The 57,671-nt window shown below is 39.3% G+C and carries 58 protein-coding genes, 1 pseudogene and 1 riboswitch (2 of these 60 cut by a window edge); of the genes and pseudogenes, 50 read left to right on the top strand and 9 right to left on the bottom strand.

Annotation, left to right across the window (positions count from 1 at the left end; genetic code table 11):
• From HGJ98_RS13125 to HGJ98_RS13140, 4 genes and pseudogenes are all read left to right on the top strand, one after another.
• Positions 1 to 184, top strand: the final stretch of a protein-coding gene (locus HGJ98_RS13125) for a hypothetical protein (protein ID WP_291351861.1). It extends 221 nt beyond the left edge of the window; only the last 184 of its 405 coding nucleotides appear in the window; the start codon falls outside the window, past its left edge; the stop codon is at positions 182 to 184.
• A gap of 75 nt (positions 185 to 259) precedes the next feature.
• Positions 260 to 451, top strand: a pseudogene (locus tag HGJ98_RS13130) (hypothetical protein); the annotation flags it as partial.
• A gap of 784 nt (positions 452 to 1,235) precedes the next feature.
• On the top strand, positions 1,236 to 2,294 hold the full coding sequence (locus HGJ98_RS13135; protein ID WP_291351862.1) for a hypothetical protein: 1,059 nt from the start codon (positions 1,236 to 1,238) through the stop codon (positions 2,292 to 2,294).
• Positions 2,287 to 3,585, top strand: a complete 1,299-nt coding sequence (locus tag HGJ98_RS13140) for a hypothetical protein (RefSeq protein ID WP_291351863.1) — start codon at positions 2,287 to 2,289, stop codon at positions 3,583 to 3,585. The genes HGJ98_RS13135 and HGJ98_RS13140 overlap by 8 nt, the downstream gene beginning before the upstream one ends.
• A gap of 425 nt (positions 3,586 to 4,010) precedes the next feature.
• On the opposite strand, the gene HGJ98_RS13145 is transcribed toward HGJ98_RS13140, so the two are convergent.
• On the bottom strand, positions 4,011 to 5,102 hold the full coding sequence (locus HGJ98_RS13145; protein ID WP_291351864.1) for an XRE family transcriptional regulator: 1,092 nt from the start codon (positions 5,100 to 5,102) through the stop codon (positions 4,011 to 4,013).
• A gap of 419 nt (positions 5,103 to 5,521) precedes the next feature.
• Here HGJ98_RS13145 and HGJ98_RS13150 point away from each other — a divergent pair, with 419 nt between their 5' ends.
• Genes HGJ98_RS13150 through HGJ98_RS13165 form a run of 4 tightly spaced genes read left to right on the top strand, consistent with a single transcriptional unit; the run spans position 5,522 to position 8,061 of the window.
• Entirely contained in the window at positions 5,522 to 5,860 is a 339-nt protein-coding gene (locus HGJ98_RS13150) for a multiubiquitin domain-containing protein (RefSeq protein WP_052090607.1), read from the top strand.
• A 2-nt stretch (positions 5,861 to 5,862) separates the two neighbouring features.
• The gene (locus HGJ98_RS13155; protein ID WP_291351865.1) at positions 5,863 to 6,279 is read left to right on the top strand and encodes an E2/UBC family protein; all 417 of its coding nucleotides are present in this window, start codon (positions 5,863 to 5,865) and stop codon (positions 6,277 to 6,279) included.
• 10 nt (positions 6,280 to 6,289) lie between these two features.
• Positions 6,290 to 7,693, top strand: a complete 1,404-nt coding sequence (locus HGJ98_RS13160) for a ThiF family adenylyltransferase (RefSeq protein WP_291351866.1) — start codon at positions 6,290 to 6,292, stop codon at positions 7,691 to 7,693.
• Positions 7,693 to 8,061 carry a DUF6527 family protein gene (locus HGJ98_RS13165; protein ID WP_291351867.1) on the top strand — a complete coding sequence of 123 codons (369 nt, stop codon included), beginning with the start codon at positions 7,693 to 7,695 and terminating at the stop codon, positions 8,059 to 8,061. The genes HGJ98_RS13160 and HGJ98_RS13165 overlap by 1 nt, the downstream gene beginning before the upstream one ends.
• Before the next feature lie 7 nt (positions 8,062 to 8,068).
• Here the strand turns inward: HGJ98_RS13165 and HGJ98_RS13170 are convergent, their stop codons facing one another.
• Positions 8,069 to 8,350 (bottom strand): hypothetical protein, encoded by a 282-nt coding sequence (locus tag HGJ98_RS13170; RefSeq protein WP_291351868.1) that lies wholly within the window; start codon positions 8,348 to 8,350, stop codon positions 8,069 to 8,071.
• Between the two features lie 424 nt (positions 8,351 to 8,774).
• Here HGJ98_RS13170 and HGJ98_RS13175 point away from each other — a divergent pair, with 424 nt between their 5' ends.
• The 3 genes from HGJ98_RS13175 to HGJ98_RS13185 all read left to right on the top strand — a co-directional run bounded on the left by HGJ98_RS13175 (position 8,775) and on the right by HGJ98_RS13185 (position 11,894).
• On the top strand, positions 8,775 to 9,020 hold the full coding sequence (locus tag HGJ98_RS13175; protein WP_291351869.1) for a hypothetical protein: 246 nt from the start codon (positions 8,775 to 8,777) through the stop codon (positions 9,018 to 9,020).
• A gap of 1,448 nt (positions 9,021 to 10,468) precedes the next feature.
• Positions 10,469 to 11,149 (top strand): GGDEF domain-containing protein, encoded by a 681-nt coding sequence (locus HGJ98_RS13180; RefSeq protein WP_291351870.1) that lies wholly within the window; start codon positions 10,469 to 10,471, stop codon positions 11,147 to 11,149.
• 151 nt (positions 11,150 to 11,300) lie between these two features.
• On the top strand, positions 11,301 to 11,894 hold the full coding sequence (locus HGJ98_RS13185; protein ID WP_291351871.1) for an isoprenylcysteine carboxylmethyltransferase family protein: 594 nt from the start codon (positions 11,301 to 11,303) through the stop codon (positions 11,892 to 11,894).
• 389 nt (positions 11,895 to 12,283) lie between these two features.
• On the opposite strand, the gene HGJ98_RS13190 is transcribed toward HGJ98_RS13185, so the two are convergent.
• Positions 12,284 to 13,396 (bottom strand): IS91 family transposase, encoded by a 1,113-nt coding sequence (locus tag HGJ98_RS13190; protein ID WP_291351872.1) that lies wholly within the window; start codon positions 13,394 to 13,396, stop codon positions 12,284 to 12,286.
• Complete coding sequence (locus HGJ98_RS13195; protein WP_291351873.1) at positions 13,389 to 14,249, bottom strand: tyrosine-type recombinase/integrase; 861 nt, start codon at positions 14,247 to 14,249, stop codon at positions 13,389 to 13,391. The genes HGJ98_RS13190 and HGJ98_RS13195 overlap by 8 nt, the downstream gene beginning before the upstream one ends.
• 651 nt (positions 14,250 to 14,900) lie before the next feature.
• Here HGJ98_RS13195 and dsrJ point away from each other — a divergent pair.
• Positions 14,901 to 15,311, top strand: coding sequence for a sulfate reduction electron transfer complex DsrMKJOP subunit DsrJ (dsrJ, locus tag HGJ98_RS13200; protein WP_291351874.1), 411 nt, complete (start codon positions 14,901 to 14,903; stop codon positions 15,309 to 15,311).
• 98 nt (positions 15,312 to 15,409) lie between these two features.
• Positions 15,410 to 15,583, top strand: coding sequence for a DUF1540 domain-containing protein (locus tag HGJ98_RS13205; RefSeq protein ID WP_291351875.1), 174 nt, complete (start codon positions 15,410 to 15,412; stop codon positions 15,581 to 15,583).
• A 318-nt stretch (positions 15,584 to 15,901) separates the two neighbouring features.
• Here the strand turns inward: HGJ98_RS13205 and HGJ98_RS13210 are convergent, their stop codons facing one another.
• Positions 15,902 to 16,135, bottom strand: a complete 234-nt coding sequence (locus HGJ98_RS13210; protein ID WP_291351876.1) for a hypothetical protein — start codon at positions 16,133 to 16,135, stop codon at positions 15,902 to 15,904.
• Between the two features lie 255 nt (positions 16,136 to 16,390).
• On the opposite strand from HGJ98_RS13210, the gene HGJ98_RS13215 reads away from it, so the two are divergent.
• The 8 genes from HGJ98_RS13215 (at position 16,391) to HGJ98_RS13250 (ending at position 22,861) form a co-directional block, all read left to right on the top strand.
• On the top strand, positions 16,391 to 16,702 hold the full coding sequence (locus HGJ98_RS13215) for a hypothetical protein (protein ID WP_291351877.1): 312 nt from the start codon (positions 16,391 to 16,393) through the stop codon (positions 16,700 to 16,702).
• 17 nt (positions 16,703 to 16,719) lie between these two features.
• A complete protein-coding gene (locus tag HGJ98_RS13220; protein WP_291351878.1) occupies positions 16,720 to 17,409 on the top strand; it encodes a response regulator transcription factor in 690 nt (229 codons plus the stop codon).
• A 98-nt stretch (positions 17,410 to 17,507) separates the two neighbouring features.
• Positions 17,508 to 18,839: an ATP-binding protein gene (locus tag HGJ98_RS13225; RefSeq protein ID WP_291351879.1), complete on the top strand. Its 1,332-nt coding sequence runs from the start codon at positions 17,508 to 17,510 to the stop codon at positions 18,837 to 18,839.
• A gap of 136 nt (positions 18,840 to 18,975) precedes the next feature.
• Positions 18,976 to 19,215, top strand: a complete 240-nt coding sequence (locus tag HGJ98_RS13230; protein WP_291351880.1) for a FeoA family protein — start codon at positions 18,976 to 18,978, stop codon at positions 19,213 to 19,215.
• A 458-nt stretch (positions 19,216 to 19,673) separates the two neighbouring features.
• A complete protein-coding gene (locus HGJ98_RS13235; protein WP_291351881.1) occupies positions 19,674 to 20,093 on the top strand; it encodes a hypothetical protein in 420 nt (139 codons plus the stop codon).
• A 450-nt stretch (positions 20,094 to 20,543) separates the two neighbouring features.
• Positions 20,544 to 21,740 (top strand): Ig-like domain-containing protein, encoded by a 1,197-nt coding sequence (locus HGJ98_RS13240; RefSeq protein ID WP_291351882.1) that lies wholly within the window; start codon positions 20,544 to 20,546, stop codon positions 21,738 to 21,740.
• Positions 21,741 to 22,174: 434 nt separating this feature from the next.
• Positions 22,175 to 22,456 (top strand): hypothetical protein, encoded by a 282-nt coding sequence (locus tag HGJ98_RS13245; protein ID WP_291351883.1) that lies wholly within the window; start codon positions 22,175 to 22,177, stop codon positions 22,454 to 22,456.
• A gap of 183 nt (positions 22,457 to 22,639) precedes the next feature.
• Positions 22,640 to 22,861: a hypothetical protein gene (locus HGJ98_RS13250; protein WP_291351884.1), complete on the top strand. Its 222-nt coding sequence runs from the start codon at positions 22,640 to 22,642 to the stop codon at positions 22,859 to 22,861.
• 121 nt (positions 22,862 to 22,982) lie between these two features.
• On the opposite strand, the gene HGJ98_RS13255 is transcribed toward HGJ98_RS13250, so the two are convergent.
• Together HGJ98_RS13255 and sigI are read right to left on the bottom strand one after the other, a co-directional pair.
• On the bottom strand, positions 22,983 to 24,206 hold the full coding sequence (locus HGJ98_RS13255) for an anti-sigma factor domain-containing protein (protein ID WP_291351885.1): 1,224 nt from the start codon (positions 24,204 to 24,206) through the stop codon (positions 22,983 to 22,985).
• Between the two features lie 6 nt (positions 24,207 to 24,212).
• Positions 24,213 to 24,941 (bottom strand): RNA polymerase sigma-I factor, encoded by a 729-nt coding sequence (gene sigI, locus HGJ98_RS13260; RefSeq protein WP_291351886.1) that lies wholly within the window; start codon positions 24,939 to 24,941, stop codon positions 24,213 to 24,215.
• Between the two features lie 365 nt (positions 24,942 to 25,306).
• Between sigI and HGJ98_RS13265 the strand changes: the two genes are divergently transcribed.
• The 4 genes from HGJ98_RS13265 to HGJ98_RS13280 all read left to right on the top strand — a co-directional run bounded on the left by HGJ98_RS13265 (position 25,307) and on the right by HGJ98_RS13280 (position 29,919).
• A complete protein-coding gene (locus tag HGJ98_RS13265) occupies positions 25,307 to 26,053 on the top strand; it encodes a ZIP family metal transporter (RefSeq protein WP_291351887.1) in 747 nt (248 codons plus the stop codon).
• Between the two features lie 268 nt (positions 26,054 to 26,321).
• Positions 26,322 to 26,687 (top strand): metalloregulator ArsR/SmtB family transcription factor, encoded by a 366-nt coding sequence (locus tag HGJ98_RS13270; RefSeq protein ID WP_034599479.1) that lies wholly within the window; start codon positions 26,322 to 26,324, stop codon positions 26,685 to 26,687.
• 62 nt (positions 26,688 to 26,749) lie between these two features.
• A complete protein-coding gene (locus HGJ98_RS13275; protein ID WP_291351937.1) occupies positions 26,750 to 29,089 on the top strand; it encodes a heavy metal translocating P-type ATPase in 2,340 nt (779 codons plus the stop codon).
• A 404-nt stretch (positions 29,090 to 29,493) separates the two neighbouring features.
• Positions 29,494 to 29,919: a hypothetical protein gene (locus tag HGJ98_RS13280; RefSeq protein WP_291351888.1), complete on the top strand. Its 426-nt coding sequence runs from the start codon at positions 29,494 to 29,496 to the stop codon at positions 29,917 to 29,919.
• 356 nt (positions 29,920 to 30,275) lie between these two features.
• Here HGJ98_RS13280 and HGJ98_RS13285 read toward each other — a convergent pair whose 3' ends face one another.
• Positions 30,276 to 31,409 carry a peptidoglycan DD-metalloendopeptidase family protein gene (locus HGJ98_RS13285; protein ID WP_291351889.1) on the bottom strand — a complete coding sequence of 378 codons (1,134 nt, stop codon included), beginning with the start codon at positions 31,407 to 31,409 and terminating at the stop codon, positions 30,276 to 30,278.
• Between the two features lie 100 nt (positions 31,410 to 31,509).
• On the opposite strand from HGJ98_RS13285, the gene HGJ98_RS13290 reads away from it, so the two are divergent.
• The 19 genes from HGJ98_RS13290 to HGJ98_RS13380 all read left to right on the top strand — a co-directional run bounded on the left by HGJ98_RS13290 (position 31,510) and on the right by HGJ98_RS13380 (position 47,350).
• Positions 31,510 to 31,797, top strand: a complete 288-nt coding sequence (locus tag HGJ98_RS13290) for a hypothetical protein (RefSeq protein ID WP_291351890.1) — start codon at positions 31,510 to 31,512, stop codon at positions 31,795 to 31,797.
• Positions 31,798 to 32,075: 278 nt separating this feature from the next.
• Positions 32,076 to 32,167, top strand: a riboswitch (NiCo riboswitch).
• Positions 32,168 to 32,264: 97 nt separating this feature from the next.
• Positions 32,265 to 33,173: a cation diffusion facilitator family transporter gene (locus tag HGJ98_RS13295; RefSeq protein WP_291351891.1), complete on the top strand. Its 909-nt coding sequence runs from the start codon at positions 32,265 to 32,267 to the stop codon at positions 33,171 to 33,173.
• A gap of 60 nt (positions 33,174 to 33,233) precedes the next feature.
• Positions 33,234 to 33,566, top strand: coding sequence for a YckD family protein (locus HGJ98_RS13300; protein ID WP_291351892.1), 333 nt, complete (start codon positions 33,234 to 33,236; stop codon positions 33,564 to 33,566).
• 217 nt (positions 33,567 to 33,783) lie between these two features.
• Entirely contained in the window at positions 33,784 to 34,110 is a 327-nt protein-coding gene (locus HGJ98_RS13305; RefSeq protein ID WP_291351893.1) for a YnfA family protein, read from the top strand.
• Between the two features lie 50 nt (positions 34,111 to 34,160).
• Positions 34,161 to 34,904 (top strand): response regulator transcription factor, encoded by a 744-nt coding sequence (locus tag HGJ98_RS13310; protein WP_291351894.1) that lies wholly within the window; start codon positions 34,161 to 34,163, stop codon positions 34,902 to 34,904.
• Positions 34,901 to 36,313: a HAMP domain-containing sensor histidine kinase gene (locus HGJ98_RS13315; protein ID WP_291351895.1), complete on the top strand. Its 1,413-nt coding sequence runs from the start codon at positions 34,901 to 34,903 to the stop codon at positions 36,311 to 36,313. The genes HGJ98_RS13310 and HGJ98_RS13315 overlap by 4 nt, the downstream gene beginning before the upstream one ends.
• 148 nt (positions 36,314 to 36,461) lie before the next feature.
• Positions 36,462 to 37,469, top strand: a complete 1,008-nt coding sequence (locus tag HGJ98_RS13320) for a hypothetical protein (protein WP_291351896.1) — start codon at positions 36,462 to 36,464, stop codon at positions 37,467 to 37,469.
• Positions 37,470 to 37,483: 14 nt separating this feature from the next.
• Positions 37,484 to 37,885, top strand: coding sequence for a cytochrome c maturation protein CcmE (locus HGJ98_RS13325; protein ID WP_291351897.1), 402 nt, complete (start codon positions 37,484 to 37,486; stop codon positions 37,883 to 37,885).
• 23 nt (positions 37,886 to 37,908) lie between these two features.
• Positions 37,909 to 39,900, top strand: coding sequence for a heme lyase CcmF/NrfE family subunit (locus HGJ98_RS13330; protein ID WP_291351898.1), 1,992 nt, complete (start codon positions 37,909 to 37,911; stop codon positions 39,898 to 39,900).
• Entirely contained in the window at positions 39,881 to 40,363 is a 483-nt protein-coding gene (locus tag HGJ98_RS13335) for a cytochrome c-type biogenesis protein CcmH (protein ID WP_291351899.1), read from the top strand. The genes HGJ98_RS13330 and HGJ98_RS13335 overlap by 20 nt, the downstream gene beginning before the upstream one ends.
• Positions 40,364 to 40,374: 11 nt before the next feature.
• The gene (locus HGJ98_RS13340; protein WP_291351900.1) at positions 40,375 to 40,743 is read left to right on the top strand and encodes a hypothetical protein; all 369 of its coding nucleotides are present in this window, start codon (positions 40,375 to 40,377) and stop codon (positions 40,741 to 40,743) included.
• Positions 40,730 to 41,194 carry a hypothetical protein gene (locus tag HGJ98_RS13345; RefSeq protein WP_291351901.1) on the top strand — a complete coding sequence of 155 codons (465 nt, stop codon included), beginning with the start codon at positions 40,730 to 40,732 and terminating at the stop codon, positions 41,192 to 41,194. Before HGJ98_RS13340 ends, HGJ98_RS13345 begins: the two co-directional genes overlap by 14 nt.
• Positions 41,178 to 41,876, top strand: a complete 699-nt coding sequence (locus tag HGJ98_RS13350; RefSeq protein ID WP_291351902.1) for an ABC transporter ATP-binding protein — start codon at positions 41,178 to 41,180, stop codon at positions 41,874 to 41,876. Before HGJ98_RS13345 ends, HGJ98_RS13350 begins: the two co-directional genes overlap by 17 nt.
• Complete coding sequence (locus tag HGJ98_RS13355) at positions 41,877 to 42,560, top strand: heme exporter protein CcmB (protein WP_291351903.1); 684 nt, start codon at positions 41,877 to 41,879, stop codon at positions 42,558 to 42,560. It abuts the gene before it with no gap.
• Positions 42,560 to 43,246, top strand: coding sequence for a cytochrome c biogenesis protein (locus tag HGJ98_RS13360; protein ID WP_291351904.1), 687 nt, complete (start codon positions 42,560 to 42,562; stop codon positions 43,244 to 43,246). The genes HGJ98_RS13355 and HGJ98_RS13360 overlap by 1 nt, the downstream gene beginning before the upstream one ends.
• A gap of 10 nt (positions 43,247 to 43,256) precedes the next feature.
• Entirely contained in the window at positions 43,257 to 43,388 is a 132-nt protein-coding gene (locus HGJ98_RS13365) for a CcmD family protein (protein ID WP_291351905.1), read from the top strand.
• Positions 43,389 to 43,867: 479 nt separating this feature from the next.
• Complete coding sequence (locus HGJ98_RS13370) at positions 43,868 to 44,950, top strand: Fe(3+) ABC transporter substrate-binding protein (protein ID WP_291351906.1); 1,083 nt, start codon at positions 43,868 to 43,870, stop codon at positions 44,948 to 44,950.
• Positions 44,951 to 45,076: 126 nt separating this feature from the next.
• Positions 45,077 to 46,675 carry an iron ABC transporter permease gene (locus tag HGJ98_RS13375; RefSeq protein ID WP_291351938.1) on the top strand — a complete coding sequence of 533 codons (1,599 nt, stop codon included), beginning with the start codon at positions 45,077 to 45,079 and terminating at the stop codon, positions 46,673 to 46,675.
• A complete protein-coding gene (locus HGJ98_RS13380; protein WP_291351907.1) occupies positions 46,676 to 47,350 on the top strand; it encodes an ABC transporter ATP-binding protein in 675 nt (224 codons plus the stop codon). It abuts the gene before it with no gap.
• Between the two features lie 112 nt (positions 47,351 to 47,462).
• Here HGJ98_RS13380 and HGJ98_RS13385 read toward each other — a convergent pair whose 3' ends face one another.
• Complete coding sequence (locus HGJ98_RS13385) at positions 47,463 to 49,127, bottom strand: ATP-binding protein (protein WP_291351908.1); 1,665 nt, start codon at positions 49,125 to 49,127, stop codon at positions 47,463 to 47,465.
• A gap of 532 nt (positions 49,128 to 49,659) precedes the next feature.
• Here HGJ98_RS13385 and phnD point away from each other — a divergent pair.
• The 6 genes from phnD to HGJ98_RS13415 all read left to right on the top strand — a co-directional run.
• On the top strand, positions 49,660 to 50,643 hold the full coding sequence (gene phnD / locus HGJ98_RS13390) for a phosphate/phosphite/phosphonate ABC transporter substrate-binding protein (protein ID WP_291351909.1): 984 nt from the start codon (positions 49,660 to 49,662) through the stop codon (positions 50,641 to 50,643).
• The gene (locus HGJ98_RS13395; RefSeq protein WP_291351910.1) at positions 50,640 to 52,961 is read left to right on the top strand and encodes a PAS domain S-box protein; all 2,322 of its coding nucleotides are present in this window, start codon (positions 50,640 to 50,642) and stop codon (positions 52,959 to 52,961) included. Before phnD ends, HGJ98_RS13395 begins: the two co-directional genes overlap by 4 nt.
• Entirely contained in the window at positions 52,948 to 53,586 is a 639-nt protein-coding gene (locus HGJ98_RS13400; RefSeq protein ID WP_291351911.1) for a response regulator transcription factor, read from the top strand. The genes HGJ98_RS13395 and HGJ98_RS13400 overlap by 14 nt, the downstream gene beginning before the upstream one ends.
• Positions 53,587 to 53,784: 198 nt before the next feature.
• Positions 53,785 to 54,366 carry a 4Fe-4S dicluster domain-containing protein gene (locus tag HGJ98_RS13405; protein ID WP_291351912.1) on the top strand — a complete coding sequence of 194 codons (582 nt, stop codon included), beginning with the start codon at positions 53,785 to 53,787 and terminating at the stop codon, positions 54,364 to 54,366.
• Between the two features lie 14 nt (positions 54,367 to 54,380).
• Positions 54,381 to 55,301, top strand: coding sequence for an NrfD/PsrC family molybdoenzyme membrane anchor subunit (nrfD, locus tag HGJ98_RS13410; RefSeq protein ID WP_291351913.1), 921 nt, complete (start codon positions 54,381 to 54,383; stop codon positions 55,299 to 55,301).
• Positions 55,302 to 55,347: 46 nt separating this feature from the next.
• Positions 55,348 to 57,671 carry the 5' portion of a molybdopterin-dependent oxidoreductase gene (locus HGJ98_RS13415; RefSeq protein ID WP_291351914.1) on the top strand. The gene runs 520 nt beyond the window's last position, so only the first 2,324 of its 2,844 coding nucleotides appear in the window; its start codon is at positions 55,348 to 55,350; its stop codon lies off the right edge, out of view.

Raw genomic sequence — 57,671 nt, forward strand, 5'->3', positions numbered from 1 at the left:
TCATTATCTAGCTGGTAGCAGGATTTATTATTCGTATCAGGATAAAAAGTATTTTGACGAGTACCTTAATCTACTATCTAGATTTAAGGACATGTCTCCAGAAGAGGAAAGCCAACTCCGTGAATGTATCGAGCATATTTGGCTGATTGCAATTACGAAGAAACGCAAAATCATTTTAATCTGACAAACTAGGTTTTAAGGGTAGTTAATTGAGTCGATTTCATAATGTTTAGTTACTAAAGGTCAGACTTGTGCCGCCGCTATTCAGAACTTACTGCTCGCTGCAGAGTCAATCGGACTGGAATCGTGCTGGATTTTCTTTGTCCTTTTAGCGTTGAGTTCGCCTCGCCTCCACCAAATAAGTACTCAATCATTGATAAAATTAATGAACATGCGAAGCCCAGCATTGCTGGGCTTTTCGGCTTTCTTGGGTAAATCAAGCATCGTATAAGGCGGTGCTTTTTTGTTTCTTGCACATGATCGTTAAAAGATGCACCCCTCTTAGGAACGATTGCTCCTTTCGTTAAAAAGTATAGGAATCGTTAAAGGTTCGAGGAAAGTTTGATGCAGAATAGGAATACATGGCTTTTGGAGGGGCGATAGGGGTTAATATTGTCACTCTTGAAATTCAAATGTAAACGTTGCTAGACAAACATACATCCTCTCAGCTGGTTGAGAATAGCAAAATCCAAGCCTCGCAAAAATTAACTTAAAGTTGCCGACGGTTGCTGTTGTTGCCGAAAAATTAGTAGAAGTATTTAATAATAGATATACGTGTATGTGGATGTGGTATGGAGAAAAAACATACATTTTTGAAGTTTAAAAACTATCGGCAACCGGCAAGCACGGCAACCGTTAAAAGCCTTGGTACGAGGCGGGTTGTTGAGTGGGATGTTACTTCTATCGTGACAGAGTGTTTGTGGAATATATTACATTTGAGTAATGCCAGTTTATAATGAACTAGCATTTTTGTGTTTATTGGATTATTTTCGCGATCTTAGGAGGTATTCAAGGAAAGATGTGGAAAGATTACAGTTGAATTATCTGCTAAGCTTCAAACTTGGCTCCTAGCAGAACGTGGACTTTAATATTGGAACTCATTAACAACCTAATAGAAAGTGTTAATCTTATTTAAAGTTAAACACTCAAACGAGAAAAATGCCTACAGTGGAGCTTATATGTCGGAACGTGTAAAATAAATGTCGCAATTTGATTGGGAGGTAGTTTGAGATATAATGATTAAGATACATTATTCAGCTGTTAAACGTCGGCTGAAAGAGTTATTAAAAAAGGAAAGAATTTCAGTGCCTAACAAATTTTATGAAAACTTCCTTAAGTTTGTTTCGAAAATATGCACGTATGAGGAAGAGTCTAAGAAAATTAGGCCAACGTTAGTTCTTGGATTTAACATTAGAACTGCGCTTGAGCAGGTACCAAACCACTATATTCTGATGACAAAAGAGGGAAAAAGAGACGGTTCGGATTTAGAAAAATCAATGAAGGCTTTAGTTCCTTTTTGCAATAATGGCTGGTTCGTCTACATGGATATTAAATCTAATTGCATTGAGTATGGTTTGATTAGAGCTTTTAGCGGTCCCAAAGGGTTAGCGGTAACTGAAATCTTATTTGATACTGATGGAATTCCGGAAGAACTAATTGATTACGGACTAATAGAAATAAAGGTTTTGAGTAACTTTGAAATGAATATTTCCGGGATGCGAAAGAACAAATTGATTATCGACTTTAGATTTGCGAACCACGACGATAGTAACCATTCAAATAACTATAACTCTGTGGTTAAAGACATAACCTCTGGTATTTCAGAAACAGATAGGGAAACAGTCGATTCAATATTCACCAACTTGTTTCAGATAACAGCTCAGAGAGTGCACGGTACTATATGTCTTATTGTAGCGTCTGATTATATATTTCCTAATACGTTTTTATCAGATGGAATTTGGCTTAAGGAACCTATAAACCTCACACAAAAGGCACTTTATGCAGTTAGGGATAAAATGGATAGTATCTCTAGTGAAATGTTTTATGGATTAACAGGATTATTGATTGAAATGATGAATGTTGATGGAATTACTATTATTGACAATGAAGGTAGAGTTAGAGGTTATAATGTCTTCATAAACCAATCCAATCTAAGTGAAATAAAGGTAAGTGGTGGTGCTAGGAAAAGGGCTGCTTATGCATTATTGGCTTCGGGAGACCCTAAAATTATTGGGGTATACTTTCAGTCACAAGACGGAAATGCTTTTTATGAAAGGATGCGGGTGAATGAATAACGATGTTGTGGTATGGAGTTCTCTAAACGGAGCGAACCTGCCCGCAAGCATTAATGATGTACAAGGTCTAGCCAACTATGCGAATCTCCTTTCGATTAAAGAAGTTAATAAAATTGTAGGTGCTTTTTCATCTGGACTTTACGATATGGCTGCTGAATACACTTGGATTCGGACAATTAACATACTAAGAGAGAAGGTTTTATTGTTCGGCAAAGACTTCGTACTTGAAATGCTTGGAAGAACTGAAACATCGACTTCTGATTCTTCGGATTTTTTGTCCGAGGTAGAAATAATAAATCTTGCTGCAGATTTGGGGTTATTAAATAAAACTGCAAAGATGTTTTTTCTTCATACTAGTGAGATTATTAAACACTTCACCTCACGTCAAGTTGAAGAGGAAATGGACGCTTTTGATGCACAGAGTTGTATAAAGAATTGTGTAAAGTATGTCCTCACTATGGACGAGGAGGATTATGAATTTTCGTTTACAAATTTCAGAGACTCTCTAAATTCTAGGGTTTTGAAGGATGAGGATGAAATAATTCGATCCTTGCTTATTAGTCCATACTTTTTTAAAAGGACCACAGTTAGAACTTTATTGAATTTGTCAAAAACGTCTCAAGGTGCCGAACAAGAAAATGTATTTGCGAATATGGTGTCAATCTTTCCCAAAATATGGAGTGAGTTATTAGCAGATGACAGAAGGCCTGTAGGATTTGCATATGCAGAAGCGGTTAGCGACGGAAACAAACCACTAGTAGGTGCACTCAAGTCAGTTTTACTTAAGGTCAAGGGCTTTGATTATGTTCCTGAGAACCTGAGATCAAATTCATTTATTGACGTTGCTTATAATCTGATAAATGTTCACTATGAAATGAATAATTTTTATAATGAGCCCAATGCAGCCAAATTACTACTGTCTCTTGGAACATCTATCCCGACTCCTGCACTTGGAGTGTGCATTACAGCCTGTCTAGTGTGTAAATTAGGAAACGCATGGGGTGTCTCTCATGCAGCACAAAGTTATATAGATGAAATACTAGATAATATAACCTTGGAAAGATGGCAATATTACATTAATGAAGTCCTTCCTGGAGATGAGCATATTTTATATAAATTATCCTATTCTGATAGTCCCGTTGAAAATTGGCTATCTTTAATACAAGCAAATAATTTTGATAAACTCAATATAAAAAACCTTGTAATTGAAAGATTGATTAGGGCTAGCTTGAAAGGAAATAAAAATAGAGTTAAAGAAATTGCAACAGAACTATATAATAAAGTACGTTGAACAACTAGCGCTTTAGCCTTTGCCATAGTTATATTACATTAAAGTAATTACTAATATTAACTTATAGAATAAGTTAATATTAGGATGAAACTCTACATCCCTTGGTATTCAAGGGGTGTAGAGTTTTCTGAGTAGATTATAGTAATCTTAAGTTATTTTGAATGCTAACTTTGATGTAAAAATATAGAAAAGTTAACATTGGGAATGCTTAAAATCTACGGAATTTCAGTGAATAAGCTGCATATAACTTTCAAAAGTCATTCTATATAATAAACAGATTTGAGCCTAGTTCCAGTTTGTCTATAACTGAAAGTACGGCACAGAACGAGATAAGAGTTTGGATAATGTTTAATTACGTCAGGGGAAATCTTAAAGTGAAATAGCCGTCCTGCACCATTAGATGTAGAACGGCTATATTTTTGGTTTCACTCATCTTTTGTTTTTACTGTTAACAAAGTCAAGACCTTACCTATTTTCGGATTAAAAATCGATTCTTCTATCACATATTCTTGGAGTTTCCCATCTTCAAACCAGTCGGTTGCAGGCAATTTACTGTATCGGGTTTCCTCTTGCTTAGGGAGATCGTAGTAAAAGGATACTGCTTTCGATTGTAAGGGGATAGTGCCTTTTAATAATCTCTTACCTGGGAATGTTTCAATAATTTGCCCATCTTCAGACTGTATGACGGCATGTTTGTCTTTAGCGTGTTCAACTAACCGATTGCACATAGAGAACAGAGAAACGTCGTATTTTTCATAGGCCAAGTTCTTTAAGATATCAAGGGTCGGTTTCTTAGCCAAATCCTTTTCGAAATGTACGCTTGGAATGGTTAGTTTTGCTGCAAAATGGGTGGCTTCAATTTCTTCAATATCATTCGTTCGTAGTGTGGATGAATTGGATTTTCTGACGCCGTATTGAGTTTTAACATGCCAGGGAAGCACTATATGGCCAAGAAGCATAGCGATAGTGAATTTTTTCCTCTGGTGACTACTCTTAAATAAACGATTAAGCAGAATAAGATTCCGTTCCCCTTTAATCAATAGACCTTCATAATCCATCTGAAGATCCTCTTCAATTATTTTTACCCCAAGTTGATCTGCAATTAGATGAACATCAATTGGGAGACTCGCATTCACTTTTTTTAACCATAGATTTGCATAGTCGGATGCATCACTAAATACAGGACCTTCTACGATCTCGGTCCCGCGAGAAAGGAAAATCGCATAGTCAAGTAATGTATCTTTTTTCCCTTTAGGCAGTCGCTGTAATAGATGCAACAAGATTTTTGTTTGAGGATCGGTAATTGCGGAAGCTTGAATTTCTTTTCCGGTTATTAAGTAATCGGTCGTTACATTTAAGGCATTGGACAACTTTATTAATGCTTCATAAGACGGGTTTCTAAGGCCTGATTCATACTGACTAATTGTTGGTGGTTTAAGGCCAGCCTTATTAGCTAATTCGGTTTGAGAAAGGCCTAAATCCTCCCTCATTTGCGCGATTCTGCCCCCTACGGACACAAGTATCCCTCCTGTAATTGCTTTCTTGATAATAAAATTATAACATACGTGAAACATATTTGACAATAATTATAACAATCGTTATAATTATTGTCGTAAGGGTGCAATAGGTCATTATTTTAAGAGCATCCAGTGGTAGGGGCAAATAATGTGAAAGGAGGACAAGTAATAAAAAAACAGGTAAAAAAACCTGTTCCCAGAGTGAATCTTCGAATCCCGTTTATACGTGTGCAAGACGTCTAAACGAAACATTCCCTAAGTGGTAGTTACCCAGGACTTGGACACTCTACCGCCCGAGAATCTTAGCAATACTTTAATTTTAACCTTATTATTAGAGTATTATTCGCTATAGAGATGGATATTCCTCCTGGGACCTTAATTTTCGGTAAAAAAATCTTAATTAATGGAGGAATTTTCTTATGAATGATGCACTTAATAATGGTAACCATGGAAATGGCAATGACGGATTGCCAGGAGTCATTGAGATTGAAGCCTATGCTAAGGAAGGCAAGAATCCCCCGAAAGGTGTTCGTTACAAGATTCGAATCGACAAAGAAACTTATACTGTCGATGTAGGAGAAATGACAGGACAGCAGATCTTAGAGTTAGCAGGGAAAACTCCTGTTACACAGTATCGTTTAGATATAAAGCTCCACGGCGGAGCAACCGAAAAAATTGAGTTAGCTACAATTGTTGATTTTACCAGACTCGGTGTAGAGCGGTTCATGACGCTACCCTTAGATCAAACGGAGGGTTAAGTATGAGTGATCTTCAGCGAGACTTCGAGATTATCCAGGAAGATAAGGATTATCTAAATGCACGCGGTTTTCAATGGGAAACAGTCATGGTTAATAACCAGATGTGGCTAATCGTCCATGGGTTTCCTGTTCCAGAAGGGTACAACACAAGGGTTGTCGATGCAGCGGTCATGATTCCAAGCGATTATGAAATATGCGGGCTTGATATGGTTTATATCAAGCCGGCTCTCCATCGGACTAACGGTGTTCGTATCGGGGCAACGGATTACAATGAGACTATTCGTGGCGAATTGTATCAACGTTGGTCGAGGCATCGAACATCTCAGAATCCTTGGCGAGCTGGATTAGACAATATTGGTACACACCTGGATTTGGTCGAAGAGTGGCTACTGCGTGAACTTCATAAAGAAATAGCGTAGGAGAAAAGATATGTATAAAAAATTTAAGCTTCGACTCTCGGGCCGTCAACATGCGGCCCTTTCTAATCATTTGTTTCCCGGCGATAATAAGGAAGCGGTTGCTCTCGCTCTTTGCGGGGTTGGTAAATATCAGGACATGTTAGTGGCTTGTGTACACAAAATCATAGAGATTCCTTATGATCAATGTTCCGTACGAACGGAGGATCAACTCACATGGTCGACAGAGTTATTACCTGGGTTGTTGAAGGACTCAGGACAAGGGCGAATGATTTTGAAGATACACAGTCATCCAACAGGGTATCCTGATTTTTCGGAGTATGACAATCACTCAGACAAAGACCTTTTTAAAGGGATCGCAGGGTGGTTAGATACCGATTATCCTGGTATGAGTGCAATCATGCTTCCAGATGGCAAGATGATTGCACGAATCGTAAAATCTGACAGTACTTTTTCAGAGGTCAGGTCGATCATCGTGGCTGGACCGGATATATTGTATTGGAACAATGAACAAGACCGAGAACTAGACGAATCTCTCTATTCTAAAAGAACCATGCAAACCTTTGGCAGCGGAACAACTCGGACATTATCTAGCCTGTCGATTGGCGTTGTGGGTGTCTCAGGCACAGGGAGTCCCGTAACAGATATGTTGGCACGGTTGGGCGTTGGTGAATTAGTTCTTGTTGATGGTGATGTCGTAGAAGAGGTAAACGTAGGTCGCATATACAACTCGGGAATGAGCGATGTTCGGGAGCAAAAGAAAAAGGTTCAAGTTATTGGCGATGCGATTAGTCGATACGAGTTGCCTGTAAACGTCGTAGAAATGCCCATGGATCTTTTTAATCCTGAAGTCATTCAACGACTTGCTCAATGTGATGTTATTTTTGGGTGTATGGACTCGTATGACGGGCGAAATGCTCTTAACAAATTATGCGTTTACTATTCAATTCCTTATTTTGATCTGGGCGTTTTCTTGGATGCCGATGGGAAGGGTAGCGTTTCCCAAGTTTGCGGAACAGTTCATTACATGCAACCGGATGGTTCTAGCCTTTTTAGCAGAAAGGTTTATACGGGAGAACAGTTACGAGCTGCCGATATGCGCCGCAGTAATCCCAAGGAATATGAGAATCAAATTCGAGAGAAATACATCAGAGGGATTCAGGAAGAAAGGCCAGCAGTTATAAGCGTTAATACGTTAATAGCATCACTAGCTGTGAATGAATTTTTAGCCCGTATTCATCAATTCAGAGACGATCCCAATGATGAAATTTCGACTATTAGACTTAGTTTAACCCAGAACCGTTTCATCACTGAACCGGAAGGAGATCCTTGCGGAGTTCTTGCAAAGAAGGTTGGTCTTGGGGATGTTCGGCCATTACTAGATATGCCAATTCTCAGTATCGGGGGATCGGACTGATGTTTGAATTTCTATTTCGGCTATGGCAGCGATTAAAGAACCTATTTGGAGCGAACCTTGCCTTTGCCCCTCTTTCTGAGTCGCTCCATTATAAGACTCTTCGGATTGAGGAACTTCCAGATAAAATGGAAGCTAACACGATCTACGTTCTAGGAGAGGGTAACTACAACTGGTCTGTAGGCATGATATGTCCCTGCGGCTGTGGCAATATCCTACACATGAGCCTTCATAAAGAAGGAAGGCCGCATTGGAAAATAATGTGGCATAATGATGGAACGGTGTCCCTTTCGCCTTCGGTCAACAGACTCGTTGGATGCAAGAGCCACTTCTTCTTTGAACGTGGCAGAGTTCGATGGTGTAAACAGTAATGACGTTTTAATACATTAAATTAAGGTACTTGTCAAAATATTTTTTATCATGATACGAATAATAAAGCCTGCAACCAGCTAGATAATCAAAAGGATCTTCACCATAAACTGTATAGAATTGTGGATCATAGCCTTTTTCTACCAGCCACTGCTCAGCGTCATTTATTGATCGAAATCGTGGTGTGACAAAGGGTGGTCTGGGCTTATGTGAAAAAGCTCTATATAAAATCAGTCTTATTTCAACTTCGGAATGCATATCGAGCATGATGCGCAGTTTACTAACTTGCATATTATTAATCCCCCAAAATCTATTTTCTGATAATTTAATTTCTAGAAAAATAAAAGCCAGTAACCCCCTTAAACTAAAAAATTTAAGGAGTGTTACTGGCTGGTTTATTCCCTCACCAGATATTTTCTTGTTAATTTACTAATTATAATATTTTCTTTATCCTCAAGCAAATACTTTATTTGAGTGTGATATTCCCAAATCCTAAACTGAACTCCACTGTATTCAAAGGTAACTGTTGTAATATAAAGAGACTTAGGCTTTCATGTACGGTATGAAGGCCTTACATACCGGTTCTCGCCTCTTGATATACCAAGTCTTTAAATTTTGTTTCAACGATGGATCAAGACACATTGATTCCGTTCTTATGTATAAATATTTAACTTGTGGTGAAAACAAATAAGTAAAACTTACGGGAGGTATATGAATGAACAAATTTCTCTTAGTTCATTGTTTTGATGGTTTAATGGAGGAAGTGAAAACCTTTAATTGGCGTGGACAAGCAGAGGCAGCTTTTAAGGAGGCAACCAGAGTCGATTATATGGAGTATATCAATAGCAAAGATCCGGTTTCAGAATTAGATTGGGATAAACAATTTGACGGAACATCGATATATCAGATCGAATTGGATCGAATTGATAGGATCGTAAAAGGACTTTCTGAAGCTGTGTAAACGGAGATTAGTAATATAAAATGTCGAGCAGCGAATTACAATACAAATATGAGTCCTCATAGTAAAACTATTTACTAGCAAATAGCCTTTACTTTCGAAAGCACTATTGTTGACTGTTTATTCCAATGCTATTTTTGAACTGGCCCCTTCGCTCATATGTACTTTCATTTCAACCACACTTGACCCAATCTCCCGAGATGCACTCGGTACATCCGCTAATATGTATGAGCTTGTTCCGACATACGGGTCATTGGACATGGGCAATTACCCACTCTTCACAAGGCTTCATACAATACGCTTTCCGGTCACATTCAATGCAAACACTTTCATTAATAACTCCCCACTCAGTACATAAATTTGTTTAAATGAAACATATGTGATAATTACATTCCACTCAAATATCAATGGAAAATTCCTTTATATAAGTATATCAGCCCTCAGCGACAAATTGCTGAGGGCTGATCATGCTATGATTTTGATCGTTGAGGTTAACTCCCTACGATTTATTTCTTATTGGACGACTCGTTCGAAAGAGGGAATTTTCATTGTAGCGGCCTGAGGCGATATTTATTGAATCTTGCTCCGGAAGTACGCTCATACTTATTTGTGCATCATGATAATCCTCCTAGGTTTTTATAAGATGACCTGGCGATTCCTGTTAATCATTTAACTTGTTTATTTACCCAGTAACTATCTGACCCAGGTTATTCTTTACCCCCAACTAGTGTTGGACGGCATTCGTAGGTTAAATTACCGTATTTTAGAAACCCATTTATACTTCTAATTTCCAAGTTATTATATTTTCTTTGTGGAGAAAAAACTCTATCAAAATTAAAGTTTTTTCTCCACAGAGAAAAAACTCTATCAAAATTAAAGTTTTTTCTCCACAGAGAAAAAACTTTAAGGCTGGCTTCAGTGCTCGGCCAGACACTAAAATAGCTTACATGAAAATAGTTTATGATTAATCAAATATCATAGGATATTGCGAAGTAAAGGTTATTACTATTCGTTAAAATTAACTTGGTCATGAATAAAAAAGAGTAACATTAATCATTGTTGGGGAGGTTGTGTAACTGTTTACGAGGAAGGCGTTGGGCTATATCCGTAGTAGTTATAATGTTCCTATTAGCTGGATTGATTTATTTAACAATAAAACCTGGAATACAGAAAGTTTTTCGAAAACCACCATAAGAAATAGGAAACCGAATTTTAGTTTCGTCACCCCCTCTAGAAAAAGTTCTTTATCGTGATGCCCAATAATTGGGGTGCGCTTTAATGTGTGGCTCATTTTTGTCTGGATTATTCAATAAGTGATGTTCCGTAACAAAGTTTGATAAATAAACCTCGCAATGAAATTATTCAAAGGAGTTCAAAAGGTTAAATGAAATAACTATATACTAATTATTGGGTCAATGATAACATTGATAGTTGGAGAGGGGTTGTAGGTTATGATCAGAGTTTGGTTGATTTTCTTCATGGTATTTATTGGAATTATTCATTCAGCACTTACGCACTTCATGGTTGTACCTTTCTTTAACAGTATTATAGTTAAATGCTTGATACTGGGTATTGTTTTCGGATTTATAAATTACATCGCAGCGGAACTATTTGTCCGGAGACTCGATAAGCTTAAGAAGGTAAACATGCAACTAAGGGTAAAACTTAATACTGATAAGTTAACAGGCATACTTAATCGTAGAGCTTTTGATGAAGATATTATAAATTTAGAAGAACATAACGGGTCATACGCATTAATTTTTATTGACATAGACAATTTTCGAGACTTCAACAATCGTTTTGGTCACGACGTTGGGGATGGCGTACTGGTTAAAGTAGGACAAACAATTCAGGCTTGTGTACGAGCGGGTGGTCGAGTATATAGGTACGGTGGAGAAGAGATAGTTTTGCTTTTAAGGGACTGTGATAAAACGAACGCTTGGAAGATGGCCGAAACGATCCGTTCCGAAATAAGTGGGCTCGATAATGGATCATACCCTCAAATCACGATTTCATTAGGCGTTTCAAGTTATCCAGATGATGGAGAGAGTATTCACGATCTTATTGTGGCTTCTGATCATGCACTCTTAAGGGCGAAACAAAGTGGAAAAAATTGTACTGTTTTATGTTAGCCGATCAATAGAAGAAATACCAATTCTTTGAGAAGGGGCTCTGACATTTCTAAGGGGTTCCATTTTGGAGTTGAAAACCGCAAATGGCTAAATCCGAAGCTAAACAACAAGGCGATTTTTTATTGCTTAATTTGAATTTGGGGGAATCGAATTGATATTAATTCAACTATTTGGTTTATTAGTTGTAGTATTATTTTATGGCTGTTATTTTGGAAAAATGTTGTTACTGCGACGCCACGGCATCAAGACAGACAGGATGGGACGAGGGACCAAACCCAAACGCACTTATGTAATAGAAATTATTTTAAAAGCTGTCACTTATGCTATGGCATCGGTTCAGGTTGCAAGTATAATTATAAACGACAAATGGCTTTTATTGATTCCCAATGATTCTGCTCGCTATATAGGAATTGGAGTATCGATTTTAGGTTTGATTGTCTTTGTTATCGCCATGACAACAATGCGCGAAAGTTGGCGTGCAGGAATTGATGTTTCCCAAAAAACAACGATAGTAAAGAGTGGCATTTATAAGTTAAGTCGTAATCCTGCTTTTTTAGGCTTCGATTTGTTTTACATTGGGTTGACTTTATCATTTTGTAATCTACTGCAATTGATATTTCTTTGTTTTTCGGTTTATATGCTTCATCTGCAAATCTTGGAGGAGGAAAAATATCTGCCAACAATTTTTGGTAAGGAATATTTGAATTACAAAAAAACTACCGGCAGATATTTTTTGTCTTTTTAGGAATGGCTTTGTACGCGATTTGAGGAGTCGCAGTCCATGGCGACTTCTGAATATTGGGGCGACCAACTTCACTTAACTTCTAGAGATTTATGAGGGTCCTAGATAGAGAAAAAGCCATTGATTAAAATCAATAGCTAGAAGGAAAGTAATAATTCGATGCAGAAAACTGACCCTTATGAATCTCCTGTTGTACTGAACCGTCTGCAGATCGCACTCAATCTATATGGGAATTCAATCTTTTCCAACTGGGTATAAATTCTCTTGTAAGGATATCAGGACGAGTTTGTTATCGTTAAATTTAGAAACACGCATAGCAAAAGCCTAATAATGGGTAGACTTTCCCCCTCCCCAAGAAGGTAGTCTTCCGTAGCTCTTCAGTTATACAGCTATTATGGACTTGAGGACGTAGCCGAAGAGTAAGGAATAAGCGTAATAATATGTGAACTTCCACAGGAACGGCAGGTTTTATTGTTTTTCTTTGACTTAATAATTGGATGCAAGGGCTTCCTCCCGGTAAGCCTCATACATTTATAAAGCATTGACTTAATATTACGGCTGCTAAGGAGACCATAATGTCTGATCTTAACAAAGCGATTTGGTAGAACATGAAGAAGAAACCGTCTTGAAAACTCAGTAACATCTAGAGTCATGTCTTTGGATTTGTTGCCATCCTTATAATCCCTCCAGGCAAAGCTAACCGATTGACCGTCAAACCCCTTAATTCTAGAGTTACTAATCGCAACTCTGTGGGTATAACGGCCAAGATAACGAACAACATGACCCGGAGATTTAAAAGGTTTCTTACAAAAGACAACCCAATTCTTATCATATAAAGTGTCGACAAGAGAAAGGAAATTGCTTCTTAACACAAGTTTGGTGGCCTCGTTAAAGAAAGCAAGTTCCCCATTGTCATAGGCCTGTTTAAGAAGGGCGAGGAACTTACCTCTGAACTTCTTTGAAATAACCTTAACAGGAATAAAGAACTTCTTACGAGAACGAACGAAGCGAAGCCCATCATTGGAAAGTCCCCCGCCAGGGACGATACAATGGACGTGGGGATGGAAGCAAAGATTCTGTCCCCACGTATGAAGAACTGAAGTAACGCCAATTGTAGCCCCGAGATATTTAGGGTCTCTTGCAAGTTCCATCAACGTATGGCCTGGGGATTTAATTAGGATGGAATAAAGTAGCTTCTGATTTTGCAAAACGAGGGTATTAAGTTCCTGAGGTATTGTAAAAACAACGTGAAAGTAACCGACGGGTAAAAGCTTAGACATCTGAGCCTCAACCCACTCCTGCTGAACAGAATGCTGGCATTTGGGGCAATTTCTGTTACGACAGGAATTAAAGGAAACCTCCTTAACACCACATTCCGTGCAAACTTGGGCATGAGAACCAAGAGTAGAGGTTCTGCAATGCCTAATCATATGAAAGGCTTTGGCTTGAGCTGGAGAGAGGCGCTTAAGGTGAACATGATTAAAAATATCTTGAAGTTCAGGCAATCGGATCGCCCCAATCAAGAGGACTTTTCACTGAGGAAATATGTTTAGTTGATAGGTGAATATAGTTTGAGGTCGTTGAAATATCACTGTGTCCCATAAGAACTTGAATCGTGCGAATGTCAGTATTATCTTCAAGGAGATGAGTTGCAAAGCTATGGCGAAGCGTATGGACAGTGGCAGGTTTACTAATTCCGACTTTTTCTTTAGCCACTTGAAAGACGTGTTGAACATTTCTGGCAACGATAGGCTTACCTTCAACAAGGCCAGGAAAAAGAAGATCAGTGGGTCTGTAGAGTTTCCAGTAGAGCCTGAGAATTTTAAGGTTTTCATGAGATAGAACCGTCCAGCGATCCTTATTGCCTTTACCGTGATTAACTCGAAGCAACATGTTCTTTGAATCAATGTCTGAAATGCGAAGATTAAGCGTTTCGCTAATCCTTAGGCCTGACGAATACGTCGTCATAAGAATGGTTTTGTGTTTAAGATTAAGCACCTGATCCATAATGGAGAGAATCTCGTCTTTGGAAAGAACATGGGGTAGCTTTTTAGGTCGTTTGGGGCGGACAATAACATCGTCAGACCAGTTGTAGCTAAGAACTTTGTTAAAGAAGAGCTTAAATGCATTGCAGGAAATATTGATATTACTGTAGCTAATACCGGATTTAATTCGATGATAAAGAAACTGTTTGAGTTCATCGGTGGAGACTTGAACGGCAGGCTTATTAGAGAACTTTTCAAGTTGCCTTAGATGACAGAGATAATGGTTCTGAGTTTGTGGAGAATAGCCTCGAAGTTCCATCTCGTATTTCATAGTTTGCAAGTGTGAGGAAAGCGGTTGAGCAATTTTTGACATAAAAAATCATCCTTTCAAATTTAATAGAATTAAACAGAAAGGATGATATCATGAAATCAATGAAATTAGGGATTCAAAAAGCCACCGCGCAGCGGTTTAGTACAACACGGGATTCCCGACACTAGAAAAGATGAATGTGGGTTAGGACGCGTCGGGAATCCCTGGTCGTTATGTAAATGGACTATAGTCAGTTCGCATTATTCATAGCCAATTATCCGAAGTTAGGTACAAAAAAATCAAGCTTGAAGTAGAGCTTGAGTAACTTAAAACCTGTCATTTTGAGGATCAAAAACCCCTAACTTTAAATAATTAAAATAGCATGAAACGACTGTCGTGTAGATTTTTACAGTTTCGGCAAAATTACTTTTTTGTTCTTCCTCTTTATAATCGGACTATCCCTTTTGTCTATACATAAGGTTTAAGTAAGCACCGTAAACATATAAAAAGCGGCTGAGGAGTAGAATCCTTAGTCGCTTTTATGTTAACTCTTAAAGCTATGCCGATCCTTGGATCAAATCATTTTACATAATAAATCACACATTTAGAGATAATATGTGGAAAGTGAATGGCTAAAACAGACGTGGTACTAGTTTCTGTGTGAAATTTGAGTTATGGTCAAGGCATCTCACCGGAAAGAAGGGTAATTAGATAATGTTCAAAGGAAAAAGAATAATTGCGGTGCTTATATTCGGTGTTGCTTTACTGAGTATACCCTTCTTCTATAACTTAGGGAAATCTAACAAGGGGCCAATAATAAATTTGGATACTCCAGCTATCCGGCAACTTGAGGTTAAGGAGTGTATCGAGTCGACAGAATTTATGAAGGCTAATCATATGAAACTTCTATACCAATGGAGAGAAGAAGGCGTGCGTGAGGGCAAAACGGAGTATATTAATAGTAAAGGGAAAGAATACAGACTTAGCTTTCAAACATGCTTGAACTGTCATTATAATCCAGGAGTAAAAACGTCGGAGCAATTTTGTGTTTCATGTCATAATTACGCTGCTGTAAAACCGAATTGCTGGGAGTGTCATTTGCTTCCGGACCCTCATATTGAATAACGTAGTTTTTTAGTGGTAAGAGGATACATAATGGAATTCATAAAATCGTTTTCGTTAGACCATAATATTATAGAACTAAACAAAGGAGGAATGTTTACATGACTGGACGCGCTCAAAAAATGCCTCAACCTAACAATGGGATCAAATGTGTCGTAAACACATGCCATTATTATGGTTCAGGGGATCATTGCTATGCGGATAAAATTGAAGTTCAATCCCCAAATGCAAAGAACACTGAAATGACTGACTGCGCAACGTTTCTCCCCGAGTAATTAATGGAGTAGACAGCACTATCATCGCTGCATAAGTTCAAAGATATCTTATAACAGGAGAAGAATGACTTTCTTTTATTGTATAAGAGTAAGTCATTCTTCTCTTTGCTGTTCTTTGTTGGAATTCATGACCAATTCATGTTTTAAGCGCTCATATAAAGATGGGATGTAATGAAACTTTAAGTTTTGTTACATCCCATCTTTATGAGAAATTCAGACTTTTTTTCGGTGAAATCGTATCCCAAAGTTACACTTAGAACATGGAAGATCAGCAAAGCCCTAAACAGTGAGGATTCAGGCTTTTTGGTTGACTCATTATTAAACCTCCTGTGAAGCAATTTGCTTACGTTTTAGAATTTGGGCAAATATGCCGGCCAATACGACGACTCCGCCAACACTCCCAATGAGAATCCAGTTCGGGCCAGTCTTGGTTACGGTAAGTGGTAAAGAGAGGGTGGTTTCTCCGAGAGTTGGAGAACTGATAAAAATGTCCTGGGTCCAATCCCCCTGCTTGGTCGGGGTGAGGGTGACTGAGTACATTCCCAGTTCCATGTTGTCGAGTTTAACTTGTCCTTGAAGGGTTGTTGCGGAGGAACTGTTCCATAACGAGGGGCTTGTAAACTCCCTCTGATGAAGTGGAATTAATAGAAAGACAAATTGTAATCTCCAGCACCAATTTAGGATGTTATCAATTAGTTTTGATTCTATTAGAATAGTGAAGTTTAACAAAAATGTTAAAAATCCGTTAACTTTATGTAATCCTCTTAAGATATAATATAGTTATTGAAAGATAATGGGGGGACTACAATGAGGAAGAAGGCATTAAGGATATTTATGATTATCACATTATTTGTTGCAGGTCTTTTTCTAACAAAAGCATTTGCAGAGCCCCGTCCTTGGCAACAAAATCTAAATGCTAGCCCAATACAAGCCCAACCTATTCCATCTTCTACAGCTATTCCAAATAAAGGTATACCTGATGCTACATCAGCTAACCCTAATATCAGCGGATCATTGTACAGTCCAAGAAATCCAAACTATCAGCCGGACTACTATTGGTATAGTAGTCCTCAAGATAATAGCTTGAGTAATGTAATTAGGAATTGGTGTTGTCAATAAATTTAGGAGGAGCAACATTGAACAATAAGGTTTTAATAGCTGACGATGACGATCGAATTAGGGAAATTGTGTGCCTCTACCTTGAAGCGGAAGGTTTTGATGTCTGCCAGGCAGAGGATGGAAACAAAGCGTTGGAGATGGTTCGGAACGATAATCCGGATATCGTCATCCTTGATCTGATGATGCCTGGATTAGATGGCTGGACGGTCTGCAAGATATTAAGAAAGGAAACCAAGATTCCTATTATCATGCTAACAGCCAAGGGAGAAGAGAATGATCGAGTATTAGGGTTTGATTTAGGGGCTGATGATTACGTCGTAAAACCGTTCAGCCCACGTGAACTCAGTGCCCGAGTCAAGGCAGTTTTAAGAAGGCTGGAAGGGGAAGAAAGTAAGGAACATATCCTTGTTTACCCTGGTCTTAAGGTCAATCAGATTACTCGTGAAGTCGAAGTAGATGGAATAAACATAAGCTTAACGTCTAAAGAATTTGAGCTGTTGCATTGCTTAGCAAAACGGCCGGGGCAAATCTATAGTCGAGATCAGTTACTCAACATGGTCTGGGGATACGATTACTGCGGGGATTCCCGTACTGTTGATACCCACATCAATCGTTTAAGGTCTAAGCTCGAAAGCCAGGTGGGACACAGTGACTTTATTCAGACCGTTAGAGGGGTGGGTTACAAATTCGAATTAAGTGGTCATTAAGAAATAGCTTAGTAAGTAAGCTTTGGTTAGCAATTGTACTAATCGTCCTTGCTGTTTATCTGTTTTCCGTTGGAATACAGGCCAAGCAGATTACTTCCATGGTTTATAATCAACAAGCACGTTTTTTTATTAATGAGGCAGAAGAAATCGTAATAATGTTTAACAAATATGAAATCACTCAGAAATCCGTAATTAACGATAGATTAGATATTTTGACTAAAGTTTTAAGTGCTAAAACTGCCATTATGGATATCGATGGAAACACTTTATACGGTCAAACATCTCAAGATCAATCACCTAGAAAATTGCTTTTAGAGCCAGGATTTAAAGAGCAAATTCTCGCTGGTAAAAATGTTGTGTTTGCGGGAAAGATTGATGGGGTCCATGAAGAGCAGTTTCTTGTAGCAGTTCCTTTAAAAAAAGATACCAGGGTTATTGGTTTGGTAGTAATCTTTAGTCCAATTGATGCCATGAAGCAACATGTTAATAGTATTTTGGGAATTACACTAATAGGAGCTTTGATAGGGATTGTTTTAGCTACTATATTAAGTATATTTGTATCTCGAAAGATGATTCGTCCTCTTGCTAGAATGGAAGAAACAGCGCGCCAAATTACCGAAGGCGAATTTGGTAGGCAAATTCCGGTTACTTCTGAAGATGAAGTTGGGCGGCTCTCCAGGTCATTCAATCGTATGTCTACAGAGCTTGAAGAGAAAATTGAGGCTATCGAAAGACTTGATCACCTAAGGCAGGAATTACTTTCCGATGTCTCACATGAATTACGCACTCCCTTAACGGTGATCCAAGGCTTTTCCGAGGCAGTGTTAGACGGGCTAGTCAAGTCGAAGGAACAGGAGAAACTCTATCTAAGCAACATTATTGACGAATCCGAGCGTCTCAGGCGCCTGGTGGATGATTTACTCGACTTAAAGGGAATGGAAGCTGCCAAAACCTTTGATGAAATGGAATATGTGGTTATGAATAAACTCGCTCAAATCACCGTTGAGCGTTTAAGAAATATGGCAAATTCTAAAGAAATTAATCTTACGCTCTCTGTGCCAGAACAAACGATTACCATATGGGGAAACATAGATCGCCTCAAACAGGTTCTTACCAATTTATTGGATAATGCCATTAAACATTCGGAAGTAGGTGGTGCAGTTCGTGTAGAGTTGGGTATGGAGTACAATTGTACGTTTATATCCGTGGAAAATTCTGGCCACGGCATTCCTCGGGAAGAGCTTGAAAATATTTGGGAAAGATTTTATAAGGTCGATAAATCCAGATCGAGGCGTGGAACCGGAACGGGCTTAGGACTTTCTATTGTTAAAAAAATTATTGAAATGCACGGCGGAAAAGTATCAGCGGAAAGTGAACCCGGCCATGGAGCCGTTTTCACCGTGTACTTGCCGTTAACTGAAGAAGCTTAGTAATCAACAAAGACTATTTAACAAAATGTAAGATCTATTACATGGGCAAAAATAACAACTCTATTATCAGAGTATCCGTAAAAGGATGCTCTTTTTTTGTTAATTTCCTGGCTTAAAAAGAAACGGAGGGAGAAACGTGAATAAATCTACTCATCTTATAAAATTAAGCGATATGAACAACCAGCAAGAGGGAATTGTCTCTGAACTTGTAACGAATAATGGGAGTATTTTGAGGAAGCTCATGTCTATGGGAATTCTACCTGGAACACGGATTAAGCTTATTCAAAAATCTCCATCTTACGTTTTTCAAGTTGGCTATACACAAGTTGCAGTTGATCGAGAGATCGCCTCGGTTATTTTTGTTAACGTCTTGTAATGACCTGAACTACATTTACATTAATATATAAAAAGGTAAACAAGAAAAAACCATAAACAGAATGGGCTGTCCCAAGCAGATTGCTTAGGGACAGCCCATTAAAATGCAACAACGCACCCGATACGTTTAAAACTATTTAGAAGAAATCTAACAAATAATTTAATAACCTGTGACCTTGTTGTGAAACTCTTCTTATAAACTAGTAAATAGTTAAAGTTGAACCGTCGATCGGGACTTATAGCTAGTCAATATCAGTTTGCAGGTAAAACAAGGAATGTAAAAAAGTTTTTTTGACCTACCCTTTAAAAAATTGTTTCCTTTAACGAATAACTGGATGAAAAGCGGAGGGGGTTCAAAGGAAAGAAGAGCGTTGGTTAACACAAGTTTGTAAGTTAAGGAATGATACTGGATTAAAACATCGTGTAAACAAAGGTTTGAAATGGAAGGATGATTATTTCATGAAAGACATAAAAAAAACATTTTTAGTAAGTGCCTTATCACTTGGTTTAATAGTAGGTGCAGTCGGGATAGCCGGTGCTGCTACTTCCACAAACTATCAGCAACAAATAGCCGACTGGATTGCAAACGATCCTAATCCGATGGTCATGAATATGAATACCACTGCTACCCCAACTGCTGCTCCGGCTGCTACTCCGGTAACAACTCCAGTTGCTACACCGGTTGCGACACCTGTCGCTCCTCCTAGTACTAACCAAGCGACTCAACAAAGTGGTAATCAAAACAACCAAACACGGCAGAGCAGTATACAACAAACTGCTCCAAAGCAACCGACGCAAAATTATAACAATGGATACAACGGAAATTGTTGGGGTAATGACCGAATGTACGGTAACTGGTCTGGTAACATGGGTTGGTAAGGGAAATGAGGTTAGACCAGGGCAGGCGGTTTGCAATAGGCGCCTGCCCTGGTCCTTTAGGGGTTTAACTGGTCAGCTAATTAATATAACCCGAGCTACACTCACCTTAAACAAACCCTTTAAAGAGAATCTAATGCAACTGACGGCTGTATTCAGTTAATCTATCAAGTTGCAGTTTTGACAGTCTAGCAGGCTACGTTAACAAAAGAGTTAAGAAAATGTGACGTGGGAGTAAAATGAAACCTCTATTTTAGCTTAACAACGTTGAAAGTCTCCCGCTTTAATATTTTTTGAAAGCTACCCTTAAAATAGAATAAATTGTTGCGAATAACTTACTGAAGGCAGGGGGTGGTCATTGAAAAAGAATCGAACAATCAAGGTCAAAATAGCAAGCGCCATTATATTTGATTTATTGATTTTAGTGATTAGTTTGATGAAGGGATGATATTGATGAAAAATTTAAAAAATACGCTAATAGTAAGTACATTGTCATTTGGGCTAATAATGGGAGTGGTAGGAGCAGTTAATGCTGCTACATCAACAACGGTAGATACAACGATAGCCCAAACCCAAACAGCACAACTCGCCGTCACAGGAACGGTAAGAGCTGGAGACATCGTGATTTCAGGAACTACTGAAGCTGGGGCAACTGTAAGCGTCAAGAGAAGTGGAACCGAAATTGGCGCAGCGACAGCTGACGGAATCACAGGGGCCTACACGGTGACCTTGAACAGTGGAGTAACTCTAGTCGAAGCTGAAGCGCTTTCGATAACTGCCACAGTACCTGGCAAGACCGAGAGTAGCGCCGTGAGTGTCACGGTAGCCGCAGCAGTAGTCCAAGCCCAAACAGCGCAACCCGCCGTCACAGGAACGGTCAGAGCTGGGGAGACCGCGATTTCAGGAACTGCTGAAGTGGGCGCAACAGTGAGCGTCAAGAGAAGCGGAACCGAAATTGGCGTAGCGACAGCTGATGAAATCACAGGCGCCTACACAGTGACTTGGAATAGTGGAGTAACCCTAGTCGAAGCTGAAGCGCTTTCGATAACAGCTACAACACTCGGCAAGACTGAGAGTAACGCCCTGAGTGTCACGGTATCTGCAGCACTAGTTCAAGAACAAACAACACAACCGACAGTAAGGGGAACGGTAAGAGCTGGGTACACCATGATTATGGGAACTGCTGAAGCGGGTGCAACAGTAAGCGTTATGAGAAATGGAACCGAAATTGGTACAGCAATATCTAAAACCACAGGTATTTACAGGGTGACTTTGAACCGTGGAGTAACCCTAGTCGAAGCGGATGTACTTTCGATAACAGCCACAGCACCAGACAAGACTGTGAGTAACGCCGTGAGTGCCACAGTAGACGCACCATCTGCTCCAGCTGTACCACCTGCAACTGTTAAACCAGGACAAAACAGTCAATATTTCTGCAATGATGACTTACAATGGCATTCTAATAAAAATTTCCATCAGGATCAGCAATGGCATAACACTCAACCGCGCCAAAGTGCTCAACCTTCCAGTATGAATAAAAGAACAAATACAATGAACGGAAATGGTTATAACAATAATCATAACGAAAATCGAAATACCAATATGGGTGAGAATCATATGTCTGGCAGCCGATCTGGGCATGGATGGTAAAATATACTAAAATTAGTTTGACTGAACTGAAACGATTTGAGGCTTTCCAGTAAATTATCAGCAATATATTTTAGTAATAACGCAATGGCGTATTTAAAAATTATTATTAAAGGCATGTAACCATTAATGATGTCCAGTAACATGGACTGGGTAAAGAGATGAGGTTAGAGTAGGACAAACGCTTACAATGAGCGCCTGTCCTACTTTTTCACTTAAGGCGATAAAGAAAGAGAACATAAACAAGAATTGAGTAAAAATTGTTGATCATGCTTATGTATATAGATAATGAAATCATGAAGATTCTAGCTTTGTGGACTTAAAATCTGCTGGGATAGCTTATAAAGGTATTTTAACAAAAATGTTAATAATCCGTTAACTTTATGTAATCCTCATAAGGTAGAATCTATTTATGGATCAAAAATGGAGGGACTACAATGAAGAAGAAGGTATTATTGATATTTATTGTTATTGCTCTATTTGTTACAGTTCTTTTTCTATCAAGAGCATTTGCAGCACCTAGTCTTTGGCAGCAAGTCCCTACTGCTAGCTCGTACCAAGCTCAACTTAATCCAGATGTAAGGCAACCAGCTAACCCTGATGTGAGTGGATCGTGGTACAGTCCGATGAATCCCAAGAAACAGCCTAAATATTATTGGTATAATAGTCCTCGTAATAATGGCTGGAATAATGCCTCTAAGAATTGGTGGTGCTGGTAAATCGTCATAATAAAATGGAGTAATAAAATATATATTTTCTAATCAATCAAAGAATGATGCATCAACTTAAGAAGCTTAGTGATCAGATACCATGCTATTTAACAAAAATGTTAAGTATCTGTGACGTGGGCGTAAAATAATAACTTTATACTTTGCTTAGCAACGTAGAAAGGAGGGAACAGAATGAAATTATCAAAAATAGCCCGAGTTCTTTTAGTAAGTGTTGCTTTACTTACGGTAGGGGCACCTATTGCCTCTGCAGCACCAGGCTATCCGCAAGCATACTGGACGGCACAACCGACAAACCCAAGTCAACCTGGGCAGCAGGCTCCAGGTTATGGTTACGGTTACGGTTGTTGTGGCGGTTATTACGGTAACGGTTACAATGGAAACTGGGGTTGGTAAAGGATTACATTAGAGCAGGGCAGGCGGTTTGCAATAGGCGCCTGCCCTGCTCATTTATGGGTTTAACTGGTCTGCTAATAATATAAACCGAACAACACTACATAAGAACAAATCCTTTAATTTACCATGAATCATTTCTATCCCACGTTGAGTGCTCACCCGAATTCTGGGGCCAATTGGACTGGTTTTGATTATTATAATAGTCGTGCTCTTCGTCATCTGGATTTTCATAATCCCGATCTTCATTATAGGAAGGATTCATCGGTTGTTGCGGTGTGGAACTTTCCGGAATCTTATTGTCAGGGGAGACTTGGCCGGAACTCGGTTTGCTCCAGTTAGGGGATGTTCCTAGCGAAGGTTGATTTACGGGAGGACTGCTGGAAGATTTAGGTGCGCTCCAATTACTAGGGTTGCTGCCGGATGACCAATTTTGTTTATCGGAACGGTCCATATAATCATGGTTCTCTGTAGTCTTTGATTCCATATTCGAAGGGTGTTCGTTTTCTGGACCATTCTGAACAGTTGGCTTTTCCTTGCTATCAATGGAGTTATCTTTCCAGTTTTGTGCTCTTATCTCGAAACTTTCTTCAGGGAAAAGGGTGGCTACACTGACGTTCGCATCCACCAAAGCTTTTTGGGCATCCTTACGAAGGGTATCAGGTTGAACAGCTATACCTTTTTCTTCACATCGATCATATATTAAATAACTGTTAACTGTCATACCCTGTTGCTTGGCTTCTTGTTGGATTTTCCGGTTCGTTTGACCGACAACCACACTTCCGGACAGGTTCCTGCGAGTCATTTCAGCATGGATGGAGTTTCGAAGTCTTTCTGTATTAATAATTTGGGTTCCCCACTTATTTATCGGTACCACGCTGGCTAAGACCAGGTTCTGAGTTTCATTTAGCGTTCCCTTTTGATTGGCGTTTTCAACGATTAAGTCAACAGCTTGATACACGTCCAGCCCTTTAATTGATATTCCATCCACTATACTTGACCCATCATTGACATCTCGCACTTTAATAACTTTGCCCTCTTTATTGATCAATAGCTCAATGCCTTTATTGATATCCAGAGCGACCGAGGCTACTGCCATATTTGGAATAAATAAGAGGGAAAAAACGCTAATGCTCAGAACAAGCAATAATACTGCTGCTGTAGCTGCATACTTCAAGGCGGAGTTGTGCAGCACAGATAATCGTTTCGGGTTTAAATCAACTTCAATAGTCTGACCTACAACAGGTGGCTCTTGAGGAGTAGGGATTTCTAAAAAGTCACCTTTTTTCGTGAAGATGACAGTAACCGTTGGCGAGGTCCGCATCACGATACCTTTGGTTCTCTCCATTTTTGCTTACACCTTCTTTCCCGGTTCTTCTGGAAGCTGCATAAATATTTTTAGCGGATAAAAATCTGGTTCGGATAAGATGAGTGCCAGGGCGATAAGATATTTTCGACCCTTTTCTAGGACTTTGCGTTTTATGCCGGTCAGTAACTCTAGTTCTTTGATGGGTAATAGTCTATGTTTTTGAAGATGCGCCATAAGTCTAGGGTTATGGCTTAAAACTAAGGCCGCCCTTATGAGAGTTTGCTTACTGTCACTATGTTTCGGGGAGACTTTTATTAAATCATCTAACGTTACGTTATAGTCACAGAGCACACGAACGTAGTTTTCAACGACTTGCGCAAAGACCTCTTGGTTCTCGTTTTCTTGATAATGTTCTAGAGAAGTATCAAGATCGTAGCGGCTCAGCTCTTCATCCTCTAAGTTCATGGGCGAGAGGGAAAGATGTTGATGTTTGCCTTCTTTGCGAAAATAGTCCACTAATCTTCGGCGGATCACCATTTGAACAAAACTATGAAAAGAAGCTCCTCCATGAGGGTCGAAGCTGTCAATCGCTTCATTAAAAGCCAAAAGAGCAATGCTGAGCTCATCGTCATTATCCCAGGTTAAATACCTACTGCAGATTTTGGAACTTACCCTAGCTATAAATGCTTTATGAGATCTTATAAGTTCCTCTCGGACGAGAGGATCACCGCTCTTGGCTGATATTAAGGTTTCTTTCAAAACTTGCTCTTGCACCTTAATCACTCCACTTACTAGTAGTTCGTAAAACTAAAACAGTTTCGAGGGGTAGAAAAAAACATTCTGTTTCCCATTATGGGTGTAGAATGTTACAGGATTGTCACATTTTTGTTATTTTTGCGTTACATAAAATTAGAAGAAGAAAGAACACGGGGAACCCGCTTTAAGGTTCCCCGTGTTTTATGTTATGTGATTAAGTATCTAGCAAGGGTGTATTAAATTAGGTTAGAAATAGGTACAAGCAAGACTTGTTACTTAAATCAGCAACTGTTATTATAACATATGATCAAATATTCATTTGTTCTACCCCACGAATCTATAGGCGTAAAACAATATTCTAAAACACCAGAGGAGGAGATGCTTTGATAAGTAGTCAATTATTTTCAACCTTGATGGGATTGGGAGTTGGTGGTTCGGGTATTGCCCTAGGTGGTATAGTTGCTTACGGGTTGGGAAAATACTTCGAGAGAATCTCAGGACTAATTCTAGCCTGTTCAGCTGGTGTTATATTTTCTCTTCTGACATTTGAACTTTTGCCTGAAAGCGTCAGTACAGGTGGTTTATTAGCTACTGGAATCGGAATCATTATAGGTATCCTCATGATTATTCGTTTGGAGATTTTTTTCCATAAAGTTGTGATTATAACTGACAATCCAAGTAAATCCATGTTTATTCGGTCCGGAATACTTCTCGCGATAGGGGTAGCCATTCACAATTTACCTGTCGGGTTTGCCATGGGAATCGGTTTGGTGAACTATGATAAGATTGGTTTAGATTTAGCTGCTACTATGTTATTGCATAACTTTCCAGAGGGCTTTGCGATCTTACTCCCCTTGGCACTCAGTGGGCTTAGTAGTACTTCCATTCCAATTATCGCCTGCATTGTAGCTCTTCCTGCCGGACTAGGGTCCTTCCTTGGTTCAAGCTTAGGAATAATTAACCCGAAATTATTAGCTATCTTCTTTGGGATTGCAATCGGTACAATTTTCATGGTGACTTGGCAAGAGATCTTGGGCCATGCAATAAAACATACCCGAAGAATTCACCTTTTTCCTAGCATTATAACAGGTCTTATCCTGGGAATCTTATTTACATCTCTCATTTTGTAGTCAGTACTACAGATAATAAGTTATTCAATTTCTCGATTTGACATCTGCAGGACGAAATTACTATCTTTCGTTCCTGAATCCGATTATGTAGAATAATATTAAGTTTCATGGACTTCCCGGAGGATCGAGCCTCAGTAATGGTTTTGACTATTTAGGTGCGTCTACTGGATTTAGTATTGACTTTTACAGAACAGATAAATATAATCAAGATAATATATGAATAGTTACTCATACGTTCAAGTGAAAGGATATGAAAAGAGGAATTAAAATGGTTGATAAAAGAAATGATGTGGATAGGTGTAACTGCAATGTTATACACGAGGAGATCGTAAATATGGTCAGGGCAAAAATGCCTATGGAAGAAAACTTGTACGACCTTGCAGAATTATTTAAGGTCTTCGGTGACTCGACTAGAATTAAAATACTTTGGGCTTTGGATGAAGCTGAAATGTGTGTCTGTGACATCGCTGTCTTGTTAAATATGACCCAATCGGCAATATCCCATCAGCTAAGAGTTTTAAAGCAGGCACGGCTGGTGAAATATCGAAAAGACGGAAAAATTGTATTTTATTCCTTGGAAGATGAACATATTAAGCAAATATTTAATCAAGGTCTAACCCATATTAATGAATAGATTGTCACGCTTTTGAAGCGTTGTAAAGTGAATACAGAAAGAAGGGAATTAGAGTGAGTTCATTGGCTAGAAAAGAGCTTATATTAGAGGGCCTGGATTGTGCAAACTGTGCTACTAAAATTGAGGAGCAAGTCAAAAAGGTTGAAGGTGTTTCAAGTGCTTCCTTGAATTTTGTAACCAAGATTCTTACGATAAACATGGACAGTAATGGAAATCAGGAGGATGTGCTAAGTCAAGCAAACCAAATAATTAACAAACTTGAACCCGATGTTATCATTAAAGATAAAGCTTTGTCACGAAAGGAAAAAAAGGTATTACTTTTAATTGGATTAGACTGCGCTAATTGTGCAACAAAGATTGAAAAAGAGGTTAATAGTCTTGATGGTGTGAGTTCCGCCACTGTGGACTTTGTTTCGAGAAAACTAACCATTGAAGTGGACCAGAAGCGCGATTTGCCTAGGGTCGTTGAGCAAGCATCTAAAATCGCTATACAAATAGAATCCGGAATCAAAGTAGTTGAAAACGAGGACAAGAAAGAGGAAGGTAAGGAAGACGGAGGGATTAAGAAGTCAAAAGCTATTCAATTAGGTATAGGAGCAGCTCTTTTTTTCGCTGCAATATTAGTTGAGCTTCCTTTCTGGGCTGAATTTAGTATATTCTTAGTGAGCTATGTTTTAGTCGGTGGGGAAGTTGTTTTAAAAGCTGTTCGAAATATTTCAAGGGGTCAGGTGTTTGATGAAAACTTTTTAATGACGGTTGCTACCATAGGTGCTTTTGCGATCAAGGAATTTCCTGAAGGTGTGGCAGTCATGCTTTTCTATCAGGTTGGCGAGTTCTTCCAAAATATGGCCGTTAACCGTTCGAGAAAGTCAATCAGTGCCTTGATGGACATTCGACCCGACTATGCAAATCTTAAGGTTGGAGAGGATATTAAGAAGGTATCGCCTGAAGAAATTAGTGTTGGAGATATCATAGTTATAAAACCGGGAGAGAAGGTCCCCCTCGATGGCAAGGTTATTGAGGGTATGTCAATGCTCGATACTTCGGCCATAACCGGGGAGTCAGTGCCCAGAGAAGTTGAGCCGGGAAACGAAATTCTTTCGGGAACCATTAATAAGAATGGTCTGTTAACCGTTGAGGTAACGAAAGAGTTTGGAGATTCAACTGTATCAAAGATCCTTGATTTAGTACAAAATGCGAATAGCAGGAAAGCTCCGACTGAACAGTTTATCACGAAGTTTTCCAGGTATTATACTCCAGTCGTCGTATTTGTTGCCTTAGCAATGGCTGTTGTTCCACCTTTGGTTGTTTCAGGGGCCACTTTCTCAGATTGGATCTATAGAGCTTTGGTTTTCCTCGTTGTATCTTGTCCTTGTGCTTTAGTAATTTCGATACCATTGGGTTTCTTCGGGGGAATTGGCGGAGCTGCTAAAAATGGTATTTTAATTAAGGGCAGTAACTACCTTGAAGCTTTAAACAATGTGGATACGATAGTTTTTGACAAGACAGGCACCCTTACAAAAGGAGTGTTTAAGGTTACTAAAATTTCTACACAAGGTCATGAATCTGAAGAGAATCTTTTGGAGTATGCTGCTTTTGCTGAAAGCTATTCAAACCATCCTATTGCAATCTCAATCCTGAAAGCTTACGGGAGAGAAATTAATAAAAGCGAAATTCAAGATTATGATGAAATCTCAGGGCATGGAATCAAAGTAAGTATCAGGGGTAAACGTATCCTTGCTGGTAACAAAAAATTGATGGCTAAAGAAAATATCACTTATGATGAGGTTGATGAAATCGGTACAGTAGTTCATGTAGCGATTGATCGCAAATATGCAGGCTATATTGTAATATCAGATGAGATAAAGGATGATGCCCTAAAGGCTATCAAAGAGCTTAAGGGGATTGGCGTAAGAAAGCTGGTAATGCTTACCGGAGACAACAAACTGGTGGGAGAAGCGATTGGGCACAAGTTAGGGCTTGATGAAGTACATGCTGAATTACTCCCCGATCAGAAGGTTGAGAAGCTGGAACTATTAGAAAAACAAAAGAAAACAAAAGGGAAGCTACTCTTTGTTGGTGATGGTATCAATGATGCCCCTGTACTGGCTCGTGCAGATGTTGGCGTGGCAATGGGGGGATTAGGTTCTGATGCAGCCATAGAGGCAGCCGACATTGTGATCATGACAGATGAACCCTCTAAGCTAGGAAATGCCATTAGAATTGCCAAAAGGACACGAAGCATTGTCTGGCAGAATATAGCTTTCGCCTTGGGAGTTAAAGCTTTTGTACTTGTTTTAGGTGCTGGAGGTATCGCTACTATTTGGGAAGCAGTGTTTGCTGATGTCGGTGTAACGTTGATTGCTGTTATTAACGCTATGCGTGTCATGAAAACAGATTAAATAGTGTAAGTGCTAGAATAGTTATTTTGTAAATTTGATCTTCCAAAAGGGATGGGAGATTAAGTATGAAACGTGAAATGTTAAAGTAAGGTTAAGGTAGGACAAGGCTAAGAATGGGCCATTGTCCTACCTTTTTCACTTCTTTTTTTATACTACCCGCAAAAAATAGAAAACTATTGCGAATAACTTAATGAATATATGGGGGGTGGTCATCAGAAAAGTCTCGAACGGAAAACCTAGGTTAAGACGAAGTCCTATTGTAGTGGATTTATGTAGTTTTGCTAATTAGTTTGAGGAAGGATGATTTTTAATGAAAATTTTAAAAAATACTGTCATAGTAAGCACATTGTCTCTTGGCCTAATAATGGGGAGCGGTTGCGGTAGTTAGTGCTGCAACACAACCAATGTCTGTTGATCCTAGTACTACTGCAGTTGTAGCAACCGACATCCCAGTGACCGATCCAGCAACCACCAACCCTGTAACTGCCCCAGCAGCAACTGCTGCCCCAGCAACTGACCCAGCTACAACTACTACCGTTGCACACGTCAACCCAGTACATGTCAACCAAGTGCCCGTTACTCCGAAACCTGTTACTCCAGCACCTGTTACCCCGGCACAAAACAATTATCACTACAATGATGGACGTTCAAATATGAATCCCCAACAACACCAGCAAATGCATGTAACGCAACCGAGCAAAAGCACTCAACCATCAAATCTGAGCATAAATACAAAGGGAAATGGTTATAATATGAATCACAATTATAACGAGAATCATAATACTATGGGTGAGAATCATATGTCCGGCAGACAATCCGGTCATGAATGATAAGATATACTCAATCTTTTTAACCGGGCTGTAACAACTTAAGCATCCAGTTAATTCTCAGAATTAGTTCGAAAATTTATATAAACTGACACGGCGATAAATCACTCTACAATTATTAGCTTTTGTCAGATAAGCCCCTCCCGACGTTAATCGTTTAGAGGGGCTTTTTGTTTAGTATTTAACAAAATGTTATAAAACCGTTAAGTTTATGTAATTCTCATAGGGTTCATTAATAGCTGATTTCCACCATCTACAAAATGGAACATAAGCTCAGATAGTTATTCCTTTCGTAAAAGGAATAAGATCAAAGCCAAATTGACAGTGAGAAAAAGGTGAGTTTAAAGCAGAATTCACTTCTACCGAAAATAAGCAAGGGGATCAGTGGGATTACCGTTTACACGGACCTCCAAATGGAGATGGGGACCAGTACTCCAACCAGTTGAACCTACATAACCGACTAGGTCACCTGCATTTAAGTTTTGGCCGTTTGAAGCGGCTATTTTTGACTGATGGGGGTACATCGAGGATAACCCTTTACCATGATCGACTATAATGGTATTACCATAGGCCCCATACCAGCCTGAGTATATTACTGTTCCGGCACCAGCTGCATAGATAGGGGTACCGCTTGGAGCAGGAATGTCTGCTCCTGTATGTAAGCGTTTGGTTTTAGTAATTGGATGAGTACGCCAACCGTAAGGGCTAGAAATGGAGTGATATTTTGGTAAGGGCCAATAACTGATACTACCAACCACACCGCCGGTGCGCCCGGCTTGTAACTGTCGAATCTTTTGTTCCAAGGCTTTGGAATCTTTTTCGAGTTTGTTGATCTGGGTAAAGAGTTCGTTTTGTGCTTGAGTGACTTTTGCCAAAGAATTCTGCTCTTCCTGTTTTTTGCTCTCTAGAACACCTTTAGCGGCGATAGCTTCTTGTCTTGTTTTTTCAGCTAAGTCACGTTTCTCTTTAAGCTCTTCAGTTTTTTGAAGGACTTTATCTTTTTCTGCTTTAATAGACTCTAGTAGTTTCTGGTCATTTTGTATCAGCATTTCAAAATACTCAAACTTGGTTATAAATTCACTGAGGTTCTCAGCTTGAAAAAGTATATCCAGGTAGCTAAAGTTTCCTTCCTCGTAAATACCCCGAACCCTTTTACGAAGGGCATCCTGTCTGTTTTCAAGGTCCTTTTGTTTAGCAAGAAGCTCTTTTTCCGCTGCTTCCACGCTGACCTTCGCTTCAAGATAAGCAGAATCTTTTTGGGACAGGGCTATTTTAGCTACGCTAATTTGGCTTGCAAGTTCCTTAAGATTCTGTTTGGTTTGTTCCTCAGTAAATTGCAGATCTTTAATCTGGCTCTTCGCTTTATTTTGGGCCTTTTCAATTTCAGATTGCTTAGCCATAAAATCGTCAAGCTCATTAGCTTTGGCAGGAACAACCATGGAACTGACTAAAGTAAAAGAAATGCTAAGAGCTATAAGCCAAGGGTTTCGCAACAGTGACAAACCTCCAAACATTTGCATAAATACCGATTATAAATATCACAATTCGACATTAAGCGTCTGTAGTCCTGTTGAAAAGATAATTGTAACAAAAATGTTAAAAAGGTATATTGATTATCCGACCTTGGCTTCGCAGCAAGGGGTTAATTATGTTAAAGCAATGGACAGTGCAATTCGTAAGTCGAAAGAAGAAATTGAAGTCATCTTAGAGGCGACCGTAGAAATTGCACGAGCCAATGATTCGATGAGCCAATCAGCTCAACAAATTATTCTCGGAGGTCAGGAGCAGGCCCACTCCTTAGTGAAATCTCAGTTCAAATGGCCGAACTTACAGCATACTCAAAATCTTCGAGATATGACGCGGAAATTTACACTGATTTAACGTGATTTCTTAAAAAGAATTCTTTAGTTCACCACAGAAATAACAGCATGTAAGAGGCTATACACAAGTTTCAGTTGATCGAGAGATCGCGTCAGTTATTTCAGTTAAGGTATTAGGGTGACAGAGCTAGGCTGACGCCAACCTTCGACGAGGCGCCAGCCTCTCTCCAAGGGACGATGAAAACCGGGTTTTCTTAAGAGAATGTATTCTTCGCTTGGACGTTAAAGCTGGTTGACAAATCTAATTGGTTGACGTATTCTATAAATAAATTTGATATTAAACTCTAAATTGAGCAGGCGATACGCTTCTTTAAAGTGTGTGGGGCTGGGCCAGTTTGCCGGCAGCAGGATAAAAAACCTGTGGGACTATAAATTATTATAGTCCCACAGGTTTTTTTTTGTAGTAGACGTCATTAGTAGTAAGTTAATTGGTTAATTCATAAAGAAATTAGGAGTGATTAGATAATAATGGCTATTGACAAACAAAAGGCAGCATTGAGTTCGGTTTTTGCAGCGGTATTTCTCACATTAATGAAACTTGCAGTGGGCATTTTTACAGGTAGCTTAGGTATTTTATCAGAGGCCCTGCATTCAGCTTTGGATTTGTGTGCTGCAGTTATAACCTTCTTCGCTGTAAGGTTTTCCGATAAACCAGCAGACTCCACGCACCACTACGGACATGGGAAAATTGAAAGTTTTTCTGCCCTTATCGAAACAGTGCTTCTTTTCATAACCTGCGGATGGATTATTTATGAAGCTGGGCAAAAGTTATTTTTCGGCAGCGGTGTGGAATTGATTGGAGTTCAATGGGGTGTACTTACAATGATTATTTCGATCATTGTTGACGCGTCGAGAGTAAAGGTTTTGCAGAAGGCTGCTAAGGAACATGGAAGTCAGGCATTAGAAGCTGATGCACTTCATTTCAGCAGTGATGTATGGAGCTCATCAGTAGTTATTGTGGGCTTGGTCTGTGTATGGATGGGTAATTATATTAACATTCCTGTTTTGAAGTATGCTGATCCAATAGCGGCTTTAGGTGTTGCGCTGATTGTTATGAAGGTGAGCATCAAGCTTAGCAGGGAGACCATTGATGTTTTGCTTGATACCGCACCAAAAGGCATGAAGGAAATGATCGAAAACGAGATCAGCCAAATTACCGGTGTTCTCCAGATAGCAGAAATTAGAATAAGGCCTTTAGGAGGGAATCAATATATCGATATAAATGTTGGGATTTGCCCAAACCAAAGCCACAGATCCGTTCATGCCATAGTTCATGAAATCAGAGAGGGGATTATCAATAAAATACCAAGGTGTGATATTGTAGTCAGCACCTTTCCTACCGAAGTGAAATGTAACAAAAATGTTAATCTAATGTGATCTTTCTGTAAAGAAACTTGTTTATACTATGGTTAAGATAATAACAAGGAGGTACATAAAATGAAAAGAAGGTTATTAGTTATTCTTACTTTGGTATTTGCCCTCGCTTTGGCAGCTGCTCCTGTCTATGCTGCTATCACGGATCAACAAAAAGCTGATATCGATGCCCTAAATAAACAAATTTCAGAGATTCGAAAACAGATTGTGGATAAATACGCTGAGGCAGGCGAGATCACCAAGGCTCAAGCAGATGCTACAAAGGCTAATATCGACGCTAGTGAACAATATCGTCAGCAGTTTAGCCAACAACAGGGTCAGATTCCAACTCCGGGGTATGCTCCAGGTTATGGTTACGGTTGCGGTGGAGGCGGTTATTATGGGGGAATGTGGTAAGACTCTGCTTTAGATAGATCCATATGCAAATTAACTAAAACACGGGTAACCAGTATAGGGTACCCGTGCTTTTGTTATCTAAAGATTATTGTTCCAATGCTTACGAATTAAGTAGAGTTCTCAACTTTTTTCGGCAAAAGTGTTTATTGTATGATTCGTAATAGTTGAACTGTTGACTTATAATGAAATGTATAAGTATCACAAGGGGGTTGAATTTATGTTTAGCACAATAAGTCTATTTATTCTAGCCGGGTTAGCAGAAATAGGTGGGGGTTATTTAGTTTGGCTTTGGTTACGCGAGGCCAAGCCTGTAGGGTATGGAATAATAGGTGGACTTATACTTGTGCTATACGGGATAATTCCTACCTTTCAAAAGTTTCCTAGTTTTGGAAGGGTGTATGCTGCCTACGGTGGTGTTTTTGTTATTCTTTCAGTACTTTGGGGCTGGGGTATAGATCGTAAAACACCGGATGTTTACGATTGGATTGGAGCGTTAATATGCATGATTGGTGTCTCTGTGATACTCTGGGCACCAAGGCAATAGCAGCGAAATTATGCAAAAGATAACTTAATCCTATTGGAAGGGGCTTAAAGGTGGAAGACAGGTTAAAGATCCTTGTTGTGGATGATGACCCTTTAATTAGGGAATTGATACAGGTTTATCTAGAGGAAGAATTCCTCGTTATTCATGCTGAAAATGGTCCTAAGGCAATAGAGAAAGTCCAAACGGATGAGCCCTCTTTAGTGTTGTTAGATATTATGCTACCGGTTTTAAATGGTTTGGAAGTTTGTAAGCAAATTAGGAACTTCTGTCAAGTGCCGATTATCATGGTTTCTGCAAAAGGAGAAGAAATTGATAAAGTCCTGGGTCTAGAATTAGGTGCCGAAGATTATATAACCAAGCCCTTTAGCCCCAGAGAACTTTTGGCAAGGGTTAAGGCCCAAATAAGAAGAAGCTTAATTGGCGGAGAAAGGGGGGCAAATAAGGGCTTTTCGGATTCCATGGGCCGAGGAAAACGTATTCCAGATGATACTCTTGACTTACCAGGGCTTCATATTAATTTCGTAAAGTATCAGGTTCTTTTAGACGAGTTGGAGGTTGAACTAACTGCTAAAGAATTTGATTTATTGGCTTTCTTAACGCGCAACAGGGGACAAGTCTTTACACGGGAACAATTATTGAATAAAGTTTGGGGCTTTGACTATGTAGGAGATACAAGGGCAGTGGATTCAGCCATCAAACGGCTGCGCAAAAAAATAAATCATGAAGAAAAAAACTACATCTTCATACATACAGTACGGGGAATTGGGTATAGATTTGAGGTGCCCAACCAATGAAAACCATATTTACAAGGCTGGTTGGCTCCTTTATCCTCATTGTTGTAATAAGTTTGGTTGTTATTGGGGTAAGCTTATCCTTTATGTTTAAAAACTATCTTTTTGAGCAGAAAGAAAGGGAGCTGATTATTAAAGGACAAGATATGGCCCAGGAGGTTAAGCCCTTTCTCGTGGAAAAGAGGGACCCCCACGATTTTGTCAACTTAGCTAACCGCTTGGACTTGAATATGGGGACTGAGGTCTGGGTAGTCGATAAAAGGGGTGCAGTCATAGCCGCTGCGGCAAATCATGAATACTGTGAAGGGAATTATTTAGAGGCTTCTGAACTAAAGATAATGCAATCAGGTAGTGTATCTGTAAGTAAAGGGCAATCCCAATATTTTCAGGAACCGGTTATTCGAGTTATAATCCCCATAAACCATGAGGAAAGGATCATTGGAGCCATTATTTTATACTCTCCGATACGTGGGATTGATAAAGCCTTATCTAACCTTACTCAAATGGTATTGAGCGCAGGCATTGTTTCGTTAGCCATTGCTTTTCTAATAGGGATAATCCTATCGAGGCGTCTTTCAAGGCCTATTCTAACCATAACCGAAGCTTCAATATCAATAGCAAATGGCCAAAAGCATGTCACTGTTCCGACGGATACAAGAATTAAGGAAATAAACCAACTCGGAAAAACCTTTAACAAAATGTCGAGTAAGGTTGAAGCCAATGAAGAACGAATGAAAGAATTTGTTGCTAATGTATCTCACGAATTAAGAAGTCCTTTAACATCCATCAAAGGTTATATTGAAGCCTTGATTGATAACAAGGGCAGAACCCCCGAGGTACAGCAACGATTTCTTACAATTATTAATGACGAAACTGATCGATTATCTTATCTTGTGAATGACCTCCTGATTTTATCTAGATCAGATGCAGGAAGTTATTTGGAACCCGAGGATGTCGAACTTAAAGATTTTATCGAAAATGTAATAACAGGCTTTCGATCGAGGGCTGAAGAAAATTTGATTACTATGGATGTCATGTCTAAAGTAAATTCAGTTCTCCTAAAAATTGATGTAAATTCCCTCCACCAAATTATAGTAAATTTAGTGGATAATGCTCTAAAGTATTCCCCTCAGGGTGGGAATGTTTCGATATCTATAGCAGAATCTGAAAACATGATCAGCATTTCAATAAGGGACTCTGGGCTAGGAATACCGGAAAAAGATCTGCCCCATATTTGGGATAGGTTTTACCGAGTGGATAAGGACAGGAGCCGCGAAACAGGTGGGACTGGTTTAGGCTTAGCTATCGTTAAACAATTAACCGAGAAGAATGGTGGCCAAGTTGGGGTAGAAAGCACTTTAGGTAAGGGTTCGATCTTTTGCGTTAGGTTCCCAAAGGTATTCAAAAATTAGATCGATTTGTTCCTCATTACATTAAAACTAGATGTTAATCATCTGGTTTTATTTTTTAATGTTACATTTCTGACAAACCTCTGACACACTTCTGACACCTGAGTAGGATAGGTTTATTAAGTAGATTTAAATCGTGGGGGTATGGAATATGAGGCAATCCAAAGCAAAAAAATGGGTTTTTGCGCTTATCATGGTCCTTAGCTTAATGATAGGTACCAAAACTAGCTTGGCTGAAACGTCTAAACTCGAAATCATGAATATGGATATTAATGTAATGCCAGAGTACGATACACCGGATATTTTATTAATTTATTCCGTCGACTTTAAAAATACCTCAGACCAGCCCTACTCAGGTGAGTTTGTCTGGAATCTTCCCAAGAACTCAAAAAGATATACGGTAGCAGATAAAACTAAGGGAGATAATCATCTTGAACCTACGATAAAACACAATGAAAAAAATGATCAAATTGTCTGGAGGTTTCCTACACCATTACAACCCGGTGAAACAAAATCTCTGCAGATTGAGTATTATTACAACAATTTAGAGGGCGACCCGGATAAAACCTTCGTTTATGAATATATTTCCGAATATCCTGTCGCCAAGGCTCAAGTAAGCGTATTTCAGCCTAAAAAAGCTTCAAACATGGTTGTTACCCCTGATTTCGGCCAAGCACAAACTGGTTACGAGGGCTTCAGCGTTTACAAGAAAGAATTAAAGGACTTAAAACCTGGGAGTAATGCACAAATAAAGGTCAGCTACACTAAGTCTGATCCTAACCCCTCGGTTGCCTCTCTGAGCGAGCAGCAAGTCCAAAGTGGTCTATCGACTCAGTCACCACAGAACAAGAGGACTAGCTCTGCGGTTGTATTGATCTTCTTAGCCGCGTTTGTCGGAGTTCTAGGGCTAATTATCTATAAAGCGATGAGTAGAAAGCCTATTCCTATACACCGAAACCGTAAGCAAGAATATGAACATGAAGAATTTATAACAGATGAGGAATTTAGGAAACTACAAAATCCAAGCAATAAACAACCAAGCCATAAAAAACTTAAGGCAGAAAAAAGAAAATTAAGAGATGCCTTATTAAGTGGAAGGATTAGCGAGGAAACCTATCACCAATTATTGGCTGAACTTAATGAAGAGGAAGATTCTTAGGAGGAGGGGTGATAATGCCCAAGAAAATAAAGCTTATCCTTGCTCTATCTGTACTACTAGGGGCTTTTGGTTACTTGATGGTCAGCGGTTTTAACAATGCCAAGACCTATTACATGACCATTAATGAAGTAACGGCTAGCGCAGATAAAGGAAAGTTAGGGAAACAAACTCTTAAAGTAAGTGGTAAATTAGTCGGCGAAAGCGTTCAGTGGGAACCATCTAAAGTGGAATTAAGGTTTGAAATGATTTCAGAAGATCAAAAAGAAACAATGCCTGTTTTATATAAAGGAGTTAAGCCTGATAATTTTAATGATGGGATTGAAGTAATAGTGGATGGGAAATACACCGTTGAACAAGTTTTTCTAGCCGATAAAGTCTTGACCAAATGTCCTTCAAAATATGAAGAACAACAATAAATAGAAAATGGGAGGACATCATTGTGTCTAATTTTGGTACGATCGGATTGTCGATTGCCTTTGGGATGGGGATCTATTCCGTAGTTGCTTTCTTTATGTTTAATAGTAATAGAGGACTAAAATATCTCCTAAGCGCTAAAAATGCCGTTTATGGAACAGCACTTTTTACGACGCTAAGCGTCTTTGCTATGCTCTACGCTTTAATAACCGGCGATTTTTCAATTGAATATGTAACCCAATATACAAGTCAGGATCTGCCGACCATCTATAAATTAACGGCTCTGTGGGCGGGAAATGCCGGTTCACTATTATTCTGGGCTTGGATACTTGTTCTATTAGCAGCCCTTGTTACAGTTTCGAAAGAAAATAGAGAGTATATCCCCTACGCCAGCCCTATCATGATGGTAGTCAGTGTATTTTTCTTATTTATGCTAAATTTTGTTTCCCAACCTTTTGTACAGCTACTAAATCCGCCACCGGATGGAATGGGCATGAACCCAATGCTTCAGAACCCGGGGATGGTAATCCATCCGGTTACCTTATATCTAGGATATGTTGGCTTCACTGTCCCCTTTGCCTTCGCGATGGCAGCCCTCATTATGAAAAATCCGGGTGACCAGTGGATTAAGCTGACTCGAAAATGGACACTTATCTCATGGCTGTTTTTAACACTGGGTAATTTATTTGGGGCCCAGTGGGCCTATGTAGAATTGGGCTGGGGTGGTTACTGGGCCTGGGACCCCGTAGAAAATGCTTCGTTAATGCCTTGGCTTACCGGTTCTGCTTTCCTGCATTCGGTCATGGTCCAGGAACGTAAAAATATGCTCAAGATATGGAACATGGTTCTAATTATCGTTACTTTCGGCTTAACTCTTTTTGGAACGTTCTTAGTCCGAAGTGGGGTTGTCGCTTCCGTTCATGCCTTCGGGAATTCTAGCTTAGGTGCTTACTTCCTGATCTTTACCTCATTAATAATTTTAGCAGCCTTATATCTGGTAGCCGACAGAATCAACCTGCTTCGCCAAGGAAATCAGTTTGAATCCTATATATCTAAGGAAAGCAGTTTTTTATTGAACAATTTGTTACTCGTGGGTTCCGCCTTTAGTATCTTTTGGGGAACTGTTTTCCCTATTGTTTCAGAAGCCGTTGTAGGCCAAAAAATTGCCGTGGGAATCCCTTTCTTTAATCAGGTCAACGCACCCATAGGTTTAGCCTTTACGTTGCTCATGGGAATTTGCCCATTGATTGCATGGCGGAAGGCTAATTTTGAAAATATTGCTAAAAATTTTCTGTGGCCATGGATTATTGCGATCATAGGCATGTTAGTGATGGTTTTTATAGGTGGAATAACCAAACCTTATGCTTTAATTGCCTACACTATCTGCGTTTTTGTGATTTCTTCAACCCTCCAGGATATTCTTAAAGGAGTTCGGGTAAGAAAAAAGTTGACCGGAGAGAACCTCATAGTATCTTTAATCAGGCTCTTAAACAAAAACAGACGGCGCTATGGCGGCTATGTAATTCATATGGGAATTGTGATGATGATTGTAGGGATCACAGGTTCAAATATATTTAACAGTGAAGCTGTCAAAACGTTCAAGCCAGGAGAAACTGCTGAGGTTGGAGGCTATACTATCTCTTTTAAGGGACTTCAGCAAACCTCAAGGGATAATATGGAGGTTATTTATGCCGATTTGAGCGTGATCCACAATAATAACGATATAGGGAACTTACAAGTGGAGAAGGTTTTTTACTCAACCTCAGAACAACCCATGACGGAACCAGCAATTATCTCGACGTTCAAAGAAGACTTATACGTCCTCTTAACAGGATGGGAGGATGACGGGTCAGCAATTTTCAAGATCCATATCAATCCTCAGATAAAATGGCTGTGGACTGGGGGATGGGTTATTGTCATAGGGGTTATATTCGCCCTATGGCCCGGAAAGGGTAGTGGGGTTGGAAGCCGATATCTTGGGAGAGGAGAGGTGTCCTATGGCAAGAGGGCTCGTTAGAAAGATAAGCCTGACCGGGATTCTCCTGGGGAGCTTTTTACTGCTTAACATTTCCCCTGCTTTAGCCAGTACTCAAAGCGATATTGAAAACAGCTTGATTTGCCCAGCTTGTTTTGCCGAGAGTATGTCTGTAGCAGCATGTCAAGATTCTACTGCCCAGCAGATTAAAGAAGAAATACGCCAAAAACTCGCATTAGGGCAGACGAAGGTAGAAATTATTAAAACCTATGTAGATCAGTATGGAGAAGGAATTTTAACAAGTCCTCCTAAAAAGGGCTTTAATTTAATGGCTTGGGTTATTCCTTTCCTGGGTATTATGATGGGAGGAACCTTGATATATTTGGCTCTAAGTCGATGGGTCAAGGTTCCAAGCGTGAAAAAAAGTCATGCAAAAACCAAACCCGGGGCTCTGGATGATTATTATGAGGCCAGGGTTGAAGAGGAATTTAAAAAGTATTTATAGGAGGGGTTGAGTTGGAACTTGTTATTGGGTTAATCATGATTGCCGGCGCTATAGCCATTATTGGATATCCATTAATTCAGAAGGATATTCATAACTTGAAAGTTAAGCCGGCGAAAAATATACCCCTCGGCTATGAACAGCAAAAAGAAATAGTCATGTCCTCCATAGGAGAAATCGAATTTGACTTTAATATGCATAAGCTGACTGTTGATGATTATCAGGAATTGAAAGCTTTATATAAAGAAAAAGCTGTACAACTGCTCAAAGATCATGACAAAGTTTCTGGAGTAACCGAAAAGGATCTGCTTAGAAAATTAGAAGAAGAAATCGAAGCTGACTTAAAAAGTCTAAAAGGACCAGACGCCAATGAAAAGGGTTAAAATGCTAATGGTTTTAGGTAGTCTTACAGTGTTCTCCCTTTTTCCTGCTTTGGGAGTTCAGGCAACCCCCACTCTTAGTTCAGGATACCAGGACAACGTACTGTTTCATTCTCCGAGCCATATGGCAAAGTGGAATAAAAGCACATTAAAGGGTCTTGATCCTCACGTCTTGGTAGCTTTTATGGGCTTAATGCTCGTCATGATTCCAGGCACCTTCCTATACCGAGGCCGCAAAAACCAAGCCAAGGTTCAAGAGGTAGAATCTCAAACGGATGTGGCTAATTCAGCGATCAAAAAGCAAATAGTCTTAGCCAAAACTCGCCAAATTGAAGAACACTTTGCCCAAGGGAAAATTACTCAAGAAGAATATACTAAGACTTTAGCTAGTTATAAGGCTCTTCTTAATAAAATGGAAGAAGAGAGGAGACGGACCGTTGATAGAAGGGATTAATTTATCTAAAACCTATGGTAACAAAAACGTACTAAGGGACATTTCTTTAACGATTCCTAAGGGCGAGTTCACAGCTGTTTTAGGACCTAATGGGGCCGGGAAATCGACGCTCCTGAAAATCCTAGCTTTAATGTCCAAACCCGATTCCGGAGAGGTTAAAATCGGGAAACAATCGTTTGTTAACCTTAAAGGTGAATTAAAACGTAAAATTGGTATCCTATCACATAGCTCTTTTTTGTATCCAGAGCTTACAGCCTATGAAAATCTTCAATTTTACGGGCGTCTATATGATGTTCGTCATTTAGAAGAGCAAATAATATCGGTTATTAAAAAGGTCGGGCTCTTGTTAGCTTTAAATGAACCGGTCTATACCTTTTCGAGAGGCATGCTGCAGCGTCTATCCATAGCTAGAGCGTTAATTCATAGTCCGGAAGTAATATTTCTGGATGAACCTTTTACAGGATTGGACCAGCAAGGCATCAGTTTGCTTCAAGACGTATTAAAAGATCTAAAGTCCAGTCAGAAAACCATACTTATAGTAACCCATAGTTTTGAACAGGGGATGGAGGACGTTGATCGGATACTAATTATCAATAAAGGGCAGATAGCAGCCGACTTTCCCACTGAGAATCTTCAAGCTGGAGATTTAAAAAGAATCTACGTTGAAAAGGTGGCCAGTTAAATGGGTAGGGCACTCGCTCTAATCATAACTATCTTTAAGAAGGATTTGGTCGGCGAGTTTCGAGCAAAAGAGTCTGTTGTAACCATGGTTACCTTTTCGGTTCTGATTTTAGTCCTTTTTAGCATGGCTTTTGAACCGTCAAGAGAGACTGTTAGGGAAATCCTGCCTGGTCTTATTTGGATGAGTCTGATTTTTTCCGGAATTCTAGGTCTTAACCGCACCTATGCAAGGGAGAGGTTTAATGACTGTTTGATAGGTATCCTGTCATCTCCAATTGCTCCTTACCACATTTATATCGGTAAGGCGGCAAGCAGCCTAGTACAGCTTTTTATCGTAGAAATAATAACGTTTCCTTTGTACTTTGTCTTTTATGACCTTGAAATCGATGGATCTCTAGGGATTTTGTTGTTAACAATGTTACTGGGTTCGGTGGGCTTTATTTTAGTGGGAACCTTTCTTGCGGCATTAACCAGTAATCTTAGGTCTAATGAAGCTTTGCTGCCGGTTATCCTATTTCCGTTACTTGTGCCGGTTTTGTTAGCTTCTATAGAAGCAACTTCCGCAATCTTTGCCGGATTAACACTTAATCAATATCTGCCGTGGCTTAAACTAATCCTGGTTTACGATCTTGTATTTCTAGTAGTACCCTTATTGCTGTTTGATTACCTGATGGAGGTGGATTAATGAAGCATTCTTCTTTACTAAAAAGAGTTCTGTTGGCTTCGACCTTTGTTTCAATGTTAGTTTCTTTGTACTTAGTGTTTGTTTGGGTTCCCGTAGAGAGGCAAATGGGGCCGGTACAGAAGATTTTTTATTTTCATGTTCCGTCAGCTTGGGTAGCCTTTATTGCATTTTTTGTAGTTTTTGTAGCAAGCCTAATGTATTTGAAAACAAGATTAGAAGTATATGATATTATTGCCGGAAGCTCGGCCCAGGTGGGGGTTGTTTTTACAACAATTGTCTTGATTACGGGTCCAATTTGGGGTAAGGCTTCTTGGGGGACATGGTGGACGTGGGACCCAAGGTTGACCACAACCTTGATATTATGGTTTATCTATTTAGCTTATTTAATTATTCGAAACTCGGCAAAAGGGCATGAAAAAAATCTTAGGCTCGCGGCTGTCTTTGGGATCATTGGGTTCATAGACGTACCTATCGTCTTCATGGCGGTTCGATGGTGGCGGACGATCCATCCGGTTGTTTTTGAAGCTAATAACATTGGTCTGCCACCCTCTATGCTTACTACATTAATGGTATGCTTGTTAACGTTTACCTTACTCTATTCCGTATTACTATTAAAAAGCATGAAGATTGAGCAAGTGGAACGCAAACTACAAAATCTTATAAGTGAGGCTCTAAAAGCTTATTAAGGAGGTTTCAATGGATTATTTGTTTTGGGGATATACAGTGATATGGGTATTACTATTTTGCTATGTTATTTACTTGGATTTTAGAGAAAGAACGATTCAGGCTAAACTTAACCAGTTAGAAATGGTGTTAGGAAAAAAGTGAAGATAGTTTTTTAACGTAGTTATTACTTTTTGCAGATTTGGAAGCTCAAGGTACAAGTTTCTGCTAAAATTTAAAGACAGCCGACTCGGCTGTCTTTAAATTTGTCTATATAAAGCTTCTGAAGTTGGTCACTTTAACCGAATATTAAGCTCTTAGTCTCATTAATCGATACTATTTAATATTACTATAATTGCTGCACCAGTATCACTAAGGACTGCAACCCATAAAGTAAGCCAACCTGGGAATTTTTATGGAGTTAACTGATAACCAATATTAGATACATGGGAGAGCATATCTATTTAAATTTGATACAAAATCAAGTTCTTCGGATGAATAGCAGGGTATCAAAAAAGCTGTTGACAAATTAGATGAATGAAGTATACTCATAAGTGAGAATGATTTTCAATATCTTGAACGCGTGCAAGATATAAGTCAAAGGGTATGAACTATTTTTGGAAATTTGGGAGGAGAAACACATTATGAAAAAACGTCGCTTTGCAGGAATGCTTGCTGTACTTACACTAGCTGGAGCAGTACTTACGGGTTGTTCAGCAACTCCATCGACTACAGTTCAAACGGAATCCAGTTCACCGCAAGGGGAAAAAACAAGTCAAGTTGTCAATATTTATTCTGACCGACATTATGAGACGGATAAGCTGCTCTTAGAGGAGTTCTCTAAGGAAACTGGGATCAAGGTCAATGTCATCGAAGGGAAATCCGATGAATTGATTGAGCGTCTTGCTCGGGAAGGGAAAGATTCTCAAGCGGATCTGCTTGTTACAGCGGACGTCGGTAGACTTCATAGGGCAAAAGAGCAAGGGTTATTACAGTCCGCAGTATCGGATACCTTATCTAAAAACGTTCCAGAGAATCTAAAAGATAAAGACAATCAATGGTATGGTTTAACAGTTCGGGCGCGAGTCTTGGTTTATGCCAAGGATCGTGTAAATCCATCCCAATTATCAACGTACGAAGATCTGACCGATCCCAAGTGGAAAAAGAAAATTCTCTTGCGTAGTTCAGACAATATCTACAACCAATCCTTACTTGCTTCGTTTATCGCTGTGAACGGGGAAGAAAAGGCGAAAGCATGGGCTAAAGGAATTGTTGACAATATGGCCCGTACTCCCAAAGGATCAGATCGGGATCAAGCAAAGGCTGTAGTCGCAGGCGAAGGAGATGTCGCCATCATGAACACGTATTATTATGGCCTCCTCCTAAATTCTTCGGATTCCGAAGAAGTCAAGGTCGCTAAACAACTTGGGGTCTTCTTCCCAAATCAAAGCACAACAGGTACTCACATTAATGTCAGTGGAGCTGGTGTAACTGCATCAGCAAAGAATAAAGAAAATGCGATCAAATTGGTTGAATTCCTTTCTAGCGAAAAGGCCCAGAAACAATTTGCCGAAGCAAACTATGAATACCCGGCTAACCCTGCTGTTGAGCCTTCAGACCTTTTGAAGTCCTGGGGAAGCTTTAAACCACAGACTATCAACCTCACGAAACTAGGCGAGAATAATAAGAACGCTGTACAGATCTTTAGTCAAGTGGGTTGGAAGTAATCCTGCGAGTCGACAAAGGCAGCCTAGAGAGGCTGCCTTTGTTGGTATGGTAGTTATAGATAGATTAAGGGCGGTGTAAATTTGAGGAGTGGTAGCAGTATCAAACGGAGCTTTAACCTATGGGGAATGTTGAGTGCGTTTTTCGCTGCACTGATTATCTTACCTAATGTTGACCTATTTGGGAATTTGTTTGTTCAACCGAATGAGAATTGGTATCACATAAAAACCTATTTACTAAAAGATTATATTACCAACACTTTAGTAATCATTGGTTTTACTGGTATATTTACAGTTTTGGTTGGTAGTGGGCTGGCATGGTTGATCTCCGCTTATGATTTTCCAGGAAGAAGGATTTTTAATTGGGCTCTGATTCTACCATTGACAATTCCGCCTTATATTGGGGCGTACACTTATAATGGGATTTTAAACTATACCGGAGTCGTACAAAGGCTTCTCAGAAATGTCTTGGAAGTTCAGGTCAATCCAAAGTGGTTGGATATTATGAACATTCAGGGAGCAATATTCATTTTTGCTGTCTTTTTATTTCCGTATGTCTATACCGTCACTCGTGCGTTTTTAGCCAACCAATCAGCGTCTCTCATTGAAAACGCGAGGTTGTTAGGTAAGAATTCACTAGAAATTTTTGTTCAGGTAGTTTTACCTATTTCGAGGGGGGCCATCTTAGGTGGGATGACTCTCGTTATTTTTGAGGTACTCAATGATTACGGAGTAGTCTCTTATTTTGGAGTGCAAACATTTAGTACTGCTATTTTTAAGGCATGGTTCTCTATGGGGGATATCGACACTGCCGTCAAGCTTTCAGGAGTTTTGATGACTATTGTTATTAGTGTATTACTGCTTGAAAGAGGATTAAGAGGGAGAAAAAAATACAGTTATACCACCTCTAAAGTAAGGCCAATTGTACGGACTCAGCTTAGGGGGATGAAGGGGTTTGGGGCTTTTTTCGTCAGTTTTATCTTTCTTAGTTTAGGGTTCATAATTCCAGTCCTTCAACTCCTTGTTTGGAGTACCTTAACTTATAAAAAGGTTCTTAATATAGCATTTCTTAAATTGCTCGGGAATTCGGTCATAGTAGCGCTGGTGGCAGCGTTGATTATCTTGGGGGTTGCTGTGATCATTGCGAATTTTTCTAGGCTTCAAGAAAACTGGGTTGGGAAGCTTTTCTCAAAGGTCACTTTGCTTGGCTATTCGATTCCAGGAGCCGTTATTTCTATTGGAGTGATTCTTTTCTTTGTAGATTTTGATCGTAAGCTAGAGTGGTTCTATAAAGCATTGAACCCCAACTCGATCACTTTGGTTCTCAGTTCGAGTGTTGTTATGCTAATCTTTGCTTATTCCGTTCGTTTCTTAGCCGTTGGGTACCAATCCATTGAAGCGGGGTTTGAAAAAGTGGGGAAGAAGTTTTTTGAAGCCTCTCGTATGCTTGGAAACGGGGTAACCAAAACGTTCTTTAGAGTTGACCTCCCTATGATTAAGCCGTCGGTTATCAGTGCTTTCGCTTTAACCTTTGTGGATATCGTTAAGGAGCTTCCACTAACCCTTATCCTAAGACCGTATAATTTTAATACGCTAGCTACTAAAACTTATGAGTATGCCACGGATGAAATGATTCGTGAGGCTGCAATTCCTGCCTTGTTGATTATTATAGTAAGCATTGCTTCCGTGTATTTGCTAAATAAACTTGGAGAAAAGGAGGGAATCTAAATGTTTGCCGAAATACGAGGATTGTCCTTTAGATATAAGAATTCATCTGTAGATAACGTTAAGGACTTTAATCTAGAAATGAATCAGGGTGAAGTTACCTGTATCTTAGGAGAAAGTGGAAGTGGTAAAAGTACAGTTTTGCGACTTCTCGCTGGACTTGAATTTCCTTTAAACGGTCAAATGCAAATCAATGGAAAGATACTATTTAATGAACATGAATTCGTGCTTCCGGAAAAACGAGGAATTGGGATGGTTTTTCAGGACTATGCACTCTTTCCCCATATGACGGTGGAGGAGAATATCCGGTTTGGTTTAACGAATTTGAGTAAACAAGAAAAAACCGAACGAATCCGTGAAATGTTGGAACTTGTACATTTAGAGGATTATGCTAGGCGTTACCCCTACGAATTAAGTGGAGGACAACAACAAAGGGTGGCGATTGCGAGAGCGGTTGCTCCGAAGCCATCGATTCTCTTGCTTGATGAACCCTTTAGTAATTTAGATGCCCATTTACGTCAATCGATTCGGGAAGAGTTAAACGGAATTCTCAAGGATACTGGGATGACTTCGATTTTTGTGACTCATGATAGGGAAGATGCCAAGAGTATCGCAGATCAGGTCGTGATCTTAGATAAAGGGGTGACGATTGGGAAAGGAAAAGCCATAATTATCTGAGTTTATTACTCTCAATTTCTTCGTGTTGCATTTTTCAATTAAGCAAGCTTTAATTATTACGTACCTTTCAAACCCGTGGAAGTGTTGTAGAAGTCGAACATCCAATTCGAATCTAGCAGGCATCGAAACGAACATTAAATGTGGTACCAGATGTTCCAGTATTAAAATTCATTGAGGCATTATGCCTGGCAACAATGCTATAACAAGTGGACAATCCTAATCCGGTGCCATTATCTTTAGTAGTGAAGAAGGGAGTGCCAATTTTGTCTATCAAATTAAAATCTATCCCTTTCCCTTGATCCTGAATATCTAGAGCTACTGTATTATTTATCATGAAAGTTTTTATTGTGAGTTTTCCGCCGGGAGACATTGCTTCAAAACCATTGCGAACAAGGTTAAGAATAAGCTGACGAATTTCTTTACCATCGGCTAACACATTCTCAATCTTATCTAGTTCCAGTTCAACATATTTTTCGTCAATGGTTGCATCAGCTTGAATCAAAGGAAGAAGGCTTTTTATAACAAAATTAAGGTTTTGCTTTGTTAAATCCACTGGCTTATTTTTGGCCAGTGAAAGGAATTCGGCAATTAATGAAGTTGCCCTATCAAGTTCACTTACCATTATCGAAAAATAATCCCCATGACATTCATATTCCTTTTTCTTACTGAGTAACTGCAAAAATCCTTTTACGGTTGTCATTGGATTTCTAACTTCGTGGGCTATACCAGCTGCCATTTCACCAATTAGGTTTAAACTATTTAGATGAGATAATTCTCTTTGATACTGTCTGAGTTCAGAAATATCTGTTTTTGTACCTACCATACATTTTTCTCCATTTAAATCAATCATAACTCCGGAAAATAATGTATTAAATATTTGACCCGTTTTTTTATAACATTTAATTTCATGGTTATATGCAAATCCATGTTCAAAAAGTTCTTTGTAAAATATAGTGCGATCATTGATGTCTACCCACAAATTTAGATCCAATGGAGAATGATTAATGAACTCGTCCCTAGTATAGCCATGCATTTTAAGACAACACACATTTGCATCAATAAATTGTTCTCTATCAAGAGAGAACAACGACAAGGAAACTGGGCTATAATGAAAAACCTTATAAAAGCGTTCTTCAGATAAGCGTAATAACTCTTCCTGCCGTCTTTGTTCTTCTAGAAAATGGATCTTCTGAATAGCAATTTCTACTAAATCAGCAGCTGAGGCTATAAATTCAATTTCGTCCTTCCGCCAAATACGATATTTGTTAACTTGGTCAAACGTAAGGCAGTAATAATCTTGCTCGTTAAAAAAGAATGGATAATAAAGAGCGCTTTTAATCTGCATTGTCTCGTGTAGGATTGCCCCCGAGCCATCGCTGGAAAAACAAGGACCGTAATCATTTGCATGAGTTTCCAGCCAATGTCGATAATTTTTCATATAAGTGCAAGCATCGATAAAAACATCTAAACTGTAAGTATCCCTAAAGGAGATAACATTGTGTGTTTGGAGGTTAAGCCATTCGCATTGATCAATTATTTGGCGCTTGGTAAAGTCCACCTTATATATTAAGGAGCGGTCAACGCACAAAGTTGATCCGACAATTTCTACCATCGATCGCAAAATATCGAGCGTATTGTCATTGCGTATAATTGTTTTAGCAATAAGGTTGAGGGCGCTCGCGAAGGAAAGGCGCTCTTCTAATTGCTCATTATATTTACTAGACCCTCTCAATTCAGATAGTAGTTGTTTGTCCCAATCTTTTTCCTCATCGCCCATATGAACCTCCGAATTATCGATTACACAGAGAAGGTATTCTTTATTAAGTCTTTATATCCTTCCGAGAAAGGGTGAAATATGAAGTTTCAAAGAATTTTCTTGATTTTTTAAAATGATAATAAGAAGTCGAGAATTGAATTATTTGATGTGCGTTCTCTCGGAGAGGTTGGAGTAAGTCATCGCTCATTCAAAACTGGGATAGATCAAAACTCTAGTATATATAGGAACGATTAAGCAACGAGGTCTTCAGAGCCCCGTTGCTCTTTTAATTTATTGAAGGATTCACTATAGTTAAATGATGAAAGGTATATTTGTGGATCGATACATAAGCTGTCAAGTTCGACCCACGAGTGGTCCTGCAATCACTTGACTAAAATCATGAACCAGACGATTTCTCGCTCTAGTCATAGCGATATAGAACAATTAATTAAGAAAGAGGTCTTCAAGCTATTTAACGTAAGATAAAGCAGTACAGATAAAATCATGCTATAATGTCATTATTATTTTTTATATGGAGTGAAATACTTTGGCCATGAATAAGACGTTTGAATCTCTACAAAAGGTCATTCTAAAGTATTCAGTAAAAGCTATTTTTCTGTTCGTTGTTCTATCAACATTACTTACAGGGTGTAGTAGCCAAGCAGAAAAGGCTATCGATATCGATTTAGACAACCGATCCTATACAGAGGCTCGCTCAAATTCCCAAGAAGTATCGGATGTTATTTATTTAGGCTTTGACAGAAGGCTAGAAACTAAAGAAGATGTAAAGATGTATGTTCCTTTATTAAACTACTTAGAAAAGGAAACTGGATATCAATTTAAGGTTCATGTTACTCCCGTCAACTCAAGTGTTGTCGAGGAGTTAGGACTGGAGAAAATTCAAATGGCAGCTATTGGAACTCTAGGTTATCTACAAGCGTCTGAAAATTATGATGCTATTATTACGGTTAAAGGACTCAACATGGAAGATAAAGATAGGTATAAAGCCGCGATTGTAACTCGTCCCAATAGTCCAATAAAGACAATATCCGATATTCGTGGCCGGTCTTTTGCTTTCGGCGATCCTGCCTCAACCCAAGGACATTTGATTCCAAGAATCATGTTATCTCAAAAAGGGATTGAAATCAGTTCGCTTAAGTATTTTCAAAACTTTGCTTCTCACTCTGAAGTCGCAAATGCTGTCATGAGTGGTAGATTCGAGGCAGGTGGTATGCAGGATACTCTTGCAAAAGCATTGGAATCTGAGGGTCTCTTGAAAATTGTTGCCGTTTCAGAGGAATATCCGAGTAGTGGTATCGCTTTTTCAAAAGGTGTAAACAAAGATGTTATTGATAGAATTACACAGGCACTAGTTAAGTTCGATCCTAAAGGGAAGGAGAAGGCCTATCTGTACCATTGGGAAAGGTCCGAAATGCCACATGGATTCACATATGCAAATGATCAGGATTACTACGAACTTAGAAATTGGGCCGATAAATTTGGATTACTGAAAAAAGTGGAGGGTGAAATTAAGTGAAACTAAGCTCCAAGATGATTATCATCACGATGATACTGATTGTTGTCATGGGGCTTTTAACTATGGGAGCAATTACTACAATTGTTGAACAAGCAATGACCCAACAGTTAGAGGAACAGGGTTTAACATATGCACGCATGGCGGCTGATAATGTTGCCAATCCCCTTCTAGATGGAAACATTCTTATTGTACAGCGTACGATAGAAAACTTATTGCAAACTGGTTCTGGAATCGCTTATGTCTATGTTATTGACAATACTGGGAAAGTAGTTGCCCATACATTTAGTGGAGGTTTCCCAATTAATTTAACAACTATCAATATTTTAGAAACGAATCAACTTACGAACATGATTCTATTGAATGTGCAGTCTCAAGGCTTAATTCGAGATGTGGGGGTTCGGATTTTAGAGGGGCTAAATGCTGAAGTTCATGTTGGTTTTAGCCAAAACAATATTCTCCAATGGATTTATAATGTCAGAAAACTCATGTTCAACCTGACGTTGTATGGAGTTTTGTTAGGATCAGTTGCCGCATTAATTTTAAGTAGTTTGATCACCAAGCCGTTAAAAAAGTTAGCAGCTCATGCTTTACGGCTAGGGAAAGGGGATCTAGAAGAGGATATTATAATTAGAGGTAAGGATGAAATCGTAGAGTTGGCCCTTTGTCTTAACCGAATGAGGAAGGATTTATTTACGGGTATGCAGAAGCTTCGCCAGTCTGAAGAAAGCAATCGAACCTTGCTTGAAGCCATAAGTGCTGCCGGAGAAGGGATTGCTGTATTTCAAGATAATGGGAGTCAAAAGACTGTCATGAAGTTTGTCAACAAACAATACGAACACCTAACAGGATATACCAAAGAAGAACTTCTGGAAATGGGAGTAAATCAGATTGTGCGTCCTGAAAGCAGGGAACAAGTCAACGAAGTTTGGAATCGATATCACCAAGGGTCAAAACTTCCTAAACAAATAGAGATCTCAATCAAAAGAAAAGACGGTTCGAAACTCTATGTGGAAGCCAGTTATTGTACTATTACCTATGAAGGAAGTCGGGCCATAATCTGTATTAACAGAGATATAACCGAGAAAAAGAAGACTTCATTGGAAATAATCCGAAAGAACCGAGAACTTGCAGCGCTGAATGAACTTTCTAAGGCAATAAGTGGCAGAATGGATTTAAAGGAAAAGTTAAACGAAGCATTAAACACAATACTCCAAGTTCTCGGAAAACAAGCTGGTTGGATTTTTATATATAATCAGTGGGAAAATGAGACTCAGGTTGATCTCATATGTCAAATAGGTATCCTACCAGAAGAGGCTTTAGCTCAAACTCAGGAATTTCAAAATTGTAACCACTTTGCAAAACCTAACTCTAATTCCGTTCAGGTCCATTCTTCTTTGAGTACAGCTTGCCCTATTAAGCGATTAAAATTGCCTGATGGAACAAAAGCCTTAAGTCATGTCTATGTGCCACTAACCTATAAAGGGCGCGTTCTAGGAGTCTTAAATATTATTGACTCCGATCCCCAATCCTTCACAAAGGAAGATCTTAACCTACTTAACCCAATTGGATTGCAGCTTGGTGGTGCAATCGAAAATGCTGAGTTGTGGGTTGAACTTAATAAGAAAGAAATGTTAAGGAAACAACTCTTAAATAAAGTAATTACCGCCCAAGAAGAAGAACGAAAGCGAATTGCTCGTGAATTGCATGATGAGAGTAGTCAATCTATTGCAGCACTCAGTGTTGGATTAAAATCTGCCATTGAAATTATGCGACTTGATAAAGAGTATGCTTTGGCAATTCTTGAAGATTTGAAGAAGAATACTTCCACGATTCTTAAGGAATTACATCATATTATTTATGATTTGAGACCATCTCTTATTGATGATTTAGGTTTGTTACCCGCTCTTAGGTGGTATGTTGAAAGCCGATTGGAAACTACAGGTATTGAACCCCAGGTTACGTTTTCAGGAAACCCCATACGACTTCCTGACGAAGTAGAGATAACCATCTTTCGTATTGTACAAGAATCAATTACCAATGCCATTAAGTACTCAAATGCGGAGAACGTGTATTTAGGACTGGAATTCGGCCATAACTCCTTAGTAGTGTCTGTTGAAGACGATGGTGTCGGATTTAATGTGGAAGAATCGCTTGATCAAAAGGGCGGAAAAGAATCCTTCGGACTTTTAGGGATGAGGGAGAGAGCAGAATTAATCGGTGGAAAACTAGATATTTACTCCTGGAGTACTAGAGGTACCAGGATAACCTTAAAGCTCGATTTCCCTAGTTTAGAGGAGGAAAGATATGAAGAAAATTAAAATCTTTCTGGTCGATGACCATACCATCTTTCGTCAGGGTATTAGATTACTTTTAAACTTGCAAAGTGATCTAGAAGTCATTGGGGAAGCTGACAACGGAGCGCAAGCAGTTTTAATGGTACAGCAACTCAATCCCGATGTTGTTCTGATGGACATTGCTATGAAAGGTATGGATGGGCTAACTGCCACAAAGGACATCTTGGCTGTGTCACCCAAAACTAAAGTTGTTCTCTTAACCCAACACGAAAATAAAGAATATATTCTTCCTGCATTAAAAATTGGTGCTGCTGGTTATGTTCTCAAAAGGGCAGCAGCAGATGAAGTCGTAAATGCTATTCGAGCAACGTACCAAGGACGTTCATTTTTAGACCCAGAAATAGCAGATATTGTGGTCAATGCTTATAGGCAGGGAAGTGAGGATGCGTATGAGAGCCTAACTGAGCGAGAAAGAGAGATTCTTATTCTTCTGGCTAAGGGTCATACTAATAACGAAATCGCCCCCATTTTAAATATAAGCCCAAAGACGGTTGATTATCATCGATCAAATCTCATGAAAAAATTAAAGCTTCATAGTAAAGTTGAATTGACCAAGTATGCCTTAAAAAGAGGTCTTATCCAGTCATAGGCATAGTCTTACCAAGGTGTTTACCCAGGGTGCTTTTTAGGTGATTACTGTAATTTATCATTACATTCACCTGATACCAGCATCCTGTTTTTTTATATACAATGAACGAGGAATTGTGAAATTGAGTATAAGGAGTGATGTTCACGTTTTTCCTCATACTTCAAGATTCTTATTAAATAATGGTAAGGAGGTCAGGATATGCCCGAAGATAGCAAACAAAAAAAATATGGTATGGTAATCGATTTAAGGAAATGTGTGGGATGTATGTCGTGCTCAGTATCCTGCAAAATGGAGAACGGAGTCTCCTTTGGCGTTTTTAGATCATGGGTTAACATGACTGAAAAAGGAGATTACCCAACGGTAAAGAGGTATTATCAACCAAGGCTCTGTAATCATTGCGAAAATGCTCCCTGCGTAGAAGTCTGTCCTGTGAAAGCTTCTTATAAGCGTGAGGATGGCATGGTACTCCTTGATAAGAAGAAATGCATTGGCTGTGGTTACTGTGTAGCCTCTTGTCCTTATAATGCTCGTTATATGAGTAAAACCCAAAAAGTTGCTGACAAATGTACGTTCTGTGATCATCGAGTAGATAACGGCGGTGAACCGGCATGTGTTAAAAACTGTATGGGTAAAGCACGATTTTTTGGGGATTTAAATGATCCTAATAGTAAGATAGCTCAGCTAGTTTCTAATAACCCTGTTCAAGTTATTAAGCCGGGACAAGGGACTAAGCCTCAAGTATTCTATATTGCGGCTGACTTTAATCAACAGCCTAAGTAAGGAGGGGAAATCAATTGACGGTTAATGATATGTATACATTTATGAATGAAACGAATTGGGAAGCATTTGTTCCATTATATTTCTTCCTAATAAGCATTAGTGCGGGCAGTTTAATGATAAGTTCTTTGAGTACAGTATTTGGGATGAAGCAATATGACTCAATTGTTCGTCCTGCAGCATTTACTTCCTTAATTTCCCTTGCACTTGCCCCCTTGTTCTTAATTATAGACTTGGGACAGCCATTGCGCTTCTTGTATGTCATCAATCCGTTTAATTTTAATGTTCAGTCACCTATGTCTTGGGGAGGATGGCTTCTGATTCTGTACGGAATTACCCTAGTCTTATTTGCTAAGAGATTCATTACTGGTTCTTCTCAATCGCAATCCGTTGCAGAGACTGCTGCAACAGCGAGTGGAAACAATAAGATTCTAAGTAGCATAGTCTTTGTTCTTGCTTTATTGTTGAGTGCGTACCCAGGTTTCGAATTGGGTGTAATTAAGGCTAAAGCGTTATGGAATACACAGTTACTTCCTATCTACTTCATAACCACAAGTCTCCTCGCTGGATTAGGTATTCTGTTACTTGTAACTCAATTTACCGGTAAAAAAGAATTAAGTGATAAATTCATTTCCTCCGTTAAAACGTTAACCCTTAGTTTAATTGCAATTAGCCTTGTGTGGATTATCTCAAGAAGCTTGATTTTAACAACTTCTGGACTCGAATCACAATTCGCGGCCCAAACCCTTTGGAAATCGGGATGGTTTGTTGGAGGAGAGTTGATATTAGGCTTGCTTGCACCTCTTGCCCTTCTGATCTTTGGAAATGTTAGCAAAAATCGACCCGTACTAACCCTAGTTGCAGTATTATTGTTAATCGGAGCATTTTCCATGAGATATTCCATAGTGTTTGCTGGTCTCGCTGCAGTACTGCCGTAAAGTCATTCCTAGGGATGAATTAAAGAATTAGTCGAGGAGGTATACTATGTCTAGCAAAAATAATTCCTTTTCTCTTTCAAGAAGGAATTTTTTAAAGATTTCTGCTGCAGTCACAGCTACGGCAGGAATGGGTTTTGGCGCAAATATGCTGAACATAAAAGAAGTTTCAGCAGAGGAATCAGAGAAACTGGCAAATAGCTTGGGTAATGTAGAAGTAAAGTATACCGCAGATGTAATGTGCCCAAGTGAGTGCGGAATGGAAATGTGGGTTAAGGACGGTCGGATTATTAAGATCTACGGAAATGAAAGCTGTCCTTTTAACGATGGTGCTTGTTGTGCTAAAGGTGCATCAGGGATGCAATTGGTATATTCACCTGACCGTAATAAGTACCCTCTGATTAGGGAAGGGGAACGGGGAGAAGGGAAGTTTAGACGGGCAACCTGGGAAGAAGCCATTGACTATATTGGTAAAAAATTAGTGGATATCAAGAAAACCTACGGTCCAGAGTCAGTTATCATGGACGCTGGGGATGTTACGGACAGAGATCAATATTATAGGCTATTTCATGCTTTTGGAACACCGAACTGTGTAGAACATGGTTCAATCTGTGATACCCCACGTCGCCATGGGCCTAAGTTAATGCTAGGCGGTAAGAGGATTGAACCCGATGTTATGCGTCCAGTCCTCGTCAGACAGCCGGATGGCAGTCTGAAAAAAGACTACACCTATTACTCTAAGCTTATTATTTATGTCGGTTGGAACCCATTTGTAGCGACACGTATTAATTACGAGAGCAGAGGAACAGTGGGTGCTAAAGTAGAGAATGGTTGCAAGGTTATCGTAGTCGATCCGGCCCATACCAATACTGCTTCCCAAGCTGACCAATGGTTGCCTATTAGACCGGGTACGGACGGTGATCTTTTTGCAGCAATGCTAAGATATATCTTAGAAAACGATAATCAAAGCAACCCTTTTAGAAAATATATTGATTGGAGTTTCAAAGATCTTAGTGTGGGTTGGGATGAGTTTGACACTGAATTTAAAGCTTGGTGGGGAAAAACTGATCCTATCAATGGTAAGTCTTACTTCAGTCTAGAGTGGGCAGCGGATAGAACCGGGCTCTCTAAAGAACAGATCGCTGAAGTAGCTCACGAATTTGGGATCACTAAACCAGCAGCTCTGGTCTGGGGTATGCAAAGCCCAGGGCATCATTTCAATGGCTATCCAGCATCTATTATCGGAACAGCTCTTAATATTATCACTGGAAATATTGATGTGCCGGGTGGTGCCATTGATACTGAACTCGTTAAGTGTGACAAGGGTGGAGACGCTAAAGGGTCTAACTTTAAGAAGAAGAAAGTTAAAAGAGCTGTAGATGGCATAGAAGTAGAAGGTGAAGTTGAACACCTGCACATGGATTTGTATGGAGATTGGCCCGCAGCATGGGATGATGTTGTTGGAGACTATCCAAGAAGATTTAGAGAAGGGGTTACTCTAAATTATGGGCCACTTAAGGGGCATAAATATCCTATTAAAGGATTTATGATCCGAACTGGTAATCCAGTTATGACAGGTGGGAATACTAAGGACTGGATTGATGCTCTGACTGCAAAGGATTCCAGTGGGAACTACAAAGTGGAACTCGTCGTAAACATTGATACGCTCTATTTGGAAACAGGTATGTATGCGGATGTCATTCTACCAGAAGCAAGTTATGCTGAGCGGATGAGTCTCTCTGACGTCTATCCATCGCATCAAGTTCTCTGGTTAAGAGATCGGGTTATAAATCCCCTCCATGAGAGTAAATGTCCGACGGACATTATGAATATGCTTGCTAAGAAATTAAGTGACCTCGGAGATACGGATTTTAAGGCAAGCGACTTCTGGGATAAGTATAAGAGCGAAGAAGATTTCGTGAATGAAATGCTGGCACCTGCTCCAGGTCGAAACCATGCAGGAGAACCTGTACCCTATCCTCATCTTCCCTTGGGATATAAACTTCAGGGGACACCAGATTCACTGGATGCAGGTCGGGTCACCATTGATCATGAGAAGAAAGTTGTAAAAGGCGAACTTGTAACCGTTGACTGGATGCGCAAGAACAAAGGGGTCGCTGTTTGGCCCATGAGTTGGAACCGCTTTAAGGTATTTGATAAAGAAGCAGGTAAGTATGTAGCGAGCAAGGCTGTAGCCAAGACTAACTCTAAATTGTTCGAATTCACGTTTAGTGGTTATGAAAAATACAACAAGCTCATCAGCGAAACGAGTATAATTCCACGCGGATTAAAAGAAATTGGGTATGATAAATATCCTAATACCTTTTACTGGTTTGAAACAAAGTGGAATCCTTATACAAATATGGAATATGC

Source organism: Desulfosporosinus sp. (genome assembly GCF_014237355.1).
In the GTDB taxonomy this organism is placed as follows: domain Bacteria; phylum Bacillota; class Desulfitobacteriia; order Desulfitobacteriales; family Desulfitobacteriaceae; genus Desulfosporosinus.

Bases quoted from the DNA above. Each gene is read 5' to 3' on its own strand.
- HGJ98_RS13135 (WP_291351862.1), top strand. From the start codon at position 1,236: ATGATTAAGATACATTATTCAGCTGTTAAACGTCGGCTGAAAGAGTTA.
- HGJ98_RS13140 (WP_291351863.1), top strand. From the start codon at position 2,287: ATGAATAACGATGTTGTGGTATGGAGTTCTCTAAACGGAGCGAACCTG.
- HGJ98_RS13150 (WP_052090607.1), top strand. From the start codon at position 5,522: ATGAATGATGCACTTAATAATGGTAACCATGGAAATGGCAATGACGGA.
- HGJ98_RS13155 (WP_291351865.1), top strand. From the start codon at position 5,863: ATGAGTGATCTTCAGCGAGACTTCGAGATTATCCAGGAAGATAAGGAT.
- HGJ98_RS13160 (WP_291351866.1), top strand. From the start codon at position 6,290: ATGTATAAAAAATTTAAGCTTCGACTCTCGGGCCGTCAACATGCGGCC.
- HGJ98_RS13165 (WP_291351867.1), top strand. From the start codon at position 7,693: ATGTTTGAATTTCTATTTCGGCTATGGCAGCGATTAAAGAACCTATTT.
- HGJ98_RS13170 (WP_291351868.1), bottom strand. From the start codon at position 8,350: ATGCAAGTTAGTAAACTGCGCATCATGCTCGATATGCATTCCGAAGTT.
- HGJ98_RS13175 (WP_291351869.1), top strand. From the start codon at position 8,775: ATGAACAAATTTCTCTTAGTTCATTGTTTTGATGGTTTAATGGAGGAA.
- HGJ98_RS13180 (WP_291351870.1), top strand. From the start codon at position 10,469: ATGATCAGAGTTTGGTTGATTTTCTTCATGGTATTTATTGGAATTATT.
- HGJ98_RS13195 (WP_291351873.1), bottom strand. From the start codon at position 14,249: ATGTCAAAAATTGCTCAACCGCTTTCCTCACACTTGCAAACTATGAAA.
- dsrJ (WP_291351874.1), top strand. From the start codon at position 14,901: ATGTTCAAAGGAAAAAGAATAATTGCGGTGCTTATATTCGGTGTTGCT.
- HGJ98_RS13205 (WP_291351875.1), top strand. From the start codon at position 15,410: ATGACTGGACGCGCTCAAAAAATGCCTCAACCTAACAATGGGATCAAA.
- HGJ98_RS13210 (WP_291351876.1), bottom strand. From the start codon at position 16,135: ATGGAACTGGGAATGTACTCAGTCACCCTCACCCCGACCAAGCAGGGG.
- HGJ98_RS13215 (WP_291351877.1), top strand. From the start codon at position 16,391: ATGAGGAAGAAGGCATTAAGGATATTTATGATTATCACATTATTTGTT.
- HGJ98_RS13225 (WP_291351879.1), top strand. From the start codon at position 17,508: ATGGTTTATAATCAACAAGCACGTTTTTTTATTAATGAGGCAGAAGAA.
- HGJ98_RS13235 (WP_291351881.1), top strand. From the start codon at position 19,674: ATGAAAGACATAAAAAAAACATTTTTAGTAAGTGCCTTATCACTTGGT.
- HGJ98_RS13240 (WP_291351882.1), top strand. From the start codon at position 20,544: ATGAAAAATTTAAAAAATACGCTAATAGTAAGTACATTGTCATTTGGG.
- HGJ98_RS13245 (WP_291351883.1), top strand. From the start codon at position 22,175: ATGAAGAAGAAGGTATTATTGATATTTATTGTTATTGCTCTATTTGTT.
- HGJ98_RS13250 (WP_291351884.1), top strand. From the start codon at position 22,640: ATGAAATTATCAAAAATAGCCCGAGTTCTTTTAGTAAGTGTTGCTTTA.
- HGJ98_RS13255 (WP_291351885.1), bottom strand. From the start codon at position 24,206: ATGGAGAGAACCAAAGGTATCGTGATGCGGACCTCGCCAACGGTTACT.
- HGJ98_RS13270 (WP_034599479.1), top strand. From the start codon at position 26,322: ATGGTTGATAAAAGAAATGATGTGGATAGGTGTAACTGCAATGTTATA.
- HGJ98_RS13280 (WP_291351888.1), top strand. From the start codon at position 29,494: ATGTCTGTTGATCCTAGTACTACTGCAGTTGTAGCAACCGACATCCCA.
- HGJ98_RS13290 (WP_291351890.1), top strand. From the start codon at position 31,510: ATGTTAAAAAGGTATATTGATTATCCGACCTTGGCTTCGCAGCAAGGG.
- HGJ98_RS13295 (WP_291351891.1), top strand. From the start codon at position 32,265: ATGGCTATTGACAAACAAAAGGCAGCATTGAGTTCGGTTTTTGCAGCG.
- HGJ98_RS13300 (WP_291351892.1), top strand. From the start codon at position 33,234: ATGAAAAGAAGGTTATTAGTTATTCTTACTTTGGTATTTGCCCTCGCT.
- HGJ98_RS13305 (WP_291351893.1), top strand. From the start codon at position 33,784: ATGTTTAGCACAATAAGTCTATTTATTCTAGCCGGGTTAGCAGAAATA.
- HGJ98_RS13315 (WP_291351895.1), top strand. From the start codon at position 34,901: ATGAAAACCATATTTACAAGGCTGGTTGGCTCCTTTATCCTCATTGTT.
- HGJ98_RS13320 (WP_291351896.1), top strand. From the start codon at position 36,462: ATGAGGCAATCCAAAGCAAAAAAATGGGTTTTTGCGCTTATCATGGTC.
- HGJ98_RS13325 (WP_291351897.1), top strand. From the start codon at position 37,484: ATGCCCAAGAAAATAAAGCTTATCCTTGCTCTATCTGTACTACTAGGG.
- HGJ98_RS13335 (WP_291351899.1), top strand. From the start codon at position 39,881: ATGGCAAGAGGGCTCGTTAGAAAGATAAGCCTGACCGGGATTCTCCTG.
- HGJ98_RS13345 (WP_291351901.1), top strand. From the start codon at position 40,730: ATGAAAAGGGTTAAAATGCTAATGGTTTTAGGTAGTCTTACAGTGTTC.
- HGJ98_RS13355 (WP_291351903.1), top strand. From the start codon at position 41,877: ATGGGTAGGGCACTCGCTCTAATCATAACTATCTTTAAGAAGGATTTG.
- HGJ98_RS13360 (WP_291351904.1), top strand. From the start codon at position 42,560: ATGAAGCATTCTTCTTTACTAAAAAGAGTTCTGTTGGCTTCGACCTTT.
- HGJ98_RS13365 (WP_291351905.1), top strand. From the start codon at position 43,257: ATGGATTATTTGTTTTGGGGATATACAGTGATATGGGTATTACTATTT.
- HGJ98_RS13370 (WP_291351906.1), top strand. From the start codon at position 43,868: ATGAAAAAACGTCGCTTTGCAGGAATGCTTGCTGTACTTACACTAGCT.
- HGJ98_RS13375 (WP_291351938.1), top strand. From the start codon at position 45,077: ATGTTGAGTGCGTTTTTCGCTGCACTGATTATCTTACCTAATGTTGAC.
- HGJ98_RS13380 (WP_291351907.1), top strand. From the start codon at position 46,676: ATGTTTGCCGAAATACGAGGATTGTCCTTTAGATATAAGAATTCATCT.
- HGJ98_RS13385 (WP_291351908.1), bottom strand. From the start codon at position 49,127: ATGGGCGATGAGGAAAAAGATTGGGACAAACAACTACTATCTGAATTG.
- phnD (WP_291351909.1), top strand. From the start codon at position 49,660: ATGAATAAGACGTTTGAATCTCTACAAAAGGTCATTCTAAAGTATTCA.
- HGJ98_RS13400 (WP_291351911.1), top strand. From the start codon at position 52,948: ATGAAGAAAATTAAAATCTTTCTGGTCGATGACCATACCATCTTTCGT.
- HGJ98_RS13405 (WP_291351912.1), top strand. From the start codon at position 53,785: ATGCCCGAAGATAGCAAACAAAAAAAATATGGTATGGTAATCGATTTA.